Source organism: Komarekiella delphini-convector SJRDD-AB1 (assembly GCF_014831675.1).
In the GTDB taxonomy this organism is placed as follows: domain Bacteria; phylum Cyanobacteriota; class Cyanobacteriia; order Cyanobacteriales; family Nostocaceae; genus Komarekiella.
On record NZ_VJXY01000026.1, the window covers coordinates 1 to 57,671 of the forward strand.

Sequence of the window (57,671 nt, forward strand, 5' to 3'; positions counted from 1 at the left end):
AATAGTTTATCTTGTTCCTCTTGAGTTAGGCTAACAGTATATTTAGCTGACATAACTTTTAAAAGTGTTTTCATACCATTATTTCACCTACAGAGCAACCTGTCAAAATAACTTTGGTGGACTACTAGATATTCGGCAAGCTATGGAAGATTAAGAACTAGGAATGTCTAGATCATGCTGAGCGATCGCAAATAGGATAAAAATTAGTATGTGCTTAAAAATGAAATGAAGACACCACAAGACGCACGACAATATGCACCAGCGACCCAGCGCAATCGCGAACCAATTCTAGAAGTACTTTTACAAGTATTGCCTGCGAGTGGCACTATCTTGGAAATAGCAAGTGGTACTGGCGAACACGCAGTATTTTTTGCTCCCAGGCTCAGCCCTCGAAAGTGGCTACCAACAGATGCAAATCCGCAATTACGAGCCAGTATTATTGCATGGACTGAAAACTTTCCGTGTGATAATCTTTATCCACCGCTTGAGCTTGATGTTATAGAGCCAGTCTGGGCCGTAGAAAAGGAGGCACTAACTGAGTGGCTTAGTGCTTCACCAATTGTCGCCATAGTCAACATCAATATGATTCATATTTCACCTTGGTCAGCCTGTCTAGGGCTAATGGCAGGGGCTAATCGTATTTTGTCACCAGGAGGTATCCTCTATTTATATGGGCCCTTCAAACAAGGTGGAGAGCATACAGCACCGAGTAATGCAGCTTTTGACGAATCTTTACGCGCCCAAAATCCAGAGTGGGGTGTGCGTAACTTCGATGATGTTGTGGCAGCAGCCAGTGCACAACATTTAACATTGCAGCATACTTACCAAATGCCAGCAAATAATCTTTCGGTAGTATTTCAACGTTCTACTAATTTAGATTAATTCCTGGAAATCGATGACATTTTTCTCCCGCAAGCGCTCTACTAACTGAGAGGTTGTGAATCAAACTAGCTCAAGTGGAACTGGTAAGTTGATGATTAGCTAGGTCGCCGCGATAAATTTGAGAATATCAAAAGTGTCTTGATGTTAAACGAAAAATCATATTGGTTGAGAAAACATTGGGTCAACTCAATCTCCTAGCCAAGCACAAAAGTTTTCACCAATTCTTCTAATAAATGTCCTGTTTTGCCTATGTAAGTGCTGTAGATGGGATTGAGAAGCTTTGGACATTAAGGAGTATTGTGTGAGTGTCGAAACCGAAGGTCGCGGCAGTGGTAGATTTGGTCTTACAAATTAAAGATAGTGATGGTGATATTACTTGCTGCTAAGCATTAGTTAGCAATTTTTATTTCAGCATGATTATGTTTTTTGGTAATGAGATGCTGCCATAATGTTGCTAAATTTTAAAGAAACAGTGGCAGTATACATGAATACAATTCTTTCAGTTTTGTCTACCTCTACATCTAAAAAGAATTGTAAATTACATAGGTACGGATGTTAGCTAATGAAAGGCTGTATTGATTGCAAAATCAAGTTGACACGTTACACTAGTACATCCGCACCTAAGAACTTAGTTCTAGTCAAACCTCAGTAAAAGTATTTAGATGCGTCATCTGTAATGCCTATTTATTAAGCGATAAAACTAATACTTACAGAGTTGAGTTAATGTTTTTATGAAGCATTCCTTATATCTGGAAAGTCAAACTTTGGTGTTTTCAGGTGGTTCAAACTTGTAACCATAGCCCCGGACTGTTTTAATAAACTCCGGTACGCTGGCATCGATTTCCATCTTCTTGCGAAGCTGACCAATATGCACATCAACTACTCTTCCATCTCCTACGTAGTCACAACCCCAGATTTTTTGAATTAGCTGTGGGCGACTCCAAGCTTGACCGGGATGGCTTGCTAAAAAGTGTAAGATATTAAATTCTAAGGCTGTTAAGGCAAGGGGTTTATCGTTAAGTGTTACCTCTCGACCTTCTGGGTTAATTGCTAGCTGTTTGAAAATTAGACGTTGTGTTGGAGAGGGATTGATATAGCGTATACGCCTCAAAAGTGCTTCTACCCTAACTTCAACCTCTGCAAGACTAAATGGTTTAGTCAGAAAATCATCTGCACCTGCGGCCAAGATTTTAATTTTATCAGCCTCATCAGTCCGGCTGGTCAGTATCATCACTAAAACATTAGTGCGACTCTGCATTTCCTGGCAGAGGCTATAGCCATTGGCATCTGGTAAATTCCAATCCAGAATTACTAGGGCTGGGTTAAATTGCTCAAACAATGAAAGGGCAGTCTTACCATCTGCTGCCGACTCTATTTGATATTTCCGACTGAGAAAACGATAAACGAGATTTCTGACGCCGAAGTCGTCATCGACGATCATAATCTTGGGATTGGGAGTAGTCGCGGGAGCCATAACCATAATGCAGCCTACTGTTGATTTGCCGATTCGCTGTTGCGGCAGCTTCGCTTTACGTGTTGCTGTTGAGAGTGTATTTACGCCCATTTCATCTGAGTATGAGCGGTGTAGTACTTGTGTACACCTAATTTTCCATGAAGTTTATGAAAACTTCAGCCATCATAATGCTTATACAATGTATGATTATTGTATAATTTTGGTATGTTTTTAGAATTAAGCAGTATAAACTTAACTCTACACACTTAAAAAAGCGTAAATAAACTAAATACCTTACTTTACTTTAACTAACGAGTGTGTGCTCTAGAAAGAGTCCATAAGTATTTACCTAAAGCGCATCAACGCGTAGTTAAGTTCTTAAGCATATATGATACTACAAGTTTCAGGCTGAGACTATGGCAAGCCAAGGACTGAGAGCATCACCAGAAGGTATCAGGGCAGCAAAAACAGCTTTAACAGACAAAACTTGGAGTCAGCACAAATTAGCAGCGGCTTTAGGTATTACACGCCAACCAGTTTCCAAATTTTTTGCAGGTGAATCAGTTTCTCGCACTTGTTTTGTGCAAATTTGTCAACAACTAGGATTATCTTGGCAACAAGTTGCAGGCTTACCTGAAGATGTAATATCGGAGGTAACTGCTAAAGTACAGTCCAACAAATTAGATATAGATGCATTGGTGTGGGAAGTTCGCCAAAAACGTCAAGGCAAAATTCAAGATCAGTGCGGTACTTTGCAAATGATAGATATTGCCCAGACAGTTCAACTGATGGACATTTACACCAATACCAATGTTTTAGAAAAAATAAACAGTCAGCAATGGCGAGAAATCTCTGATTTGTTGAAAGACTTTAGATGTGAATCGAACTTTAACCGACTGGGAGGATATAAACATCAGAAAAAATTAGCAGGCTTGGAAGCTGTATTGCGCCACTCAAAGCTAATGGTGTTAGGTAAACCAGGGTCGGGTAAAACTGTATTTTTACAATATCTAGCGATTGAGTGTAACAAAGGTAATTTTCAGCCAAATCACATAGTAATTTTTATCAGGGTAAAAGAATTTATTGAGGATACCAGAGGTGGCAACGAATTCAATTTATTTAACTATATCAGCCAAGAATTTCTCAGTTGTGATATTAAACAAGAATCAACTATAAATCTTCTTACTCAAGGTAAAATGCTGATTTTGCTAGATGGATTAGATGAAGTGCCATCAGAAAATGTAGATCGAATTATAGGGGAAATTCGCAGATGTGCTCAGACTTTTTACAAAAATCAGTTTGTTATTAGCTGTCGAATTGCTGCTCAAAAATATAAATTTCAAGGTTTTACCGAAGTTGAAGTAGCAGATTTTGATTACACTCAAGTAGAAGTTTATGCTAAAAACTGGTTTGTCGCAGTAGCTCTGAAATCTAAGGAAGATGGGGAAGCTTTAGGAAATTTATTTATTAATCAACTGAATCTACCAGAAAATCAGCATATTCGGGAATTGGCAGTCACACCAATACTGCTCCATTTAATTTGTCTAGTATTCCACGCGAAAGAGCAATTCCCATCTAATCCAACTAAACTATATGAGCAAGCACTAAATATTTTGCTGTTTAGATGGGATGATATCAGAGGCATTAAACGCGATCGCATAGCTCATAATTTAACTTTATCGAATAAGAAAAATTTGCTTTTCCAGCTTGCAGCCATCAATTTTGAGCAAGAAAATTATTTTTTTGAAAAAGAAACGCTTCAGCAAATAATTACTGAATTACACACAGTAAGAGAGATTAGTTTAGAGTTAACCCAATTTCAGATAGATAGTGAACCTCTACTAAAAACCATTGAGGCACAACATGGTTTATTAGTAGAAAGAGCACAAGGAATATACTCATTTTCCCATTTGACATTTCAAGAGTATTTTACTACTAAAAAAATTGTAGAAAGTTCTAACTTACAAACTTGGCACAATCTGGTTAATCATATTACTGAAAAGCGCTGGCACGATATATTTTTGTTAACTGTTAGTATGCTAACTAATGCTGATGAAATGTTACAGTTAATGAAGCAAAAGATTGATTTGCTATTGGCTGATGATGAGAAATTACAGTATTTTCTCACTTGGCTATATCAAAAATCCAGTTCTGTCTCGACTCATTACAAAGCAGTGGCCGTCCGTGCTTTTTACCTGGTTTGCGTTGAGCGAAGCTCTTATCATAGGCGTCGCGCTTTCGCTCACACTCCTGGTTATAACCTTGAGTACGCCCTTGTTGGTAATATAGCCTTTGACCCTGATCTTGCCCTTGATGAGTTTTTATCTAGTACTATTGCTTGCGTGAACGAGCTGGACTTTGCTTTTGAGCACACCCTCGACGATGCTCTTGTCTTAGATCATGTTCATGCTCTTACTATTGCCTTTAACGAAGCTGTTGACCTTGTTGTTGAGCCGGAATTGAAGCAAGCGCTGCAAAAACTCAAAAAACAACTACCTTATATAGATAGTGATCAAAATAAATTTGGTGATTGGTGGCAAGCTAAAGGTAAAAGCTGGGGTGAACAATTCAGAAAAATGCTGATTAAGTATCGCAATATTGGTCATAATTGGCAATTCAACGAACAGCAAAAAGAGTTGCTTCAGCAATATTACAATGCTAATAAATTGTTGGTAGATTGCCTAAATAGTGCTTCTTTTGTAACTCCAGTAGTGCGGCAAGAAATTGAGGAGACATTACTATTAGCGATCGCTGATATTGAGAATAGACTTCTTGCGTAAATGCTTATGTTGTCTCTGGCTATGAACAATAACATCTGGTGAGATTTTTACCCACGGAACTAAGGCGTAGCTTGATTAAGAGCGTCAGTACTCTCGACAATGATAAGTTTTATGGTAATCCAATCTTAACTAAATTATATTGATTTATAAAGCTTAAATATATTCAAATAGATTGATACAAAATATTAACTTTTTTGCAATGTAGAGTTATTGTATTTAAAACTAATTAATTAGTAAGAATCTTTAAAAAAACTCCGTCTATCTGAAGAGAGACTTTGAGAATATTCACACCAAAGAAAGAGCAATTAAGTTAGTCTTTTTCGTTAAATTACTTTTAATGTAATCAGCAAAGGATAATTTATGGATAACTTAGTAGGCGGGATCATTCCTCCACAACCACCAATAGATGCACAATCTGATGTTCATACCCTGAAGTCTCGTCTGGAATGGGGTGAACCAGCTTTTACAATACTGGATGTGCGCGATCGCATGACCTACAATCAGGGTCACATCATGGGATCAATGCCGATGCCTATAGATCAATTGGAAGAACGCGCAGTAGCATCTTTAGATAAAAGCCGTGATATCTACGTTTACGGTGCAAATGATGAACAAACTACCCAAGCCGCACAGATACTTCGTTCTGCTCAATTTGTACATGTATCTGAACTCAAAGGCGGTCTTGCTGCATGGAAGGCAATTGGTGGCCCAACAGAAGGTATTGTTGAATCCAGAACCCCCGCAGGCGAAGATGATTACAATGTAGTTGCTCGGATGCAGAATCACTTAGAAAATCAGCCAAAGGGAGGCGCTAGCGCCACTGAAAGCATTCAAAAAGGAGCCAGTAACCTCAAAGAAAATATTCAAGAGGGAGCTAGTAACTTGAAGGAAGGCATTCAAGAGGGAGCTGGTAACTTGAAGGAAGGCATTCAAAAAGGAATTAATGATATCAAAGAAGACATTAATGAGTCTGGAAATCGTTCTTAGGTAAAAATAACCCAGAACATTAATAAAGAGGCATAGCTTCTCGTGGCGAAGCCTTACGATTTTACCTACTGCATACAATCAATAATTTGTGTGCCTGGAATCAAGTGGGGTATGCTCTAATTCCTCACTTGATTCCTCCTCTTTCACCCCTAGCCTTTGGTTATAAGTGTTTAATAGAGTTCTTGCAAGAGTTAATTTTCGGAAAATTAAACCACAGATAAATATTGATAAACACCGATAAATTATTTATGTTTATCTGCCTTGAATAGTTTGCTACGGCAGGGAACCTGCCTATAGAACTTTTCTGTGTATTTATCTATGGTTCTAAATAGAAAACTAGGATTTTTGCAAGATATCTAATCTTGACTGTTGACTGGTTGATTTAATGTTCAAATAAATCTTTAAACTGTAATAAATCCAAAGAAACTATAGTCGGTAAAAAATTAAAGCATTCTTGAGCAATTTCCCAGCGTTCTTCTCGGTGGAGCATTTCTATTAACTTCTGCTGGACATTGAGTAAGTAGCGCACATCATTGGCGGCATAACTTAGTTGAGCTTCAGATAAATTGACGGCATTACCCCAATCAGAACTTTGAGCGCTTTTATCTAGTTCCACTTGTTCTAATTCTTGCACTACATCTTTAAGTCCGTGGCGATTAGTGTAAGTACGGGCTAATTTACTTGCAATCTTGGTGCAGAAGACTGGCTGAACCTGAATCCCTAGATTGTATCGTAAGGTGGCAAGGTCAAAACGAGCAAAGTGAAACACTTTCTGGATGTTAGCCGCTTCCAAAAGCTTTTTTAAATTTGGGGCGTTAGCTTGTCCTTTAGCTATGCGGACTACAGTCACTTTGCCTTCTGGGTTGCATAGCTGGACAAGACATAGACGATCGCGCAGTGGTAACAATCCCATTGTTTCTGTATCTACTGCGATCGCCACGGATTCTAAATATTGTCCAAGAGCTGCGTCACTAAGGTCGCGATCGCTCACCTGAAAATCTTGTAATGTCATGAATCACTCAATAATAAATGCAGTGCCCATCAGACAAAAGTCTTGTCAGACACTACATTATTATTGTGCAAAAATTAGAAATTAAATCTAGCTAATACCGCTATGCGGAATCCAGAATTTGGAATTACTACACAGCAAGCGTTTCATTAATTGGAATAGGTGGTTTATTTTTGCCGTACTATACCAGTGCGACCAGTGCGAATGAAAATTTGGGTAAGGTAAACTTCGCCTTGCTGATTCGCAGCAACACCAATCCCTGTGATATTGTAATTTCCTTTAAGATTCTTCAGATGTCCGGGGCTGTCAACCCAACCAGTCACAGCTTCAGCAGCAGGGTTGCTATATCCCTGGTTGAAAGCGACATTTTCAGCCGCACTATTGTAAATAAGAGGGATGGCTTTGACTCGCCGTTCAAATCCCTGATGGCTAAACGGAACTTTTCCATTGGCCATATTTTGACTATGAATCCTTGCCTGTTTAGTGATATTCGCATTTAAGGTCAACTTTGGTAGACCTTTAGCAGCTCGATATCGATTAATTTGGTCAAAAACTGATTTTTCTAGAGCAGTAGTTTTAAAAGTAGTTGTTGACAATGCAACTTGATTTGAAACAATTGACAATGGCTGATTATGAGTCGATTGGTTACTAGAAGTATGACCTGGTATAGGAGTGGTCGTTAATCCACTAGCAAGGACAAGCGTACTTAAAGCGATGCCAAAAGCAGTTTGTCGAAACATGAATAATTATGTAATGTTGTAGAGATGTAAGACTTATACTCTATCTTATTGTTCTGAAGATATATGCCAGGATACTGTTAAGAATTCAGGAACTTAGAAACTCTTTGCATATCCTTCATAGAAAATACAAATAATCGTTTCTGACTGTCAAATTTAGGATAGGTCATTTTCATGAGAGTAACTTTCGCTTTTGTTGAGAATCTAATATTTTCATGAATTACTAGAAAAATAATATAGTATCAATTAAACAAATGTTGTTGATACTACATTATTCATCATAAAATTTGAGAAAAACCTAAATTTTGCGAAACTAAACGCGAAGGAAAATTTGTGTTAGATAGATTCTGCCGTTGGGGCCTGTGGCTACACCAATCCCCGTTAGATTGTAATTTCCTTTGATGTTAGCGAGATGTCCTGGACTTTGGAGCCAGCCTTCAACGGCTTGCTTAGCTGGGTCATTATATCCCCGGTTGTAAGCGACATTTTCACCGGCAGATATATAGGGAATAGCAATTGCTTGAACTCGCTGCCTAAATCCGCTATGTCCAAATGAAACTCTACCGCTTGCCATATTTTGACTGTGAATCCTTGCTTGAGTGTCGCTAGCAGAATTACGTAACAGAAGTGGCAGCTTTTGGGAACCTCTGTAGTTATTAATTTGCTGAAAAATTGCTTTTTCTATAGCAGTGGTGTTGATGCTAGATTGGGCAATGATTTGACGATGATGACTTGATACATTTGAAGACTTCAGCGCAGAAGTTTGATTTGGTACAGAAATAGCGATCGCTCCACTGCTGAGAACAAGAGTTCCTAAAATGCTGTAGATTGTTGTTCGGATCATTTGCTCAAAGTAAATTTTGAGACTATCTAATCACACTCCTGTTCATAATCAAACACTTACAATTAGGTAGACGAATTAAATGCAAAACAAAATTTCTATCCTTCTTCAGTGATTTATTGCTCTGTGTAAGCTTTTAAAGGACTACACTATTTACTACTAGCTCTTGGTTAGTTAAGTTATTCTATTTAATACACCTCGTAAGAATAAGTTAAACAAATTCCAGCTAGGATGTATCTTGAGAGCTAATTCTCTAGCTGGAATGTGCAACTTATGTTCATCTAATGCTTAAAGGGTATCTAACGGCTCCTGTAACACGCGCAGTATCCGGGCTAGATATTCTGCCCGCCAATGTTCACGTTTCTTTGCTACCTCTTCGTCTGGCTCATAAGCGTCAATATCAGCAGCAGATAAAATACCCTTAGCTGCCAACAAACATTCGATAGTATCTAGCCGATCATGCAGCACGGATACTTCACTTGTTAAAGCCATTACGATCGCCAAGATCTGATCAATTTGTGGCTCATCTAAGTAAACGGGTCTTTTACCCTTGGCTGTCTTCGACATCCTAAATACCTCTACTTAGTTGCTGCAACCACAAACCAAGTGCCCCGACTGCCTGAATTACCATTTTGAGAATTGTTATTGGCTACTTTTGCTTTCCATGCGCCGTTAGGCACAAACTTCTCAAATACCTTATCTGCTGCAAAACCAGCTTTAGCAGCTAGCGCTACCAAGTCTAGATCGCGCACAGCACTCCAAAACGGTTCGTTATTGTTAACGGTTTCCCCATCATACATGAACTGGCTATAAGCATCCATGTGACGATACAAGGGTGCTTCAACATGAAGCATCATGCCGCCGGGAGCTAGAAGCCGATAACACTCTTGCATAACCTTACGGACAGCTGGGGGAGGAATTTCATGCAACAAAATGTGAGAAACCACTAAGTCAAATGATTCATCTGGGAAGTTAGTGTGTTCAGCATTTTGCTGTGAAAAGTGTACCTGCTTACCTAAGACTTCTGCTCGTGCATGGGCGTAACGTAGCATTGGTGCGCCGACATCTATGGCATAAACTTCTGCATCTGGGTAGGCATCTACGTAGGGTAATGTGCTATTGCCGATAGAACATCCCATGTCGAGCATTTTTTGAGGTCGAAAGTTGGGATATTCTGGCTGGAGGTAGTTTTGGACTATAGATAGCCCCATATCATCGTTCAGCGGCCCTAACCAACCGAGTCCATAAACATAAACTCCGCGATCGTAGGTTGCACCAGCAGCTACATCATTAGGTGTGAATTCACTGTGATATCCTCCCGGCATACAGTGAATGTCTACAGCTTTTTGATAAATGGGTATTTGAAAATTTGGGTCGAGTGTTAAAGTACCCAGTTCATCACCCTTATCTTTGGCACGCTCGATCAAGTCTGGTAAATGTCTGTCAACAGTTGCGTTGACGGATTCCCACAACATTTCCTGGTTTATTCGCTTTAGAGCATTCAACCAGCGGTAGTGAGGTTCGTGCTGCATTACCTCCCGAATTTCATAACGGTTTTGAGGAGGACGCTGATGTTCTTGTTCAAACTTAGGTTTGACTCGTTTTTCATAAACTACCTTATTGCCAGGAAGAAGATTCCTGAAAATGTGCATTCTCAGACTTTGGACAAAGTTTTGGCGTGCCAACTCGTCGTGAGTAGGTTGCGGTAGCATTGCATGTTGGAATTGTTGATCCATGTATGTTTCATCTCAGACATTTTACGTATATTTATGCATGATTCAAAAACTTTGCTACCGTTTGTACATCCTTGTCACCGCGTCCTGAGCAATTAATCACAATCCGAGGACTGCCAGTAAGTTGAGGACATAAAGTTTCTAGGTAGGCGATCGCATGAGCTGTTTCCAGCGCTGGGATAATTCCCTCCAGCCTAGACAATCGCTGGAATGCTGCCAAAGCATCTTCATCCGTCACACTATAATATTCAGCGCGACCAGTATCCTTCAAATAGCTATGTTCTGGCCCAACACCGGGATAATCTAATCCCGCACTAATTGAGTGTGCCTCAATTATTTGCCCATCTTCATCTTGCAGCAAATAACTCATTGCCCCGTGCAATACACCAATTTTTCCTTTTGTCAAGGTAGCTGCGTGTTTTTCAGTATTAACACCTTCTCCCGCTGCTTCAACCCCAATTAACCGGATAGAAGGCTCATTCAAAAACTCATAGAATAGTCCCATCGCATTAGAACCACCCCCCACACAAGCCATCAAAATATCGGGCAACATACCCCACTTTTCGATTGCTTGAGCGCGAGTTTCTTGCCCAATCACCGCATGGAAATCTCGTACCATCATCGGGTAAGGATGCGGCCCTGCGACTGAACCCAGAATGTAGTGAGTTGTTTCTACATTCGTTACCCAATCTCGAATCGCTTCAGAAGTTGCATCCTTAAGCGTGCCTGTTCCCGCAGCCACGGGACATACCTCTGCACCCATCAGCCGCATTCTAAATACATTTAGGGCTTGGCGTTCCATATCGTGAACGCCCATGTAAATTACGCATTCCAGCCCAAAACGAGCGCAAACAGTTGCGGTTGCTACTCCATGTTGTCCAGCACCCGTTTCCGCAATAATCCGTTGTTTGCCCATGCGCTTCGCCAATAACACCTGACCGAGGGCATTGTTGATTTTGTGAGCGCCTGTGTGATTCAAATCTTCACGCTTCAAATAGATTTGTGGCCCCGTGCCATCAGGTTGAGCATAATGACTGGTAAGACGTTCAGCGAAATACAACGGCGTCGCACGTCCCACGTAGTCCCGCAACAACTGTTGTAATTCTGCTTGAAAACTAGGGTCATTGCGATATTGCTGATAAGCTGTTTCTAGTTCAGCAAGAGCAGGCATTAGGGTTTCTGGAACGTACTTACCGCCAAAGCGTCCAAAACGTCCTTGTATATCGGGAACCTGGGCAGTTGATGGGGAACTGGGAGATAGGGGAGTGGTAGTCACAGGCTGATTTAAATCACAGGAATGACTTAATTATTATAGGAAAGTCTGAACCATATAGGATACGATGTCTTACTGATGAAACGGTTTTGAGTCCTGAGAAATAATTCTTGTAAAAGGGATTAGGGACTGGGGACTGGGGAACTCGGGGCCCCCTCTGGGGATAAGGGGCAATGGGGACTGGGGATTGGGGATTGGGGAAGCTAAGGAGTAGAGGGGCAGGGGGAGATGAAGGAGATAAGGGAAAATTTTTGACTATTGAATATTGATTCCTCTGCTGAGGCGAACCGTATTGCTTGATTTCCAGGATTGGGTAACTTTTCAATCCACTGCGATGGGTCTGTAATGTTAGCCTAGAAATTGATTTTCCAGCAGAATGGTTACATAGCGGTTTCCACTACCTCTGATTTTTTCTTAATAAAGATTTATGTCTTCTTCCAATTCCAAATCTTCCGACAAAAGCTTTGTCTACCGCGAATTTGGCAACGAGAACTCCGCCGCTACAGAAAGACCAATTCCAGAGTTACCCCCGCAACAACAAAATCTCAAAGTGCAAGCCTCCCGCAAAGGACGCAAAGGCAAAACTGTCACTGTAATTAGCGGTTTTCAAGCTAAACCAGAAACCTTGGCAGATTTGGTGAAACAGTTGAAAACTCAGTGCGGCACAGGTGGTACGGTCAAAGATAACGAAATTGAAATTCAGGGCGATCACAAGCAGAAAATTGTTGAGATTTTGACCAAACTTGGTTACAAGTCCAAAATTAGCGGTGGTTAATCAGTATGGTTTACCGCATCTTGGCGGTAATATTTATCGAGAAGGGCAATGTTATCTTTGAAAGGTACAAATATGCTGAAACAGTGATAAATCACTTCGGCAAAAAGCTGTTCTTTTTGAGATTAATAGGAGGTTCAAATGGATCTAGTTCGTCTTCTGTGTGCCATTTTCCTACCACCTCTGGGAGTATTTTTGCAAGTAGGTTTAGGTAAAGATTTTTGGATTAATATACTTTTGACGCTTTTGGGCTATATTCCGGGAATTGTTCATGCAGTGTGGGTAATTGCTAGGAAATAATCCTTAACATGGGTAGCGATTGTTTTGAAGGTTAAGAGGAATGGGGAAATTTATTGAACTTCAAGACAATTGCTACAAAAGCTCGATAATGTTTTGTAACAGAAATATCATACGAAAAAAGTCTTAATAATGTCCGCTATGAGGTAAATACCTCGAAAAAATCCTCGATAATAGCCCAATTCAGGCATTATCCAGAAAAAATTCCATATAAGCTAAGTTGTTATGCCGCTCCCGTTACAGGTTAGGGCGGTAGTCTGAAAGCTATCCATTAGTATTGAATCGAAAACCGTCTTTCTTTGATGGTCGCAAATCCATTAGTTTATTGTCCAGCGTAGGATCGCACAAACCATAGTTTGATCGGTGTTGGATTGGTTCGCCCACTGCTGCAACAGGCTTTCCGGGAGCGTTCTGACCATTTCCACCATGACTCCTGCTACATCATTTTCAGAAAATTGCTGAGGAATTTTTGCTTCGAGTTCTGGAGAACGCAGACAATTAAGAAATCCTCGAATTAATACCGGAGCGGTTCCCGCAATCGCCGTGAAAATTAACGCCTCATTCTCGGATAAAGACCTCGCTCGAAACGGCTCTAATTTCCCCCAACCAAGATACTCACACTGCAATAAGTTGCCCACCATGCTCATTGAACTCCTTAAACTGGGTTGGGACTGAGACTGCGGCGACGATCAATTTACTTGCTACTCACTCCAGTAGTTGTCCGTCCACTCATCTCGCTGGAATGAATGCGGAAGATGGCAATCACCTCCGTGCGCCCCCAACTATCGACCCAGGTACGATTAATTGCAGGCGAAAGCGTTGGATTCCGTTCTTTAATAAAGTGCATAGCTCGATCAATGTCTGGCTGCGTGGTGATGCGCTCAACTCGACCTGTTACTATCACACTCCGCCAGTGTGCTGGGTCATGCACTTCTTCAATCTGGAGGCAAACTTCTGGATTTTCGTCCATCGCTTGCGTCTTCATGCCTTCGGTGGTGAAAAGGTAAATGTCTGAGCCTTCGAGATAGTAGTGCATCGGCACAACGTAGGGATGTCCTTTGAAGACACAACCAAGGTGTCCGTGTCCCACTTCTTTTAAAAGCTCTTGTATTTCCTTCAAACTCATTTCATCGATATCTAACATCACCATTCTCCTTTCAAAAAGAATTTCTACCTTAAATCTGAACCGCGTTTTACCTGCTGAACAAAAGGTTATAGGGTCAGCACCGAACGACTGACGCTTCCTAAAGCCAAAGTAGTTTTGTATATGTAGCTAAGGAAACACCGTTTGAAAAACTATGGTTGCAGTATATTCATACAGAACTCTGGACAGTTTTTACCTGAGTCATTAGACACAAAAACGAACAATCTCGTGCTTATTTTTCAGCGCCCTATCACCCACTTTGACTAAATCCCAACACAAAGTCCAGTATTCATGCAACGCCCAAGCAGGTGAATGGGATTTTGACGCGATCGCCACAGCTTACTGATTTTGAGATACCCTGGCAAACTATACGGGTGGATTTCACTACTATATTTTCTTAATTATCTGTTGCACTATGTTACCTACAGTCGCAACTTAGACAACGCAATATACAGGAGCTTTTACATGTCAAGTTTCAAGAAAACTACCTCTACTCCTTCACAAGACCCCAATGCTTTGCCTCTTGGATTCACTCCTCAAAGTGAAAATTGGAACGGTCGCTTAGCAATGATTGGTTTTTTATCTGTTGTCTTAATTGAAGCTTTTACTGGTCAAGGCTTCCTTCATTTTTGGGGCATCCTGTAAATTGTTGCTTGTAAAGTTAATGTAGCCATGACAGCTATCCAAACAACCGTGGTTCTTGCTATGACGGCTGATGGAAAAATTAGTGCTGTAGATCCTAGAGCACCACGCGATTCTGATCCAGCCGATCAAGCACACTTAGAATATCAAGTATCCCTTGCTGATCTAATTCTGGTGGGAGCGGGAACAATTCGAGCTGAGGGGACAACCTTTACAATTCGCAATCCTGAACTGTTAGCAGCGCGTCAGGTTCGTGGACAGTCTCCTCAGCCTATTACTTGTGTGGTATCGCGATCGCTTAATCTCTCACCAGATATCCTTTTTTTTCGCCAAGATGTTGAGCGATGGATATTTACAACACGCACTGGTTTAGAGCGCAGTTCTGATGCAGCGACTCTGCAAAAGCAGGCTGACGTAATTGACTTGGGGGATACAGACTTAGACTGGGATAAAGCTTACACCTTAATGGCAGAGCGGGGTATTCGCAAAGTTGTGGCTTTGGGAGGTGGCTCTTTGATAGCTGCTTTGGTGGAGGCGGAACGAATTGATGATTGGTGGTTGACTATTTGGCCGGTTATTTATGGGGGACAGCGTGCGCCTAGCCCGGTAGAGGGAGAGGGTTTTACTCCTAGTGCTGCTCCTCAACTCGAACTCGTGGAAACTCGCCAGATGGGAAGCGAGTTGTTTTTGCACTATCGCACACTCAAAAATTTGTCTGATTCACCACAGAGGAAGGTTTATTCGGAGTAATAACGATAGTTTTGGGTTTGTTGGCTTAGTGTCCTAAGCTCAATGGAGGCGATCGCCTGCCTATTTCTTCCCTAATTGCTCTACAAACTCCTCATGTTCAGCTGAATTTAATCCCAACTGCAACACCTCTAACACCCGCACCATCTGATTGTTTAGCAGTGCTTCCACAGCTAACCACAACCCTGGAAACACTTGAGAGCGAATGATGCCATCTGCACCAGGAGATAGCAATTGATAGTCGCCATCGATGAGGTAGAACCATTCAATTTGATTCTCGTAAGATTGCCAGATGACGTACTCCAACACCCCGTTACGGCGATAAACCTGCTTTTTGCTGCCCCGATCAATCGCGGCACTACTGGCGGCAATTTCCACAATTAACTCAGGCGATCCTTCAATATAACCATCGCTGCTCAATTGAGTTTGTCCACCCACAGCAGATTCAATAAACAGCACCGCGTCCGGCTGGGGTTCGTTATCTAAATCTAGTCTGACTGTCGGGGCATCACTCAAGTCAACACCGGGAGTCATTGCTTGGTAGACTCCTAACCAAGTCATAACTCGACTGTGAGGTTTGCCATGCTGTTCATGCCTTAAGGGAGATGCCACGTAAACGATTCCTTCAATCAGTTCCGCTTTTTTGATATGGGGAGCAGCTGCATAACGCCGCTCAAATTCAGGACGAGTCAGGCGATCGCCACTTTCAAGCGGAGGCAGATGTTTCTGGGGCGAATTGGATTGTGTTTGGGGTGAGTACTCTCTAACCATTTGCCAATCCTCACGGTTGCCGAATAATTCTCACTGTAGCAAACCCTTGGATGTGGGCAGGGGAAGCAGGGGGCAGGGGAAGCAGGGGGCAGGGGAAGCAGGGGGAGAATAAATACTGACTTTTGTACAGACGCGATTAATCGCGTCTCTACTCAGCACTGGGATGGTTTACGCTCTGCTAAATATTGATACATTTGCCAACGAGCGTTTACTTCAGTTTGCGCCAGTTCTAACAAATGCTGGGCATGGTCGGGTTTGCTTTTGGTGAGCATCTTGAAGCGGTTTTCTTGGTACATTGATTTCTCTACCGACTGCGTGGGCGATCGCATATCCAATTGCAAGGGATTTTTACCCTGTTTTTGCAACTCAGGATTATGACGATACAGCAACCACCGACCTGATTCTACCAGTGATTTCTGATGCTCCATCGCTGTGGTCATGTTGATGCCGTGAGCAATGCAATGGCTGTAAGCAATGATTAAGGACGGGCCATCGTAAGCCTCTGCTTCTAAAAACGCCTTTAGGGTATGTTCATCCCTAGCACCAAGGGCTACACTCGCTACGTAGACGTTACCGTAGGTCATAGCAATTAAGCCTAAGTCTTTTTTGGGCGCAGGCTTGCCACTGGCGGCATATTTAGCAACTGCTGCTCGTGGGGTAGCTTTGGAAGATTGACCGCCTGTGTTGGAATATACTTCTGTATCCATCACTAAGATATTTACATTGCGACTACTGGCCAGCACATGATCGATACCACCAAAGTCAATGTCATAAGCCCAACCGTCACCGCCGACAATCCAGACGCTTTTCTTTACTAAGTAGTCAGCTATCGATTTGAGATTTTGAATTTTAGATTGTAGATTGGGATTTAGAGTCACAACTTTGTTTAACCTCTGCTGCAACAGCGCGACTCTTTCCCGTTGTTCCCAGATGTCAGCCTCAGATTTTTGTTCAGCGTTGAGGATGGAATATACAAGCTTCTCATCTATTTCACCGCTCAATTGTTGCAGCAGTTCTGCTGCAAATTCAGCTTGTTTATCTAAGGAGAGGCGGAAGCCAAAACCGAATTCGGCATTATCTTCAAATAAGTTATTTGACCACGCCGGGCCGCGTCCTTCGGCGTTTGTCGTCCAAGGTGTGGTGGGGAGGTTCCCACCGTAGATTGAGGAACAACCTGTAGCGTTGGCAATTACGGAGCGATCGCCAAATAATTGTGTCAATAATTTTAAATAAGGTGTCTCACCACAACCCGCACAAGCACCAGAGAATTCAAACAAAGGTTCTTGAAGTTGTTGTTGGCGAATCTGATTCAGTTTCAACTGTCGTCGGTCAGGATTGGGCAAACTTAAGAAGAAGTCCCAGTTTTTCCGCTCTTGCTCCCGCAAAGGTAATTGCTGTGCCATGTTAATCGCCTTACGCATTGGCTCAGCTTTATTTTTGGCAGGGCAAATATTTACACAAATAGTGCAGCCTGTGCAGTCTTCTGGGGCAACCTGAATGGTAAATTTTTGGTTGGCAAAGTCCTTATCTTTTGCACCAGTTGACTTAAAGGTTGGTGGTGCATTGACTAACTCACTTGCTTGATAAGCCTTAGCGCGGATAGCACTATGGGGGCAAACCATAACACACTTGCCACATTGAACGCAGACATCTGCATCCCACACAGGTATTTCTTCCGCCACATTGCGTTTTTCCCATTTGGCCGTACCACTAGGAAAGATGCCATCTACAGGTAAGGTACTCACAGGTAAATCATCGCCTTCCCAAGACATGATTTTACCTAAGACATCCCGGACAAATTCTGGAGCGCTGAGGGGAAAGGGATTGATAGTTGTAGATTGTTGATTATTGATGGTTTTTGGTATGTCTACCTTATCCAAGTTAGCAAGGGTGTTATCAACAGCTTGCAGATTCATACGGACAACTTCTGCGCCTTTTTTGCCGTAAGTCTTGTCAATCGCTTGTTTGATTTTGGCGATCGCCTCTTCCTGTGGCAAAACACCAGCTAAAGCGAAGAAGCATACTTGCATAATGGTATTAATTCTTCCACCCATGCCACTTTCGCGGGCAACCTGGCTAGCATTGATAACATATAACTTCAGATGTTTATCAATAATTTGTTGCTGCACTTTTAGCGGCAGATTTTCCCAGACATTATCTGCATTGTATGGACTGTTAAGCAGCAAAGTTGCTCCAGTCACGGCAGTTTTAAGAATATCTATGCGTTCCAGAAAACCCCAATGATGGCAACCAATAAAGTTGGCTTTGTCAATTAGATAAGTGGAGCGAATTGGCTCAGGCCCGAAGCGTAGGTGAGAAACTGTCATTGAGCCAGATTTCTTAGAGTCGTAGACAAAATAACCTTGGGCGTAGTTATCAGTTTCTTCCCCAATAATCTTAATCGAGTTTTTGTTAGCACCAACTGTACCATCAGAACCTAATCCGTAGAACATTGCCCGAACAACGTTATCTGGTTCAGTAGAAAAGTTAGAGTCAAAGCTCAAGGAAGTATGACTAACATCGTCATTAATACCAATAGTAAAGTGGTTTTTCGGCTGCGCTTGGGTAAGACTGTCAAAGACGCCCTTTACCATTGCCGGCGTAAATTCTTTGGAAGAAAGCCCATAACGACCACCAATGATTTTAGGAGTGCTGAGTAAGGAGTTAAGAGTTAGGAATTCTCCCCCTGCTCCCCCTACCTCCCCTACCTCCCCTGCTCCCCCTACCTCCCCTGCTCCCCCTGCCCTCGTCTCCCCCCACGCCTCATGAACAGCAGCCACCACATCTAAATACAATGGCTCCCCGGCGCTACCTGGTTCTTTGGTGCGGTCAAGAACAGCGATCGCTTTTACACTAGTTGGCAAAGCTGCAACAAACCTTTGGACATCAAAGGGGCGATAAAGTCGCACTTTCACTACACCAACTTTTTCACCACGGGCGTTGAGATAATCGACGGTTTCGTGTACTGTTTCACAACCTGAACCCATGATGACGATGACGCGATCGGCATCGTCTGCCCCGTAGTATTCATAGATTTGGTAATATCTTCCCGTGCAATCGCCAAATTGATCCATGATCCGCTGGACGATTTCGGTACAGGCGTTGTAGTAAGGGTTAGCGCCTTCACGGCCTTGAAAATAAACATCAGGATTTTGGGCTGTACCCCGCAAAGTTGGCCGGTCTGGGGTCAGGCTGCGATCGCGGTGGGCGAGTACTAGCTGATCAGGAATTAGCGATCGCAAGTCGCTATCTGAGAGCAATTTGACTTTTTGAACTTCATGTGAAGTTCGGAAGCCATCAAAGAAGTGCATAAACGGCACTCGCGTCTCTAAGGTGACTGCATGGGCAATCAGGGCAAAGTCTTGACTTTCCTGCACTGAGGCAGAACACAGCAAAGCAAAACCAGTAGCACGGGCTGCCATCACATCGCTGTGATCACCAAAAATTGATAAAGCATGGGTAGCCAGTGAGCGGGCTGCAACATGAACCACAGCACTGGTAAGTTCGCCAGCAATTTTGTAGAAGTTGGGTATCATCAACAATAACCCCTGAGATGCCGTGAAGGTAGTACTCAGGGAACCCGTTTGCAATGCTCCATGCACTGCACCAGCGGCTCCACCCTCGCTCTGCATTTGCACAACACTGGGAATAGTACCCCAGAGATTGGGACGACCTTCAGCTGACCAAGCATCTGCCCATTCACCCATCGCTGAAGAGGGGGTGATCGGATAAATGGCAATTACCTCATTTAATTTGTAAGCAACACGGGCAACAGCTTCATTCCCGTCGATAGTTGCAAAGGTTTTGTTCATGATTTTCTTCCTGTCTCACCTTATAGCGTAGGCGTAGCCCAACCTAGGCATCGCTTGGTTTTCTCAACTGAATAAAGAGAACCTGTGAAAAGCAGCATTAGAAATAGCCAGAGCCAGGAAGTCAGTGTATTACACCTTCGAGATTAGAATTTAAAATTTAATATTTAAAGTGATGATTTTCCTTGACAACTGTTGGCTATTAATTTGACTCTCAACAAACACTGCATATATTATTTCATCACCCATCTCTCATCTATCAATAAATATTAAAGATGTACTCAATGAAAGAACCTATTACTAGATAAGAGTTTTAGGAAAATTATTCTTTTTTGCGGGGTATAGGTTCGGGAATAGTTTATCTCTTTTTCTTAACTATCAAATTAGTTTCAATTAAATATTGTTTGTACAAATTTAATACGTGTAGAAACGTTGTAATATAAATGCGTGTAGAGACGTTGCATTGCAACGTCTCTATATAGCCGATTCATTTTTAGTCAATAACCAAGGAATGCGATCGCACTGAATCTAAACTACTTAAACTGATTCTTAAAAAAGTATTCTCCTAACTTTAGTAGTATGGGAATGAGCGGTGTAATTACAGACAGCAAGTACTGACGAAAGGTTGTGACATCAAAAGGCCACACTGGAAATTCATTGGTCAATGTATAGAGAGAGCGTAATTCTTGAAGCTTACCAGTTTGTTTCTTCAAACTTTCAACATCGTTACCCAAACTTTTGTGAATACGCACATAATCTGCTTGAAACTGCTTGGCAATTTCACTTATTAATCCTTCTTTGGCTTTTTTCATGCCTTTACGAGCGGCAAGAAGAGGCCCAAAAAAGCATACTAACGATACAGGAAGATATAGCAGAATTAATAAATTAAAATACCAGTATTTCTGTGCTATCCCTTGAGTAATAAATTGATAATTACTAAGGGTAATCATCGTGCCAAATATAGCAGCTAGATAAGCAGTATTCAGAGAGTATTGGCTCAAAACACTTAATCCACCACAGCGATCGGGATGCAGTGGATTGATATTGAGTTGCTTATTGCCAAGGAGTTGATGCATTACCCAAACATTGGTTATTAGGGTCAGCACTAACATAGTAGCTGCGTAAAATATGACAACAGCATTAATTGCACCTGTCAAAGCTGGGAGTCCTCCATCTGATCCTGTCCAGTTCTTAACATTGTGCTGTAAGGAGAAATACCAAATACCGAAAGCTATTCCTGCTGCCAATGCCAAGAATTTACGCCACGGCTTTTTGTATGGAGACAATGCCGAGTTAATTTCTATGTCAGAAACATTAACAATATCTGACTGTTTGAGGTACTCAATTAGCTTATATATCGCCTTAACTGACCACAGATAGTAGCCAAAGACTACTGGATTGAGCAAACTGATCCACACCCAGGCAAACCAATCTTGCAGTAACCCTATGTGTCTACCGCCGTGCAGTATCAACGTCTGACTTACTGAAGCTACTGTTAAGTAAAAACCAGATGTAATTATGACGGAGAGCAGCCCTAAACTAATGGGTGTCAAATGGAATTTATCAACTAGCCAGCGGGCTAATGGATCAGCTTGGTAAAAGTCTTGCTCTTGCATATATTAATCCAAGTTGCTAGTCGAAGGAAGACGGTAAAAAAGATAACACCAGTGTCATCCATATGGATTAAGTACGCAAGATGTCTGTCTTATTCGCTTTGCCTCATCGCTTAAACCCAAAGGAGCAAAGTAAGCTAGAATGCAAGCATATTAAGCATTTCCCGCTCAGAAAGACCCATGCTGGAGACTCTGCAAAACCAACTTTACCAACTTGAACAATTTGCCAATGCTCTTGTTTCTAATCAACTGACGCATCTGAGTTTGTTTAGTATTGGCATCATCTTTGCAGCAGGTTTGCTCACCAGTCTCACACCCTGTATGCTTTCTATGCTGCCAATTACTATTGGCTACATCGGCGGTTATGAAGCAAAAAGCCGTCTGCAAGCAGCAGCCCAATCAACGTGGTTTGCGTTGGGATTAGCAACCACCTTGGCAGGGCTGGGTATATTAGCAGCTTTCGTCGGAAAAGTCTATGGTCAAGTAGGAATTGGTTTGCCGATTATCGTCAGCATCATCGCCATTCTTATGGGGCTGAACTTACTAGAAGCATTACCTCTGCAATTTCCCTCTTTAGGCGAAACGAATTGGATTTCACCAGACTTACCGCCGGGAGTGCGTTCTTATGCAATTGGATTGACTTTCGGCTTAGTTGCATCCCCTTGTAGCACACCGGTTTTAGCCAGCTTGCTGGGTTGGATTGCGAATACACAAGATTTGATTTTAGGTGCTGTTTTATTAATTTCTTACACAGCAGGTTATGTAGCACCATTGATTTTGGCAGGTACTTTCACTGCTTCAATTAAAAAGCTGCTGGAATTGCGGCGTTGGTCTGGTTGGATTAATCCAGTTAGCGGGGCGCTGTTGGTAGGATTTGGTGTGTTTTCCTTAATTTCTCGAATTCCCCTTGGCAGTTTTTAGTTTCATTTCCTCGTAGGGATTTATATACACAAATTAATAAAAATGACTATTGAAAATTCAGCGTCCAAAGAATTAAAGTGGTGGTCAATACCTGGGCAATACTTGCGGCAGGAGTTTTTGCCGATACTGACAAATTTACGATTAGCGATCGCCCTACTACTATTAATCGCCCTCTTCAGCATCAGCGGTACTGTAATTGAACAAGGACAATCACCCGCATTCTACCAGGCTAACTACCCAGAACATCCCGCCTTGTTTGGTTTCCTAACTTGGAAGGTGATCCAAGTCGTTGGCTTAGACCATGTATATCGTACCTGGTGGTTTCTAGCATTACTCATTTTGTTTGGCACTAGCCTGACTGCTTGCACTTTTACCCGCCAGTTACCAGCCTTAAAAGCCGCCCGTCGTTGGAAATATTACGAAGAACCACGGCAATTTCAAAAGTTAGCTTTGAGTGCAGAATTAGATAGTGGTTCTCTCAATTCCCTAAGTCCAATATTGCAAAACCGTCGCTATAAAATTTTCCAAGAAAAAGACAATATTCTTTATGCCCGCAAGGGAATAATCGGACGTATCGGCCCCATCATTGTTCATGTGGGCATTGTGGCTATTTTATTAGGCGGAATTTGGGGAGCGATGACCGGATTTCTTGCCCAAGAAATGGTCGCCAGTGGTGATACATTTCAAGTGAAAAATATTATCGATGCTGGGCCTTTAGCAGCAGCCCAAATGCCCAAAGATTGGTCTGTGCGAGTCAATCGTTTTTGGATTGACTATACTCCATCTGGTGGCATTGACCAATTTTACTCAGATATGTCTGTCTTGAATAATCAAGGACAGGAAGTTGATCACAAGAAAATTTTTGTTAACCAACCTCTGCATTATCATGGCGTAACTTTCTATCAAACAGATTGGGGAATTTCAGCTGTTCGCGTCCGCATTAATAACAGCCCGATTTTTCAGCTACCGACTGCACAATTGAACACTAACGGTAGAGGGCGAATTTGGGGAACTTGGATTCCTACTAAACCAGATTTGAGTGCAGGTGTCTCCTTGTTAGTCAAAGATTTGCAAGGTATGGTGTTAATTTACGATGCCACTGGTAAATTGGTTGATACTGTCCGCACTGGAATGTCTACCCAAGTTAATGGCGTAACGTTGAAAATTCTGGATGTAATTGGTAGCACTGGCTTACAAATTAAAGCTGATCCAGGCATACCCATTGTTTATACTGGGTTTGGTTTGCTAATGCTGGGTGTGGTGATGAGTTACTTTTCTCACTCGCAAATTTGGGCATTACAAACAGGCGATCGCTTGTATATTGGTGGTAAAACTAACCGCGCCCAAGTTGCTTTTGAACGCGAAGTTTTAGATATTTTGGATCGACTCAGTTCACAGCCAAAGGATGACGAGAGAGCTAATAATCAAGAATCCCTAGCATCTAATCCCCAAGTTTAGATTCAGTCAATACACTTGATGTTAAACCCAAAAAATTAAATTTTTTAGGTTGGGTTTCACAAAGTGAAACCCAACCTAAAATTATTTTGAGTTGACATTTTCCGGGAATAAATCTTGTACTTTCTGCCCACCAGAGTAAACAAGTTATTATCACTTACTGTTTCAGAAGTGCCCAACATTAGAAAGCCCGTTGAATTAAGACTATAGTGGAAAATTGACAGGAGCTTCTTCTGCACATGAGATCCCAAGTAAGTTAGCACATTTCGACAAGTAATTAGATCCAGTTTGGAAAAGGGTGGATCGCTGATCAAGTTTTGCTTAGCAAAGATACATAGCTCACGCACCGATTTGCTGATCTGATAACCGCCTTCTACCGGAACAAAGAATCGTTTTAGACGTTCTGGAGAGACATCTGCTAGCTGACTAGGCTTGTAGATGCCAATCCTTGCTTTCTCGATCGCCACCTCATTAAGATCCGTAGCAAAAATCTTAATCGGGAGATAGATTCCCTGATCTTCTAGATACTCCAGCAAGCAAATGGTAATGGAGTAAGCTTCCTCACCCGTTGAACATCCCGCGACCCAGATGCGGATCGGCGACTCAGGCGTTCGAGCCTTGGCAATAATTGGAAATACTTTGCTCTTTAAAGCCTCAAAGGATTTGGGATCGCGGAAAAAACATGTAAGGGCGACTAGCAAATCCTGATACAAAGCGCTCACTTCTTCCGGGTTTTCCTGGAGATACCGGACGTAATCTTCTAGCCTTTCGATCTTGTATAAAACCATTCGCCGCAAGATGCGCTTTCTTAGGATGGTCTGATTGTAGTGGTTAAAGTCAACTCCTGTAGCATCCCGCAGCTGATGGAAGATTGTGGCGATCGCATCTTCGCCTTCCAGCAGTTCCTCAACTAGTTTTAACGGGGTTGGGCGTTTGATGTAGGGATGACAACTGATTTTTGCCAATTCCTGGGCGATCGCTTGTGGAGGTAGAATAAAGTCTACATAACCAGAAGCTACAGCAGTGTTCGGCATACTACTGACTTTGGCTGTGTCTTCACACTGGGCAAAGGTGATACCGCCAGCAGCCTTGATTGTTTCCACTCCCCGTGTGCCATCGGAATCGCCTCCCGATAATACAACAGCGATCGCTCTGCTTCGCCGCTCCTCTGCTAACGAAAAAAAGAAAGCATCAACTGTCATATTAATCCCATGAGATTTCTCGCGGGGCATCAGTTTCAGCACCCCTTGAGAAATGATCATCTTGGTATTGGGCGGAATCACGTAGACATGATTCCGTTCCACGGACATGCCATCGTGCACTTCAATTACAGGCATCTTGGTTGTCCTAGAAAGAATCTCCGTCAACAAACTTTTTTGATTAGGGCTTAAGTGCTGAATCAACACAAATGCCATGCCACTATCAATAGGCAAATGGCTCAACAATTGTGTGAACGCCTCCAATCCACCTGCTGAGGCTCCTATCGCAACAATCGGAAATAATTCATTCTGATTATCCTGCTGCTCCTCATTGGATGGTTGAGATGCAATGGAATTAGATTCAGATTCCTTAGAAGACCGTTTAATTGTCATGGGATGCAACAGATAATAATAGTTAGAAATGTTATGTTTTTAGTTTTTTAAATTAAGAGACATAAAGAATATATCTAAAACTTCACAAGTGTGCTGTATCTTAATTTTAATTCTGAGAATCCTTAATCTAGAATCATTTAATCACGATGGCTTTAGTATCTAACTGTAGTATTGTTTAAAGATCAAAACATTTCTAAAATAATTTAAAGTGCTGAGTTTCTGATCGCCCTATAGCCCTTCTCCTCAAGCAGACCGGAGGCGATCGGGCATCCTACGGCAGGCGTCTCACGCCACTTGCTACAACAATGAGGCAGCCGCGTGCGTAGCGTTAGTAATAGCGTAGCGTCTTGTAGAGAGGAACGAGCGTCACCCGAAGGGCCTCTCGGAGAGTAGGCGGCTTGTCAAAGACATCTGAACCTCGGAGACTCAAGACTCAGCACGCTCGTGAGGTCAAGAATTAAATCAGTAAACAGTGAACAGTAAACAGTAAACAGTTGGGAAATTTAAACCTGCCAGATAGCATCTGCCACTAATTGGCTTTGAGTTATTAGTGTTCAGTTGGAAGCGATCGCCCCCTTAGTCGTTCTCCTTAAACCCAATTATGTTTACTGTTTACCGTTTACTGATAACTGTTAAAACCAACCGCATTGTGTTGTAGAGTATGGCTTAACTATGTTAGGAACTATTTGTTTCTGCCCTGCAAATTCTCTGCCATAATAACCATCATCAAAACCACGACTAAATTCACCGCCAGCAGTACGCGGTTTATAAGCCTGTGCTTTTTTAGCGCTGTTTTTCCCTTGGCGGTAGCCATCAGCATAAGCTTGAGGATGATAGGCAGGATCTTCATCAACAAGCCATTCAGTAATGGGATAACAGTAGTTTAATGGACGTGTATAATATGGGCGATAGTGATAGTAACGCCTGTGAGCTTGAGCAGGTTGATTGTTAAGTACAAATCCAGTAGTGGTGGCTAAAGCTACTAGACTAACTGTAATAATTTTTTTCATAATTATAGTCTCCAGAGTTCATTAACTCCTGATACTTTTAAGATATCGTGGAGAATATTCAAGTGACATCGCCTAATCGGGTAAGCAACTAAGCTAATAATGTTGATGTAAACCTTACAAGTAAATACTGCTTCTGCAAAAGAAAAGTTACAGGAGACAAAAACGTGAGTAGTCTAGACAAAAGAAGATTAGAAACTGTTTTGGCGATCGCAACTTATGCTGTTGGTAGTGGTACTGCCTCAGCTACACCAACCCCCGGTATCGAAGTTCCCAAACAGATTGTGTTAACTGCGTCTGATATTGCTATGTACACAACTATCTGGAAAATCTATTTTCATGAAGATTTATCCAGTCAGGGAATTTTAGATATACTGGCACAGTTAGGTTTAGTAACCCTTGCCGCCACGGGTACAGCTTATATCGTCGCTAAAACCACCACAGCTGTTGTAAGTGAAATTACAGACTGGATAGGGCCGATGGGATGGGGCGTGAAGGCTGCGATCGCAGGTTCTCTAAGTGGTTTATTTGGAGCTACCTGGGCACTCTATTGCGATCACCTTTATTCTCAAAGAGAACCTCAACCAGTTTGATTCTAATTTAGGGTAGGAAATATGATGCAGAGGAGTAAAAAGATTTACCCTCCTAATAATTGCTCAATTTCAACCGCAATATTAGGAAAAACCAAGGGGGTAATTTCCCCGCAAGTCAGAGTTTAGTTTGACTGATAGCCTTCATTGCCACAAATTCCTACTTTAAGGAGAGAGAGCAGAGGAGCAGAGGGGTAAGGAAGAGAATAATTAATGTCTCCTGTCTCCTGTCTCCTAACTCCTGTCTCCTAACTCCTAACTCCTGAATCTTTTTTGATCATTATCCAGCCGATCGCAACAAGCAACGCACCGAATAAAAGAAATCCTAAATCCCAAGCTAACTGATTCGGCCCTGGTTTTACATGGTGGATGCCAAGAATCTGGTGGTCAATTACACCTTCAATCAAATTAAACAACCCCCAACCAATCGACAACGAGCCAACAAAGGTCTGTGATGACCAGGCAACATCATCACGCCCTCCAGCTCGCCATAGCAAGATTATTCCTACTACAACCATCACCCAGTCAAAGGCATGAAATAACCCATCCCACAACATATTTAAATCTATATTTGCGGTGGTTGTCAGAGGTCTAACGTTGCTCAGCATGTGATGCCATTGGAGTAGTTGATGCAAGAGAATACCATCAACAAACCCTCCCAAACCCAGACCAAGAACAATTCCAGCAGCAATTAGCGGTGTGTTTCCGTTAATAGTTTCACTCTTGGCCTCCATCATTAACCTCATAGATAGGCTTTTTTATCACAATAGAACTCTTCTGGGAGCAATATCTTCTATCTTGAGGCAAGTACGATGATTCAATCTGAAGTAGAGAATTTCCTGTCAGCATCTACGGGCATTATAGAAGTTGATATATAAAGAGCAATTTTCAAATGACCATTTACTTTTATAAGGTTTGGCAGCCTTATGGCTGTTTTTCTAACTTTTCTCCCCACGGAATCCACATCCAGGGGACTTACTGGTCAACAGTTGAGCATTATTATCAAGCACAAAAGTTTGTAGGCAGTGTGGATGAGGTGATTATACCCCTCATACATGCCGCTGCGACCCCAGAAGAGGCTGCTGCTTTGGGTCGTTGTAGTACCCGCAAATGCCGTCGAGACTGGGATTTAGTCAAAACTCAAGTTATGCGAGAAGCTGTACTTAAAAAGTTTCTCACTCATGCTGAGATTAGAGAAGTTCTGTTGACTACAGAAGATGAAATTTTGGTGGAAAATTCTCCAACTGACTATTTCTGGGGCTGTGGTGCTAGTAAAACCGGTGACAACCATCTCGGTAAAATTCTTATGAGTGTGCGTGAAGAAATCCGCAAGTTAAAATTTTTGTCTGTCATTTCTGAATAACCATGTTTGAATAACTACATTAAATTATCAAATAGCAGTAAGTGGGGAATGACGACATTCCCCCAGACAATAAGCTTTAAATAAATTAAAAATAATTGCTTATTTCACCACAATAAATCTTAATTCATCTGAAATAAGTGATAAAAATAGAAAAAATATTTTTAATGTAAGGCAAGAATGAAGACAATAATTTGAGTGATATTACTGAAATGTTTTCAAAATTGAGAATATAAGATTAATAAGTCAACAAATAAAGATTTTCTTAACTTGAGACTCGAAAATTAATGAATTCTAAATAAGAAATTCTTATTAAAGACAATTATAAAAAAAATTACACTTCAGTTGTGGTGTACATAAACAATGACATTTACTGATAATCCAAAAGGGTTGGAGCAAAGCTTAGACCAAGAAACTTTGCTGCACCTGATGACAAAACAGATAAGGCGATCGCTTGAATTACAAGATATATTAACAACTACCGTTGCTGAAGTTCGGACATTTTTGGGTACAGATCGAGTGAAGGTATATCGGTTTGCTGCTGATGGTAGCGGTGAAGTTATTGCCGAATCTATCCATGAGCAACGTCTACCATCTTTATTAGGGTTAAACTTCCCCGCTCATGATATTCCTCAAGAAGCAAGAGAGATGTTTGTGTCAGCGCGGCAACGTGTAATTGTGGATGTAGCTAACGGAAAGATCGGACTATCACCTCTACAGTCACAAGAAACTGGCGAAAGCTTGCAAACTGAGAATATCCTATATCGGCAAGTAGACCCGTGCCATATTCACTACTTGAAGACAATGGGCGTACAGTCTTCGGTAGTAGTGCCCATTTTACATCGCGACCCCAAAGGACAATCGGCAAAGCCTGAATTGTGGGGATTGTTAGTATCCCACCACAGTCAACCACGAACGGTTTTAAAGCGGGAACTGAATGCATTGCAGCAAGTTGCCGATCAAGTAGCAATAGCGATCGCTCAAAGTAACTTACTTACTGAGGCCCGTACCAAGCAAGAGCTAGAAGCCACTATCAACCGAGTGACTACACTGTTGCATAGATTGCCTACAATCCAGTTGCAAGAAGCATTAGAAGAAGTTATTACTGCCTTTGGCGGAGTAAGTGGCAGACTTTACATTGAACAGAGTGGAGAACTGCACACTTCGGGTATCCAGCCGATACTACCCTATGAATTAGAAAACAGTATCATCGAACAACATCCCGTATGGCGAAACTGGATAGCTGAGTGTAAACCAGGTAATGTTTGGGCAATTACCGACCTTTATAAAGACCCACGTTTGCGAGTTTTGGTTTTAGCATTCCAGCCGACTCGAATTCGGGGAATCATGGTGATTCCCCTACATTACCGCGAAAAATTTATTGGTGTGTTGAGCATTTTCCGCTCTGAATTTGACACAGAAATCCTCTGGGCAGGACAATGTGACGAGAATCGGCGACAAATGCTACCTAAGCTTTCTTTTGAAGTTTGGCGAGAGCAAAAAAAGGGGCAAGCGTCTGAGTGGAAGCCGGAAGAAATCTCACTGGCGCAAGCCTTGTACTTTCAATTCTCAATGACAATTCAGCAGCAGCAAATGTACAAACAGGTACAGGCGCTAAATGCCAACTTAGAACGTCGGGTGCAAGAGCAAACTGCTGAACTTGAACAATCATTACTGCTTACCAAGGTACTCAAGCAAGTCACAGATCAGATCCGCAGTACATTAGACTTGCAAACTACACTGCAAACCATTGTGCAGCAAGTCCGCCCATTACTAAATTCAGACCGGGTGGTAATTTTTCAACTAGAAAGTGCATCGGTGATTGTTGAAGAGATTAACGGCAACTGGCCATCAGTTTTGGGGTTCAAAGCGCTACCAGAATGCTTTCCTGATGAGTATACTCGTCTATACTTTCAGGGCAGAGTCCGGGCAATTAATAACGTGTCAACGGCTTCTTTGAGCGCTTGTCATCAGGAGTTTTTGCAAAGTATGCAAGTACAAGCCAATTTAATTGTCCCCATTAACATAGGTGTGCAAGCATGGGGATTACTCATCGCCCATCACTGTGAGGCTCCGAGAAATTGGCAAGATGTGGAAATTGATTTTTTGCAACAGCTAGCAGATCAAGCAGCGATCGCTATTCAGCAAGCACAACTCTACGAACAAACTTGTGCTGCGGAAGCTGAAGCCAGAACTCAAACCACACACTTAGAGCGTACTTTGTTTGAACTCCAAGAAACACAGACAAAGTTAATTCATACTGAAAAAATGTCCAGCTTAGGACAGTTAGTGGCAGGTATTGCCCACGAAATCAACAACCCTGTTAACTTTATTTACGGCAACCTTTGCCACGCTAATGACTATACCGAACAACTACTAGAAATTTTACACCTCTACCAATTACACTATCCACATCCTGAAGGTGAAATTCGCTCAGCAATCGATGCGATCGATTTTGAATTTTTGGTACAAGACTTACCAAAAATTATGAATTCAATGCAAGTAGGAGCTGATCGCATCCGCTCAATAGTGCTGTCGTTACGCAATTTTTCTCGCCTAGATGAAGCCGAATACAAGCCCGTTGATTTACATGAAGGCATAGATAATACTTTACTAATTTTGCAGCATCGACTGAAATCAAATGCTGATTTTCCTGGCATTGAAGTAATTAAAGACTATGGCGAATTGCCACTAGTAGAATGCTATGCCGGACAGATGAATCAAGTATTTATGAACATTATCAGTAATGCCATTGATGCTCTGATACAGGATAAAGAAGGAGAAGAATTGGAGAGTGGGAAAGTAGAAAAAGCTAAAGAATTATCTTACTCACTAATTCCTACTATTCGCATTTCTACTAAAATTTCAGCAGACAACTTTCGGATCTTGGTTCGCATTGCTGACAATGGCCCTGGAATGACGGAAGAGGTGAAAAAGCTAATTTTTGACCCGTTTTTCACTACTAAGCCTGTGGGTCGGGGTACAGGATTGGGATTAGCAATTAGCTACCAGATTATTGTAGAAAAGCATGGCGGAGTAATGGAGTGCATCACAGAACCCGGTAAAGGTACAGAGTTCTGGATTGAGATTCCCCTCAAACCTCTAGCCAGAGTCAACAGCAGATAGACGATTAATCGTGTCTCTACCTTAAGGATGAAGACAAAATTTAAGTTTCAAAACTTAAAAATTACCTGAGCACTTGCTCAACTCATCCAAAAGATTGTTAATAAAATTTGTAGTAGAGCAAAATAAAGATTTATCAGCCATCTATAAACTGTGGTCTATTGACTTGAATGGAAAATAAGGAGTTTTATAATAATACAAAGCAACTAATATCTGGAGGATTGATTTTATATCTGATTCCATCAAAGTAAAGTTTAGTTGCAAAAAAAAACCAATCCCATTTACAAATGCTAACTTAATAATTGAAGCAACTAAAGCTTCCCTGGCAGATACAACAGCTGCATGATGAAATGTAGTAAGAGGTAAAAAACGCTGTTTAATTTAAATCTGTCTCGTCAAAACCCAGCAACACCCAACGCGAACACTGTTATTTCCTCAAATGTAGAAAATTAGGGGGCGCTGTTACTGGTTTTCATTACTTGTTTACAACAGTGGTGAAAGGTAGTACATCCCTGGCTAGAATAAACAAGGGGAGGAAATAATTAAGCTAGTAGAGGTTTGGGTGTTGTTGTGTTTAAAGAGAAGTCCAAGATTAGGCCTCCTCTGGGTGTAAGCTTATACAGAAGTTGAATAGTATTCTTACATTTGAAATAGCGCCTTATGTCAATTATTGCGCTCAGAGCATGGTATCTTCAGGATTATGAGCCGATTCCAGAACTGGAAAAACGCCAGCCAGATATTCGCCTAAGTAAAAAAAGTCTGCTAAAAACAGGTTTGCGAGCAGACTTTTTAGAAGAAAGTGACGAAGTTAAAAAATCAACTTGGTTTAGGCATTATCTGGAAGGAGAAAATATTGAATTTTATATTGAGGGTAGCGGTGGCTATTGTGTAGCTAACATTGACTTGATAAGTCATGAAATTTATTTCACCAAGCAAGCGGTGTTAGCTCAGTTAGAACCAACAATTTTTTTGTGCTATCAAACTGAGTATGCCGCAGCTAGTGATGTTCTCAGAGAAGAACTGCAAAAAGGTTTGGCAACTTTAAACTTGCGATCGCGTCTCCCTTTAGCATTAGTAGAATCCTATCGACCTAGTGATGCTCCTCTACGGCTCAACCGCACCATGATGCGAAAAATTCGTAAGAGCTTGTTATTTATTGCAGACATCACACCCATTACTAGCATTGATGGCAAAGAAACTCTGCAACTGATTCCTAGTCCGAATGTTTGTATTGAAATTGGTTATGCCATCCAAAGTAAACGCTCTGAACAAATTTTATTAGTACAAATGCAACGCCCAAACTTGGATGGGCAATTTCCCTTTGATTTACCCACGCAGCAAATTTTGCAATTCCAAGACAGTAAAGAACTAAGTAAAATGCTGACAGGGGCGATCAAAAGCCAGCTAGCACGATTTAAATTGTTTTTTTGAAAAAACTAAGTTCCAACAACCGCCTAGGAATTCATTCCTAGGCTAATAGCAAAAGTCTTCTAAAGAAGACTGAATCAAGCTTGAGTCTATTAAGCGTGGAGTTAAGCTACTAGTACGAAAATTTATTTTCAGGTGGGATAGTTGACTCATTAGACCTCTTGCATAAATCAAAAATAAGAACCCCACCCTGCCAAAGCTACGCTTTGTCTCCCCTCCCCTTAGCAAGCTACGGTGTACACACATCTCTGTACCAAACCAAAATCTTGTAGATCCTCCTAAATCCTCCTTAAAAAGGACGACTTTGAGAAGTTTTTGCCCCCTTTTTTAAGGGGGGTTGGGGGGATCAAAAGCTTGTGAGGCCACTCTCAAAGACTTGTGTGTACACCGTAGCCTTAGCAAGGGGAGGGGTTGGGGGTGGGGTGCTAGGGACTTTTGCAAGAGGTCTATTGAGAATGGTGCAAGTTTAAGAGAGTTGTTGCTGTAGTGGAATTGTAATTACAAACTCTGCTCCCTCGCCGGGTGCTGAAATACATTGGAGTTGACCACGGTGGTTTTTGACAACAATTTGATAGCTAATTGATAATCCCATACCAGTGCCTTTGCCCACAGGTTTTGTAGTGAAGAAAGGGTCAAATAGTCGGTTGCAAACTTCTTCGGTCATTCCTAGACCATTATCCGCAATGCGGATTATTACGTACTCTTCTTGGGCAAGGGTGCTAATACGAATTTGCGGAGAATTCATTTGTCCTAACCTACGGGAAGTAACTTGAACAGTATCTATGTCCTTTATCCCTTGTTGAGAGTTGTTTTCTAATGACAAATAACCAATACTTCGGCTTACCTCGACTCCGCTCGGCACAAGTCGCTCAGTACAAGTGATAAATGACTCTTCCAAAGCATCGATCGCATTTGTCAACAGATTCATAAATACTTGATTCATCTGTCCGGCGTGACACACTACCTGTGGCAAGTCGCCGTATTCTTGGATAACTTGGATTTCGGGAAATTCTGGTTTAGCTTTCAGGCGACTTTGCAACAGCAGCAGGGTGCTATCAATGCCTTCATGGATATCTACTCGCTTCATGCCATCTTCATCTAGACGAGAGAAATTCCGTAAAGATAGGACAATCTGCCGAATACGTTCTGCTCCTATATTCATAGAATCTAGAATTTTGGGCAAATCTTGGCTAAGAAAATCTAAATCAATCGTGTGGATTTCTTGTTTTATTTCTGGTACTGGTGGGCAGTAGCGTTGATAAAGTTCTACCAAGTGCAGCAAATCTTTGACATGCTCACTAGCGTGGTTGATATTGCCATAGATGAAATTGACGGGATTGTTGATTTCGTGGGCAATACCTGCCACTAACTGTCCCAAACTAGACATTTTTTCAGTTTGAATTAGTTGAGCTTGGGTTTGTTGAAGTTCTAGCAAAGCTGCTTCTAGCTGCTGTGCTTTTTCTTGAGCAGTTTGGGCAACGATACGACTTTGTGTATAAAGTTTGGCTTGGTCAATTGCGATCGCCAGTTGATCTGTAACTGCTTGTAGTAATTCAACTTCACTATCCAGCCAAGGTCGTAAGCCACTACAGTAACCACAGCTAAATGCTCCAATTTCACCTGATTGAGTGTGTACAGGCAATGATATAAAGGCGGTGAAACCAAAATCATGCAAAAATTGTCGTGCGATGCGTTCACCGGAGGTGGGCGTTTCGCCATCGCCTTCTTGGTTAACATCATCGATGCGGATGATTTCTCTGTTTAAAGTTTTTGTGGCTATTAGTTCAACTCCTGCATGAGTTGCTTGGGCTTTCAGTAGACTGGGTAATGTAGAATTTTTCGCTTCATATACACATTCCCAGTAGGGTAGTTCAGTGTTTTGTCGATACCAAAAGAAAGCGCAACGATCAATTTGGAATAAGTTGCGGATTTCCTGCACTGCGGTTTCTAAAATGTAATTGAGTTCTAGAGAAGCTCGAATTTGACTAGCCAGACGGTTAAGCAGTGCTTCCCGCTGAGCGATCGCTCTAAATTTAGCTTCTGATTTTCGCAGAGCGGTTTCTGTGCGTTGGCGCTGTAGTTCTGCTGTGGCTCTAGCGGCAAAGATACTGACAATAGCTTTGCAGCGTTCCTCTTGCAATATCGGCTTCGTATCCAATACGCAAAGATGACCTATCGATATACCGAATGTATCCACAAGTGGCACTCCCAAGTAACTTTCAGCGTTGAGTGCCAATAAGTCCTTGTCTTGGGAAAATAGTTGCTGTACACCAGAGGAGTAAAAACGCATCCCCTCTTGCAACACAACTTCGCAAGGCGTATTAGCTAGTTCATACTCGAAAGTATCTAAGAGCTTGTTATCAGCCCAGAATGATAAAACTCTCGCCCTGCTCAGATCTTCGTCGGTTCTTTCTGCAAGTACGACATAACGGACTCCCAGAGCATCTGCCAAATGACGCACTAAGGCAGAGAAAAATTCTTTGCCCGTTACTGCCGCTGTTCCGGCTACAAGAGCTTGTAGAGCTTCCTCTGCTTGTTTGCGATCGGTGATGTCTCGATAAACGCCGCGATAACCTAGGTAATTACCGGACGTATCAAAAAAAGGAACTCCATTGGTTTCTAGAACAACCAATTGTCCGTGCTTGTGAAGATTTTTGTTTTCGAGATTGCTTAAAGGCTGTTTGGAATTGCTTAGATCTTGAAAAATTTTTTGTACTCGGCTCGCTTCTGCTGGTGGCATCAAGTCAAAGGGAGTTTTACCTAGTAATTCTTTTGGCTCGTACCCCAAAATGTCACGGATTTTTTGGCTAATGTAAGTGTAAATCCCTTGGCGATTTAATTCCCATACTCCATCGTTAGTGGTTTCCACAAGATGGCGAAAGCGCTCCTCACTTTCTATTAGTGCTTTTTCGGCTTGTTTACGTTTGATGCCAATGGCAATATCTTGAGCAGCAAATTCTAGGGCTACGAAAGTAGATTCTGTTACAGCTCGCCGGGAAAACATAGCTATAACCCCTACAGTCTCACCTTCAACAATTAGAGGATAGCCTGCAAAAGCAACCATCCCCTCACGCTGTGCCCATTCTCGATTACCCACTCGCGGATCTGTCAATACAGAGTTAGTTAAGTGGGGTTTGCCTTCTTGAGCAATCAAACCAATTTTGAATTGTCCGACTGGCACGCGTCTATGAGGCCCGTCAATATGGGTGTACATTCCAGAACTGACTTGCAACTCTAATACATTCTCTTGTTTGTTTAGTATCCAGAGGCGAGCAAACGCAGCATCAATATGTTTGACTAAAGCTTCAGTACAGCGGCGCATCATGCACTGTAAGGTGTGACTCTGAGCAAGAGCAGCATCTACATCGGCACGAAAATCTGCTAATCGTGCTCGCTCTGCCAACACCTCTTGCGTTTGTCTGCGATCAGTAGTGTCATGACAAATACCAACGAAGTACAAAGCAGTACCATTAGCATCTTTTATAGTAGATGAGTTACTTGTATGCCATCGCCAATCACCATCTTTATGTTTAACCCGATATTCAATGGGGTCTTGCTTTTCGCCTGTTGTCAAAACTCTTTGGAAATAATCTGCACAGATTGGCACGTCATCGGGATGCACAAAGGGAATAAAGGATTTGCCTTCAACCTCCATAACCTCATGTCCTAAGATGTCAGTCCAGTTAGGAGAAACATAGGAAAATACTCCCTCAAGTGTTAGTGCAAAAATAATGTTATTAGCGTTTTCTACAATACTGCGAAACTTAACATCATTTTCTATCAATGCTAGTTGCATTCTGTCGCTGACATGGCGGACGAGAACTATGATTTGCTGCTCTTGTAGAGGTAATAACCTAGCTTCAAAATTACTGTTATCTTTTGATAGTGGTAATGTATATTTAAAACTCACTAAGGATTTAGTATCCAGTACTTGATTTATTGCTTGCCGAAAGCGTATTCCTACAGAAATAGGTAGACATTCTAGCAGCGATTTACCGTAAACAAATCCTGGTAAATTATCCAAGCACTGCGTCTTTCCAGCCTTGTAATCTAAGATAGTTCCATCAGTATTTAGGCGTAAATATATATCGGGAATTCCTTGTAAAATTGCTGCCAACTCTAATGTTTTTTGATGTAACTTTTCTTCAGCTTCTTGGCGTTTCGCGATTTCATATTGTAGTTGCTCCAGTGCTTTAATTAATTCTGTTGCTGGTTCTTCAACTCCAATTTCTAAGTCTTGATTTGTTGCGTCTAAGGCTACTTCTGGTATGCTGAAACTTAAAGAGAAGTCTGTAGACGCGGCGTGTAGTTTACTTTTCTGTAAGCTAACAGAAGTGGCTTGTCGTTCGATATCGTTAATGTCCATTACAGTATCTATCATCTGTAGCGTTTTTCCAGTTTCGTCGATTTGATTTATGGAGTCCTGCACCCTTTCTGGAAACACTTTTACCTGCCTGTTCTGCGAATAATGAGATTTTGTAGTTGATTAAAATAAATAAAAGAATAAATATTATTAACTAATAATAAGCTATTTTTTTTATTAAAAAAATAGTGAAATCACTTAGTTGATTATTCTGGATAAATTATTGAATATATGACTTTTTATTAGACTGTTTGCTTGCTAAAGCTAGATGAAGTTAAATCTCAATAAACAATAAAAATTTGTGACTGTGAGATTCAATCTCTTGCTTTAATAAGCTGTTTAAAGGTATTCTGCGATACAAATATGGCTAAATACTGATTAAATAAATATAGAGGAAGCAAAATTCAGCATACTAAAAGTTTATCTATTTAAAATTTTTAATAGGTTATTTTAAAATTTTTATAAAGCGAAAACCATTTAAAGATAAAGGAAGTAATATTAACGCAATCTCTCACTTAAAATATTTATATTTTCTTATGCTCCTCAAACATTTAATTTAGCTTCACCAGGAAAGTATAATTTTTTATAAAGCTGTTCCGTCATAAGACAATATTTACGATGATCAAGTATTTTTGCCAATATAAATATTTATTTATTTTTTACTGTTGTTGCCTAAACCAGATTTGTCATAATGCTCTGAGCTAATAAAAATAGCCCACACTAAAATAGCAAATGAACTCAGATAAATGCAAAATATAGCTTCAACACATTATATGAATGGCTGTTGATCACGTTTTTTGTGTTATAAAGCTCACAGAAATTTATGTTAGGCGAAAAACTATTCTATGGAACCAGAAAAACTGGATCGTTTTAAAGATTACGGCGAGTTCATCCTCCGTAAATTAGACTCGATACCCCAGCACCCTTCTAAACAAGAAGATTGGGTTCCAACTAGCCTCGATGAATGTCTTTTAGATCTCCGGGAAGCTGCTGAGAAAACTATAAAACTTGCTACTTCGCCAGTGAAAATTGGTGTAATGGGGGAATTTAGTAGCGGCAAAACCCTGCTTTTAGGTAGCCTGATTGGATATGCAGATGCCTTGCCAGTGAGTGAAAATCCTACTACAGGTAATGTTACCGCCATTCACATCATACCGCAAGATGGTTTTATCACAACACAAGCGAGTAATTTTACTGTAGAGTATCTTTCTCACGAAGGAGTGAATGAGTGCCTGCACTTCATGCTAGCAGAGGCAAATAGAAGGTCAACAGCAGCAGGACTTCCGCTTGTACTGCTCTCGAAACTCAACTCTTGGAAAGATATTTTGAGCTGGTGTGAAGAATCATGGAATAGCAGTAATAACTTGGAGTTACGTTATTTGCTACGGGAATTGGTGTTGTTCATCCGTGCTTATCACTCTTATGGGGAAGCTATGTGTGATGGGCGCTACCAGATTGATGCTACCACTGCCCGTGAAGGTTTACAGCTAGCCGAGCAGCCGATGGCAATCCAAACTTTGAGCTTTGAGGATTTACCTCCAACTCATGTCCGATTACCAAGCCCTCCCCAGAGATTACCAACAAAGTTATTACAAAATAGCTTCCCACTGATCCGTCGTGTAGATATTGAAGTGAAAATATCACGGGAAATTTGGGATTTTGCGGGTGCTGACAAATTTATTCTCTTAGATTTTCCAGGATTGGGGGCTGCTAATTCGGGGGCTAGAGACACTTTTTTGTCGCTGCGGGAACTAGCAGAAGTACAGACGATTTTGGTGTTACTGAATGGCAAATCTCCAGGAAGCGATCGCGCTAATAAAATTTTTACCATGATGCAGCAGCAGCGACCAGGACAAGACCTCAAAGATTTAATTTTGGTCGGTGTAGGTCGCTTTGATCAACTACCCTTAGACAGTGAGGGTGGTGAACGAGAACTAGACCAACTGATTGAAGATAGCCTAGTCAAGAATCCTTTACAGGAAGAGACTGTTTTCCAAAAACTGAAAGTTTTGCAAACTATTATTGATGGTGCAAGTGCATTTACGACTCAAAAAGACCGCATCGTTCTCTTGTCGCCGCTGTTAGGATTAGCTGATTTAGCAAAACGTTCTAGTACAGTCAAAGCAGGCTCACCAGAGTTTTTGGCTAACTTAGACTATCCTGATTACTTAGATCGGTCTAAACGGCTACAACAAAAATGGGCAAGCTTAAGCGAATATTTGCTAGAATCTAATGCCCGGAGTCATCTTGGCAGACAGCTAGGTTACTTTGCTCAAGACGGGGGTATTAGTAAACTACGAGAATTGATTCAAAGCCACGTAGCTACTCACGGTTTGAAGCAACTGTATGAAGATACTCGTAGAGCTGCTGATGCTGTGCGACAGCAGCAAGATGACTTGAAAAACATCATAGAAGAAATTCATCAGCAAGGCATACCGACAGCAGACAGCCCAGCTTTTGTCGAGTTGTGCGTTGTAGTAGAAAACTTGGATAAAATCTACAGGAACTTTCAAAAAGATTTAGGCAAAGAACCACTTAAGGATCAACGTGGTGTTGTTGTCAGTGATGTAGTGAAAGATGAATTAACCTTTAGAATACTAAATTGGAACCAGTGGACTTTACTCTTAAACAAAGCAAATAATGGTACGATCGCTCTGGCAGAATCTAAAGGTGCAGCTGGAAAGCTATTTGACAGAGGAAACAGAGTCAATAGTTCTCTACCTACAAAGAGTGATGATTTTTATCCAGTATTTGAAAAAACCGTTAAGGAAGTCGAAGATTTTGCCCGCGATCGCATTCGTCAAGCAGTTTTAGATTTGTTGAACAAATTATCAAGTTATGTAGCTCAAGAACGTGAATATCTCAAAGCAATTTTATATCCAGAAATGGAACGAGATATTGAAGATAAATTTGGTTTTGAAGCAGCTGATCTATTTTATAAATTGTTCTTGGGTTGCGATCCTAATCAATGGAAAGAAGCAATCATCTCCGAAATCAATAGTAAAAACAAAGCGATTACATCCGAAATTATATTTCCCTTAGCGCGTCAAAACGACAAACACAACATTGGTCAAATTTTTGACTGGGCACCAGAAAGAAGTCAAGGCTTATCTAGAGGTAGCAACCACCAACTTCTAGTGCTGCGACTGCGAGATGAAATTACTGCTAGCGCTAGTCTCCACCTTGTGCAGTATGTTAGCGAAGTTAATCAGCAAGTTAATTTAGAAATAGAAGGTATTTTGGATCAAATTATTCCCAGTTTACAAAATATCTCAAAAGAAGAAGCGTTGTTGAGGTATTTGGCGGCGGGAAACTCGCCAGATGAAATACCAATTCCTACTTGGTTGCAGATTCTCTCAGAACTTGCCACATTTTCTTACTTAGATATTTCTATGTAGTTGCAAAAATTATGCTTGGGATAGAAACTTTTAATAAACATCTGATAAAAGTAGATGTTTTTGAGTTTAAACCACAGATACACACAGATAAACACAGATAATTAATTCATCTGTGTGCATTTGTGTTTATCTGTGGTTTCCAATCATAAAGTACTGCTTTTTACAATAGGTTTAATAACTTTCCTGTTCTTCTCATAGCACTTAATGAATTCTGCGCTTACGGATACTGCAATGAACCCTTTTCAATTCAACAATCATAATGATCAACAACCAAGTGAGCAAAAAAAAAGATTTCCAGGATGGTTTGCCCTAGATTTTGGAACCTCAAATTCTACAGTTACACTTTTCGATCCGATTGAAGTGCCGATCGCAGAAATTTTACCAAAAGAACAAGAGATCAGGTTGCGCTCCTGCTTAGCTCAATGGCTGAGTTCTCCCGCTTCGTTAGCTCTACCAGATGTTAGCGATAGTGAATGGGAAAAGTTTATCGCTGATATTAGCAAAAACCTGGAGATAGAACCCAGTCGTTTGAGTGAAGTTTTTGAAAGTGATAACAAAGAGCGATTTTTGGAAACTATTCGTCAAATAGAACTTTGTCTAGGTAACAGCGAGCGATTCCGCCGCGCTGTCAGCAAAAAACTTTACCAGATATATCATGAAGTGTTCCGCGTCCCGGCACTAGAGTCTCAAAATTTGATTCCGATGGTTTTGGATATTGATCGCCGCGATACGGAAATTCCTAGCGAGTTGGAAATTTTTAAGTTAGCGGATTTAAAACTGCGGATGGGTAGAGAAGCTAGAGACAATAGAAAAAAAGCGATCGCTCAAAGTACAAGCAGCTCAATAAAAGAAATTATCAGCAGATTTCACCATTCACCCAAACGCTACTTTGGACAGGAACGATCTTTTCCAGTTATTTTGAATGGTGCAGAAGAAACAATTACTGTTAACGAGCTAATCCAAGGAGCTTGGGGACATCTTATTGAGTTAACTGAAGACTACCGCCAACGAGCAAGACGCAGATTTTCTGAGGGAGATTTTTTAACAGCAGTTGTCACTTACCCAACTGTCGCGCCGCCAGTTGTTCGTAAAGAAATTAAGGAATTGATTGAGCAGCTGGGGATTGACGATGTGCAAACTGCTTATGATGAAGCCGTTTCTGTAGCGATATTCTTTTTGTGGCGAGAATTTGGCGGTAATCTCAACATTGGTATTGAGTCATTTAAAACCCGTTGTCGCCAAGAAGGGAACAAATGGTCACAAAATGTTCTGGTCTTGGATATTGGCGGGGGAACAACAGATTTAGCTTTGATTGAACTCACTTTAGAAGATAAAACCCCTACTTTTGCCAATTATGAAGACCGAGGTTTGGGAGGACGGTATTATAAACTTACACCGAAACTGTTAGGTTCATCCGGTCATTTACAATTGGGTGGTGAGTTAATTACACTGCGAATTTTTAGATTATTGAAAGTTGCGATCGCTGACTTTTTGTTAGTAGCAGTAACAACAGGTGATATCGAAAGCGAAAAGCTAGAAGATTTAATTAATTCAGAGTTAAATGAGCGTTTCTTAGAACAAGGCAAATTTAAAAGCGGCAGCCTTTTAAAATGTCTAGATAGAGAGAATCCAGAAGGTGACGTTGCTTACAAAGATGCCCTAGATACTGCCGAGAAAGTATTACCTACCCGTTGGCAACAAGCACCTCAACGTTTGCAAACCTTTTATACTCTGTGGGATCATGCAGAAGCAGCTAAACTCAAACTTGGGCAATCAACCACAGATAATTCTCTATTGACGTTCACTCTTTGTGAACAGCAAATTTCGGAACTGCTCACCCAAAATGGTGTTAAATTACAGGTTAAAGATCCAAATAACATCTGCGTTACTTTAGATAGTCAGCAATTTGAACGAGCTGCTTCTTCAGCAATAAAAGAAGCGATCGGTATTGCCAAAGGACTAATGGAAAGTCGTTTACGTTCTCAAGATACTACCAAAGATTTCAGAAACTCTCTAAAAGTTGATTGGTTAATTCTGTCTGGCAAAACTTGCAATCTCGATTTAGTACAACGCCAAATCTACCAAGAATTTAGCAACTCTCCATATTTTGTCTGGAATCCAGAACGGATTACCTTTGTGCTGGAATTTACTAAGCTAGCCACATCCGCTGGTGCTTGCTATGCCGAGAAGTTGCGGAGACTAAGATTTGATCCAGAAGAATCCAAAGCATTACTGCGTAAGGGAGCCAACCAGCTAGAAATTGATGTCAAAAACCTCTTTTATTATCTGCCTTGCAACTTCAAACGCAAAACCCAAACCAACGATTTGCTACCAATATTCAAAGCAGGACAAGAACTGTATCAACTCGCGCCTTGGGAGGCGGTAGCAAAAGTTCGGACTGCTTGGCAAGGGATACAATTGACCAACATCATTTACCGTCAGGACTACGAAGATGGAGATTTAAGACTTTGGGGTAGCTTTGACGGCAGAAACCTTATGGAGAAACTTAGAATAAATGAGTCTGAATTTCTCAAAAAAATTAAAGTCCAATTTGAGATTGATCAAACACTTCAGTTTAGCGTGCTGCTTTGTCAAGGAAATCCCCATTATTTAATTGACGTTCCTGGCATTGATGTAGGATCAGCAATAATGGCAGGTTCCGGGAAAGAAGGATCAGCGTTGTTTGCCGATGGTAAATTGAAGTGGAATATCGCAGTTGAACGTCCTTACAAAGACTTAAATGATGGTGATATCGCCGTCAATGTGATTGAGTCAGCAACCGTTGATCAACCACATGCCTATCATTTGGTGTTTGAAGTAGGCAATGATGATGGTACGCTCCAAGAATTTCACTATCTACGCGATGGCACACCGCAATCAGGAAGTGGGTTAATCAGTAACTCCTTGCCTCATTTCCCACAAACTGGCCAGCACACTTTTTATGTTTATCAAACAGATGCCGAAACCAACACCAAAAAATGGATGCGAATTGGCGCACTCAGCAAACCAGATATTACCACAGATTACCCTTGCCAATATCGTGTGACTCTCGATGATAAAGGCATTCTGCGGATGCACGCTGGTGAAGTGCCTTACTGGACATCGAAAAATCAAGAATGCCTCAAGCAAGAGGGATGTGTTTTTTATACTGAATTAGACTTGCAACCCAACGAAGTCGATAAAGAACGTGATCCGTTTTGCGGCATACATTAAGCTTGCCTCACGCAGAGACGCAGAGACACAGAGGTTTTCTCTGCGACTCTGCGCCTCTGCGTGAGATAGAAAAAAAGTGACATTCATGCAGCATCTACATCAGTTATTAAAAATAGAAAACTCAAAACTAGCTCAATTACTGCGGTTTAGTCTGTACGGACTAGAGGCTACTTTAAATCAGGCTCGCACAGAATTTCCACTAGATCCTGGATCTGAAATATGCGATGAGGTACTGCAAGAACTTCATAGCTTATTACAACCCGCTGTAGCTGCACCTCTACAACAAGACTCTGGCTGGGAAGATATGCCGCTCCCAAATGCTTTAAAACTAAGTCATCTTCGAGAAGCTTTCGATTCTGACCCAGAACTTGGTTATTATCTGGGTAATTCTCCATTACAAAGCCAAACTGACTCAGATTTGTGGAACGAAATTCAACGCAAGTTACTACGAGTTCCAGAGGATTTGGCTACATCTTGGCGACAGCGTAGCTTGGCTCTGGCTCAAGAAGCTGGTGCAAGAGAGAATAATTCTAATCTCTATCAACTGCCCTTTTTCCGAGATGAAATTATCTACCCTGGACTTAGCGGTACTGTTAGAGCTAGGGGATTGTGTTTATCTCAAAAAGCACTGTCAAATTCGGAAATTGTCCAAAATAATGAATCTGGGAATTTATATTTACTAGCTGGGTTACTGCTAATTTGTATAAAATTTATCGAACTAGACCCAGATTTACATCATGCCTTAAAAAGCGTTTTTGGCTTTGATGTAATCTCTTTGTACTCCAATCCAGAACAGCAAAATCAATACATTAATGCTTTAGGCGATCGCTTCGAGCGCACCCAAAAGGCTGAGGAAAATGCTGAGCCACTGTTAACTTTGCGTGCTTGGATTGACATGGATGAGGCAATACATTCTTTAGTATTTGTACCACCTGCTGAGCGTTATTCCTGGTGGGGTAAGCTACAACAAGAATCGCGGCGTATTTTGAAAAAAGTTGCTGATCAGGCAAATGCAGCAGGTTATGAAGTGCGGATTCGTCAATTATCGGGACTATATGCAGATATCTGTGCTTTATCTAAAGATGACCTGCAACTAAATTGTGGAGGAGTTCCAGGGGAAGTTTTGACTTGTCTTCGGCTGTATGCGCGAATTAATCAAGAAGAATCTCTAGGTCGTGTACTATTTCGCTCATCACGGTAGTTGCTGATGCTCTATAACCACACCACCAAGAATACATACAAAAAGGCAGATTCTATAGTTACAAAGTATATTTTATAACTATATTATGAAATTCTACCTTTCCCAGTGGGAAATATATGAAGTGAGCGCTCAAGTACAGGGAAAGGAGAGATTATGCCGTTAAATCCGATAATTTCAGGTTATGACTTAACGGAAATCATATATGAAGGCATTAATACCATTGTTTACCGTGCTCAGGCAAAAAAAAACCAGCAGCCTGTCATGCTCAAAGTTCTCAAGGCAGAGTATCCCACTCTTGAACAGATTACTCGCTTCAAGCACGAATATAAAACTACAGAAAATCTCAACTGTGAAGGTATTATCAAAGCCTATGGCTTAGAAAGCCATCAAAACAGTTTGGTGTTAGTGGCAGAAGACTTTGGTGGTGTGAGTCTCAAGCAATTTATTTCCCAACAAAAGTTGTCTGAAGTTTCCTTTCTCAAAATTGCTATACAACTAACAAAAGCTCTTTTGTGGCTGCATCAGAAGCAAATTATTCACAAAGATATTAAACCCGCCAATATCATCATTAATCCACAAACGGGAATTGTCAAAATTACTGACTTCAGTATCGCCTCATATTTAGATAAAGAAACACCACAACTAACTAACCCCAGCCAACTAGAAGGAACTCTTGCCTACATGTCTCCTGAACAAACCGGGAGAATGAATCGCACTGTAGATTACCGCAGTGATTTTTACTCATTGGGTGTCACATTTTATGAGATGCTAACAGGTCAACTGCCTTTTGTGAGTGACGATTTACTCGAGATAGTTCACTGTCATATTGCCAAGCAAGCAATATCAATTGAACAGTTGAATCCAGAGGTTTCTGGAACTATTGCTGCCATTGTCGTGAAATTGATGGCGAAAAATGCTGAAGACCGCTATCAAAGTGCCGCCGGATTATTAGCTGATTTGGAATTCTGTCTTGAGGAACTCACAGTCAAGGGAATTTCTAATTTTATCCCAGGACAACGCGATCGCACTTCTCAATTACTGATTTCACAACAGTTGTATGGACGAGAACGAGAAGTTTCTACTTTATTAGCAGCATTTGAGCGCATTAGCCAAGGCAAGAGCGAAATCATGTTGGTTTCTGGCTACTCTGGCATTGGTAAGTCATCGCTGGTAAATGAAGTGCATAAACCAATCGTCAGGCAAAGGGGTTATTTCATTCATGGTAAATTTGATCAATTTAAACGCAATATTCCCTATGCTTCTGTAATTCAAGCATTTCAATCTTTGATGCAGCAACTATTAACTGAAAATACTGAAAGGCTCGAAACTTGGAAAGAAAAATTGCTCCAAGCGTTATGTAAAAATGGTCAAATCATCATTGATGTCATTCCAGAAGTTGAATTAATCATCGGCAAACAACCAGTAGTTCTGCAATTAGGTGCAACAGAAAGCCTTAACCGCTTCAATCGAGTTTTTCAGTCTTTCATTCAAGTCTTTACTCAAAAGTCACATCCCCTAGTAGTATTTTTGGATGACTTACAGTGGGCTGATTCTGCCTCGCTAAAATTAATTCAGGTATTAATGACTAATCCAGATAGTCAATATTTGCTGTTAATTGGGGCATATCGAGATAACGAAGTCAGTCCCACCCATCCCTTAATGAGGACTTTGGAAGACATCCAAAAAGCAAACACAATTATTAACGATATCGTATTAAGCCCATTAGAATTACCCCATGTATACCAAATAGTTGCGGATACGTTAGGTGATTTAGAAAAAATTCCAGCAATAGCGGAACTGTTATTTAACAAAACTCAGGGCAATCCCTTCTTTTTGACTCAATTACTCAAAGCACTTTACCAAGAAAATCTACTTAAATTTGATTTTATCCAAGGAATCTGGTTGTGGGATATTCAGCAAATCCAAACAGTGAATATTGTAGATAAAGGTGTTGTCGAGTTAGTTGCAAGCAATATACAAAAGCTGCCAGAGGCTACTCAAACAGTGTTACAGTTAGCGGCGTGTATTGGGAATCGCTTCAGCTTAGATGTATTAGCAACTGTGAGCGCCATGCCTCTACAAAAGGTAGCACAAGCGTTGCAACCAGCTTTGCAATTAGGTTTAATTTTGCCCCATAAGAATGAATACCGCATACCTCTACTATTTGCTACGGAAGAGTTAGCAGATTTAGGATTTGATAACTTGAATATTACCTACCGATTTTTGCATGATCGCGTCCAACAAGCCGCCTACTCATTAATTCCTGATAATCAAAAACAAGTCACACATTTAAAGATTGGTCAGCAGTTGTTGCAAAACACTCCCGCTGATCAATTAGAGGAAAATATTTTTAATATTATTAATCAATTAAATGTCGGTGCTGACCTGATCACACAATCAGAACAGCAGCAACTAGCTGAACTAAATTTGTTCGCTGGACGCAAAGCTAAGGCAGCAACAGCATATATAGTAGCGATCGCTTATTTAACCACAGGTTTAAAACTTCTAGCAATAGATAGCTGGCTTGATCAATATGACTTGACTTTGACATTAGTAGTTGAAGCCGCCGAAGCAGCCTATCTAGGTGGTGACTATGAGCAGATGGAGCAGTTAACAAGCCTTGTACTACAAAATGCTCACACGTTACTTGACAAAGTGAAGGTCTATGAAGTCAAAATTCAGGCTTATGTAGCACAGAGCAGACAACTCGAAGGTATTAAAACTGCACTAACTGTTCTAGAACTTTTAGGGGTGATATTTCCCGACCAGCCTAGTCAAGCAGACATTAACCAAAGTTTGCAAGAAACCCAATTCGCACTTACAGGAAAGTCCTTTGAGGATTTAATTGACCTCCCAGAGATGACCGATCCCCAAATGCTAGCAGTGATGCGGATTATTGGGACAGTTACCGCCGCAGTATATCAAGCAGTACCGATGTTGCTGCCGCTAATTGTATTTAAGCAGGTGAGGTTATCAGTAAAATACGGTAATGCCCCAGTGTCTACCCTCGCATATGCCTGGTATGCAGTGATTCTCTGCGGAGTCATGGGAGATATTGATGCAGGCGATCGCGCTGGTCAATTAGCATTAGGTTTACTATCTCGTTTAAAGGGTAAGGAACTCAGAGCTAGTACCTTCAACATGGTTTACCCCTTCGTTAAACCCTGGAAGCATCACATTCAAGAGTCTCTAATACCGCTACTAGATGCACATCATAGCGGTTTGGAAACAGGCGATCTAGAATACTCTGCCTACTGTGCTTATAATTATTGCTCCCTTTCTTATTTCCTTGGCAAAGAACTGATAGCCCTAAAACCAGAGATCGCAACCTATAGTCAAGCTTTGGATCAAATCAAGCAGGAAGTTGCTCATAACTATCTCAAAGTATTTCAGCAATCTGTATTAAATTTAACTAGTGATCAACAGTGTACCTGGAAGTTGCGAGGTGTAGCATACAACGAAGAAATTATGCTGCCATCACATTTAAAGGCAAATGATCGCTATGCGATCGGCACGTTATACATTAACAAACTAATTCTTTGCTACTTATTTGCGGAGTATTACCAGGCGGTTGAAGTAGCTGACCATGCCAAAGATTATCTAGATGGGGTAACTGGATCTTTCATGGTTCCAGTATTCCACTTTTATGATTCTCTCACTCAGCTTGCTATTTTGCCGCAGACACAAGGGACAGAAACAGAAACCTTGTTATTACGGGTAATTGCAAATCAGGAAAAACTCAAGCAGTGGGCAGAACATGCGCCAATGAATCATTGGCACAAGTTTTGTTTAGTAAAAGCTGAATATCATCGAGTACTTGGGGAGTGTATGGAGGCAATGGAATACTACGATCGCGCCATCTCTGGAGCCGCAGAAAACGGTTACATTCAAGAAGAAGCACTTTCTCATGAACGCGCCGCAGAATTTTATTTATCACTAGGTAAGAAAAAGATTGCCCAAGTTTATATGACTGAGGCGTATTACAGTTACAACCGTTGGGGTAGTTTAGCCAAAGTCAAAGATTTAGAAAAGCGACATCCTGAATTAATTCTTCGCAGCAATACTGCGATCGCTCCTACAAGCAGCATAGCTAAAACACTAAAATCAGATGTGTCCATGACCACACACTCTACTACAAGCAGTGGTGAAAATCTGGACATCGTTACAGTGATGAAAGCAAGTGAGGCGATTACTAACGAAATCTCTTTAGAAAGTTTACCTCGCACACTCCTACACATCATCTTAGAAAATGCTGGTGCTCAAAAAGGTTGCCTAATTTTAGAAAAAGACAATCAACTATTTATCGAAGCAATTGATAGCAGTTTTAATGAATCACAAATTGTCTTGCGAGCAATTCTTGTAGAAGAAAGTGAAGTTATTCCCAAAAAGCTCATAAATTATGTAGCAAGAACTCAGCAACCATTGGTAATCAGAGATGCGACAACTGATCCCATATCTAACAAAGACCCATATATTCAACAATATGAATGCAAATCAGTATTGTGCGTCCCCATTTTTTACCAAAGTAAGTTTATCGGTATATTTTATCTAGAAAATAATCTAGTGACTGGGGCATTTACTCCTGAGCGTTTAGAACTTCTAAAGATATTATCCTCTCAAGCTGCGATCGCTATCAAGAATGCTCGTCTTTATGCCAAAGAACAAGAAAAATCTCAAGACTTAGAAATAGCTCTTTCACAACTCCAACAAACTCAAACTCAACTCGTCCACACAGAGAAAATTTCTTCTCTAGGGCAGCTTGTCGCGGGAGTTGCCCATGAGGTTAATAATCCAGTTAGCTTCATTTTTACCAACCTATCCCATGCCAAGCAATATGTTCAAGACTTAATTAATCTATTGCATCTTTACCAGAAGTATTTGCCTAATCCACCAGCAGAAATTGCAAACGAAATTGAGGCAATTGATCTAGACTTTCTGTTAGAAGATTTACCAAATATGATTTCTTCAATGAACTTGGGAACCAGACGTATTCGAGATATTATGCAATCTCTGCGTAACTTTTCACGCAACGATGGTTCAGACAAAAGGGCAGTTGATATTCATGAAGGAATTGAAACCACACTGATGATATTATCGCATCGCCTAAAAGCTAATCCAGACCGTCCAGCGATTCAAATTATTAAGAATTACGGTGATTTACCCAAAGTTGCTTGTTATCCTGGGCAACTAAATCAGGTGTTTATGAACTTGTTAGCTAATGCCATTGATGCCCTAGAAGAATCTAACCAAGAAAAGACTTTTGCTTATTTAGAACAGAATCCTAATATCATCACTATTTGCACTACATCAGATAACCATCAAGTTACAATTCGCATCTCTGATAATGGACTTGGAATGTCAGAATCAGTGCAGCAAAAAGTTTTTCAAGCTTTCTTTAGCACAAAACCAGAAGGCAAAGGTACAGGTTTAGGACTGTCGATTAGTTATCAGATAATCACAGAAGCCCACAGTGGTACATTCCAGTGTTTATCTTCCCCTGGTAATGGTGCAGAGTTTGCAATTCAGATTCCAATACTAGAGACTGCAAACAGCTAAAAAAATTAAATATTATTAAAACTTGCTGGCTATAGTCTTAGTTTTGGAACCTTTTAAATAGATAACAATGGCAATACCTGATTATCAAAAGATAATGCTTCCCTTACTTAAATATGCAAGTGATGGTCAAGAACACTCTATGAGAGAAGTCATTGGAGCGTTAGCAGATCAGTTTAATTTAAGTGAATATGAACGCAAAGAATTATTACCTAGCGGTCAACAACCAGTATTTGATAATCGGGTAGGATGGGCAAGAACATACTTGAAAAAAGCAGGTTTATTAGTCACTCCAAAAAGAGGATATTTTGAGATTACAGAACAAGGTATAAACGTAGTTAGACAATCCCAAAAAGAGATAGATGTTCAATTTCTTAGCCAGTTTCCTAACTTTATTAACTTCAAGAGTTTAAAAAAGCAAGATGATAAGCTTAGTTCTGATTTTAATGAAATATTGGAAACAACTCCCCAAGAATCTATAGAACTAGGGCATCAAAAAATCCGCAAAGAATTGTAAATAGATTTAATTGCACGTGTTAAAAACATTTCACCAGATTTTTTTGAAAGACTTGTTATCGATTTACTTATCAAAATGGGTTATGGAGGTTCAAGGCGTGATGCGGGGAAAGCCATTGGTAAAAGTGGCGACGGTGGAATTGATGGGATAATTAAAGAAGATAAATTAGGATTAGATGTTGTTTATATCCAAGCTAAAAGATGGGATTCTAATGTTATAGGTAGACCAGAAATCCAAAAATTTGTTGGCGCGTTATATGGGCAAAGAGCAAAAAAAGGAGTATTTATTACCACTTCTAATTTTACTCAAGATGCAAAAAGATATGTATCAGGAATAGATATAAAGGTTGTACTAATAGATGGACAAGAATTAGCACAATTGATGATTGATAACAATGTAGGTGTATCAACAGTATCAGTTTATGAAATAAAGAAGATAGATTCAGACTATTTTACAGATAGTTAAGTATTCCTTTTATTAGGAATATCTAGATAATGCAAATAATTGATATTAAGCATAAAACCACAAAAATTATTTGATTAAAAGTATACTCAAAAGACCTCTATAATATCCTAGTGTAGAATTAATTTTAAACAATAGCGGGTTAAAATTAAAAGGTCATGTATTGTCAATAAACTAGCTGATATGACATCCAATAATTACATATAGTAGCTGAGGTTTAATGAAGTGAGTCAGGTTTTAAGCTTGGAATTAAGTGATGAAGTCTACGCGGTATTGCAACAACAAGCTGAGGTTGCAGGCGTATCTCTTGCAGAATGGGTAGCTACTTCTATAGAACGGCAGTATGGTTCTCCAAGATATGAAAAGTCGCAAACTGAAATAGAGAAACAAGCAGCTCGCCAACGCTTCCGAAGTCATGCTGGAGCAATTAACTTAGGTTACGCTACAGGAGCAGACAATGAAAGTATTGATGCTGATTTGGCGATAGCATATAACGATACGCTTGAGGAAACAAATTGAGTGCTTCTACTTGATACATCTGGGCTGCTTTGCTATATCCACAGTGGTGAACCAGAACATCAAAAAGCGATTGAGTTTCTCGATAGTGTTAGTGAGAGCTTAACTCACAGCTATGTTTTAGCAGAGTTTATTGCACTAGCTCAAGTCCGTCGCTTCCCACGTACAGCAGCACTAATATTTATGAATGATTTGTTAGAAAATCCAGATATCGAGACGGTATGGATTAATGAGTTATTGCATCGAGAAGCAGTTAAACTTCTAGTGGCGCGGCAAGACAAGACCTATTCTCTATGCGATGCTGTCAGCTTTGTATTGATGCGTCAGCGTGGTGTCACTGACGCGCTAACCACCGATCACCATTTTGAGCAGGAAGGCTGTCGACGTTTATTATTACCCCAAGCGTGACTATTTCTACGAATTATGATTAAAAGTCCGCTACGTTATCCTGGTGGTAAGTCAAAAGCAATAAATCAAATCGTTGAATACTTGCCAGAGAATTTTGCTGAGTTTAGAGAGCCTTTTGTGGGTGGTGGTTCTGTATTTATCTATTTAAAGCAAAAGTTTCCTGATCTAAAGTTTTGGATTAACGATTTAAATCGTGAGCTATTCCTGTTCTGGAAGTGTGCTCAATGTGATATAGCTAATTTAGTTAAAGAAGTTCGTCATATTAAAGATAAATATACAGATGGTAAATTGCTATTTTTAGAATTAACAAGTGTAGATGTAAACAATTTATCTGATTTAGAAAGAGCAGTGCGCTTTTTTGTTTTGAATCGAATTACTTTCTCTGGAACTGTAGAATCAGGTGGTTTTTCTCAGGAAGCTTTTCATAAACGATTTACTGATACTTCAATAGAACGCCTAGAAAAATTAGAGAATATCCTAACAAAAGATGTCCAAATTACTAATTTTGATTATAGTCATCTATTAAATACAGAAAATAAAAACGTATTTTTGTTTTTAGACCCGCCGTATTATGGTGCAACTAAATCAAAGTTATATGGTAAAGATGGGGACTTGCACACATCTTTTGACCATCAGAAATTTGCTGAACTTTTGCATCAATGTCATCATCCCTGGTTAATAACTTACGATAATTCACTGCAAATTCGAGAAAACTTTAAATCAGCCAATATTGCAGAGTGGGAATTGCAGTATGGCATGAATAACTACAAGCAGAATGGTGCTGCTAAAGGAAAAGAGTTATTTATTACTAACTATGAAGTTCAATATGATGTAGACAAAAAAGCAAATAACAAGAATTCTGTTAATTCAGCTTTGCAGTTAAGCCTTGATATTTGAAGTAAGCTTTGCTGCTAGTCTCCCATTTTTCGGTAGGATAGCTCCCATGCCCCTCAATTTAGCTATACCCTACAATACACAAACCTGAGTTATGACAACTTCCCCAATCTCTACGCTAGAACCTTCTGCTAGTTGGTATATCCTGCTGCAACAATTAATAGATGGACAATCATTGTCCCAAACTCAAGCTGCTGAATTGATGCAAGGGTGGTTAACTGAAGCCATTCCCCCAGAGCTATCGGGGGCAATTTTAACAGCGCTGAACTTTAAAGGGGTTTCCGCTGAAGAGTTAACTGGTATGGCAGAAGTATTACAATCCCAATCTTCGCCACTCAGCACTCAGCACTCAGCACGGACTAAACCAGAGCTATCCGCTAACAGCACTGTAATAGATACCTGTGGCACTGGCGGAGATGGGTCATCAACTTTTAATATTTCCACAGCGGTTGCCTTTGTTGCCGCTGCTTATGGTGTACCGGTCGCAAAGCATGGTAATCGCTCGGCGTCAAGTCTCACGGGAAGTGCTGATGTTTTGGAGTCCTTGGGTGTAAACCTAAGTGCTTCTAGCGAAAAGGTGCAAGCGGCACTACAAGAAGTAGGGATCACTTTCTTATTCGCGCCTGGTTGGCATCCAGCACTCAAGGCGGTTGCTCAATTGCGGCGAACTCTGAAGGTGCGGACTGTGTTTAATTTACTTGGGCCGTTAGTGAATCCTTTGCGTCCCACTGGGCAGGTGGTAGGGCTATATACTCCCAAGCTTTTGGCTACTGTTGCTCAAGCGTTAGATAAGTTAGGCAAGCAAAAGGCAATTGTTCTGCATGGGCGAGAAAAATTGGATGAAGCTGGGTTAGGAGATTTAACTGACTTGGCGGTGTTATCAGACGGTGAGGTACAGTTAACTACAGTCAATCCCTTAGAGTTGGATTTAACACCTGCTCCCATAGGTATGCTCCGGGGTGGGGATGTCGAAGAGAATGGGTCAATTCTCAAAGCGATATTACAAGGTAAGGGAACTCAGGCGCAAAAGGATGCAGTGGCTTTAAATGCATCATTGGCGCTGCAAGTAGCTGGTGCTATACCATTGTTAGACCACGCTCAAGGTATTAGTATCGCTAAGGATATCCTTCAAACTGGTGTCGCTTGGTCGAAGTTGGAGCAGTTAGTCCAGTTTCTTCGGGATTAATCTCTGAGTGTGATTGCGGACGAAATTCTACGACATTACGTTTAATAGTGACATCGTAGTTGCCAAAAAAGTCATGTCCCAGAAGTCCCGTTTCTAGTTCTAAGCCTGCGATCGCAACTGGGACTCTATTCACCATTACCCCGCCAACTTCCATTGAATTAATATAACCAACGGGAAATTCCACAGCCTTGGAACTAGCTGTGTTTGCCCTAGCTTTACCCACTGGCACTACCCCTAAAGCGTTCGCCATCTGTTGAGTAATTACAGTACCACTGGCTCCGGTATCTACAATCATCTCAAATTGCTTTTGACCATTGAAGGTAACTGCAATAATTGGTGTTCCACCAACTCGCCTTCTGATCGGGGCTGTAAATACTTCTTCTTGGGTGAGCAATGCTGATGAAGGCACTGGCTTTGGTGGTAATGGTCTTGTTTGTACAGGAGCAGACAGAGGTGGAGTGAACTTTGGTGTAGTTGCTGTCTGAGGAACCGTAACTATTACCCTCTGGGGTTTGACAACTGGCGGCGGAGGGCTAGGATTAGCTTTGCGCTGAGCATATTTGATTCGGCGCTCATATTCTGTGATTTTTGTTTGGGCGAGTCCAAACTCTTGACTTTGTGGCTCCACGTTTTGCATCAGCGCGATCGCTTCTCGAAACTGACTCGCGACTAAGCGCCAATCCTCTGAGGATTGAGCAGATTGGCTGATACTTAAAGCGCTGGAGGCTTTGTCTAGCCCCAGTTCAAAAAAACTTGGTTCAATTTCAGATGGTTCTGGTGATTGTGCTTGTGGTCTAGCTGGTGTTGTTGGTTCAGCAGGCTGTACCGCCGCCAAATCCCCGATTGGTGCGGATTCATTGCTACCAGTTGCAGGATTGTTGTCTTCACTACAGGCAACACTCAAAACCGTCAGGGCACTTGACAGGAAAATTAGGGCTGCACGGGATAAAAAAGACTGAAGCATAATTAATTTTAATCTTAACTGCCCAAGCTTCTTCAAATCTACTTCTACTTCCGATTCCCCTATTAAATAATTTTTGGATGTTTAATTTTTAATTTTTAATTAATTCTCCTGAAAACTTCTAATTGCCCAACTCATGGGATAATTAACAATCGCAGTATTTAAGGACTGGGAACTAAACTCTTCCCAATACCCGTTCTCCAACCCTCACACCTAAACATTTTGCCTTCATCGCCTATGCCTCTGACTGACGCAATACCTGCTCTACTTGTCCTGGCAGATGGAACCACTTATCGCGGTTGGTCTTTCGGTGCTACGGGAACCGCGATTGGGGAAGTGGTGTTTAACACTGGCATGACTGGATATCAAGAAGTTCTGACCGATCCTAGTTATCGCGGTCAGATTGTCATTTTTACTTATCCTGAATTGGGGAACACTGGCGTCAATGCCGAAGATGAGGAGTCAGATCGACCACAAGTGCGGGGTGCGATCGCTCGGAATATTTGTCACCGCCCAAGTAACTGGCGATCGACACAATCCTTACCTGACTACCTAAAACAGAACCAAGTACCAGGCATTTATGGTATTGATACCCGTGCTCTCACCCGCAAAATTCGGATGTTCGGAGCCATGAATGGTGGTATTTCCACATCCATCCTTGATGAGGCAGAATTGCTAGAGCAGGTACAGGCTGCTCCTAGTATGGCAGGATTAAATCTGGTTCGCGAAGTCACTACCCCAACAGTTTATGAATGGTCAGATCCCACAATCCCCGCCTGGGAATTCAACTCGGAGGCTGCTGGCAATCTGGGAAAACCCTTTACTGTTGTTGCCCTTGACTTTGGCGTCAAACGTAATATCTTACGTCGCTTGGCAAGTTACGGTTGCCAGGTAATTGTGGTTCCCGCTGATACTCCACCAGAGGAAATTCTCAACTATAATCCAGATGGTATTTTTCTTTCTAATGGCCCTGGTGATCCCGCTACAGTAACCGAAGGTATTGAAACCACTAAGGCTTTGCTGCTGAGCCAAAAACCCATTTTTGGCATTTGTATGGGACACCAAATTTTAGGTCATGCCCTAGGAGCAGAAACTTTTAAACTTAAATTTGGTCATCGTGGTTTAAATCAGCCTGCGGGTTTACAACAAAGGGTAGAAATTACCAGCCAAAACCACAGTTTTGCTATTGATCCAGGCTCTCTACCCACAACAATTGCAGAAATCAGCCATCTAAACTTAAACGATCGCACCGTTGCCGGGGTACGTCACAAATCTCTGCCTGTGTTCTCCGTACAATATCATCCAGAAGCCAGTCCTGGCCCTCACGATGCTGATTACTTGTTTGAGCAATTTGTCCAAGCAATGCAAACAGCACGCGAAACTGCAATAGCCGAAGTGAGGTAAAAATGGAGATTAGAGGGACTGGGGACTGGGGACAAGGAGGACAAGGAAGAATTATTGAACAGGTTTCTCCCTTGTCTCTTCTCGATGCCCGATCCCCAATCCCTGATCCCCAATCCCTTCCTACTCCAGCAGATTGTAGACAACTTGCACAAAAAACATCTATACTTGAGCGTTCACTTTCACTCATGAGGAGGGAATTATTGCTGAGCCACTGAATCTAACCGTGAGCCTGAGAGGCACTCGTGAAGTCCGGGATAACTGTCAGCTATTCCGCCTCACAGGTTTGTTAGATGCCTTTTCTGAGCCAACATTTCGCAAGGTACTTGGCGGCAAGATTGACGAGGGCCCCAAGCACATTATTTTGGATCTCTCACAAATCGACTTTGTTGATAGCTCTGGCTTGGGTGCTCTAGTACAACTAGCCAAGCAAGCTCAAAATGCTAACGGCACCTTCCAAATTGTCACGAATGCCCGCGTAACTCAAACGGTCAAGCTTGTTCGCTTAGAGAAGTTTCTCTCCCTGCAACCAACAGTTGAAGCGGCTCTAGAAAACGTCAAGTCGTCTTAATTGCTTGATCCGAGAGTTGAATTCAGCTATCCGATGCTTAATCTGGATAGCTTAATTTTTA

At 41.2% G+C, this 57,671-nt stretch carries 41 protein-coding genes and 2 pseudogenes; 25 read left to right on the forward strand and 18 right to left on the reverse strand.

Annotated elements, in window-relative coordinates:
- Nucleotides 1-225 precede the first annotated feature (225 nt).
- Complete coding sequence (locus FNW02_RS21695) at nucleotides 226-882, forward strand: DUF938 domain-containing protein (RefSeq protein ID WP_191759575.1); 657 nt, start codon at nucleotides 226-228, stop codon at nucleotides 880-882.
- 757 nt (nucleotides 883-1,639) lie between these two features.
- Here the strand turns inward: FNW02_RS21695 and FNW02_RS21700 are convergent.
- Nucleotides 1,640-2,362 (reverse strand): response regulator transcription factor, encoded by a 723-nt coding sequence (locus FNW02_RS21700; protein WP_191759650.1) that lies wholly within the window; start codon nucleotides 2,360-2,362, stop codon nucleotides 1,640-1,642.
- Nucleotides 2,363-2,751: 389 nt separating this feature from the next.
- Between FNW02_RS21700 and FNW02_RS21705 the strand changes: the two genes are divergently transcribed.
- Both FNW02_RS21705 and FNW02_RS21710 read left to right on the forward strand, forming a co-directional pair.
- Nucleotides 2,752-5,115 (forward strand): NACHT domain-containing protein, encoded by a 2,364-nt coding sequence (locus tag FNW02_RS21705; protein ID WP_191759576.1) that lies wholly within the window; start codon nucleotides 2,752-2,754, stop codon nucleotides 5,113-5,115.
- 360 nt (nucleotides 5,116-5,475) lie between these two features.
- Nucleotides 5,476-5,919 (forward strand): annotated as a pseudogene (locus FNW02_RS21710) (rhodanese-like domain-containing protein); the annotation flags it as partial.
- Between the two features lie 565 nt (nucleotides 5,920-6,484).
- Here the strand turns inward: FNW02_RS21710 and FNW02_RS21715 are convergent.
- From FNW02_RS21715 to trpB, 6 genes are all read right to left on the reverse strand, one after another.
- A complete protein-coding gene (locus FNW02_RS21715; RefSeq protein WP_191759578.1) occupies nucleotides 6,485-7,114 on the reverse strand; it encodes a ribonuclease D in 630 nt (209 codons plus the stop codon).
- 164 nt (nucleotides 7,115-7,278) lie between these two features.
- A complete protein-coding gene (locus FNW02_RS21720; RefSeq protein ID WP_191759579.1) occupies nucleotides 7,279-7,851 on the reverse strand; it encodes a CAP domain-containing protein in 573 nt (190 codons plus the stop codon).
- 310 nt (nucleotides 7,852-8,161) lie between these two features.
- Nucleotides 8,162-8,692 (reverse strand): CAP domain-containing protein, encoded by a 531-nt coding sequence (locus FNW02_RS21725; protein WP_191759580.1) that lies wholly within the window; start codon nucleotides 8,690-8,692, stop codon nucleotides 8,162-8,164.
- Between the two features lie 285 nt (nucleotides 8,693-8,977).
- Nucleotides 8,978-9,256, reverse strand: a complete 279-nt coding sequence (locus FNW02_RS21730) for a hypothetical protein (RefSeq protein WP_191759581.1) — start codon at nucleotides 9,254-9,256, stop codon at nucleotides 8,978-8,980.
- Between the two features lie 11 nt (nucleotides 9,257-9,267).
- Nucleotides 9,268-10,425 (reverse strand): class I SAM-dependent methyltransferase, encoded by a 1,158-nt coding sequence (locus FNW02_RS21735; RefSeq protein ID WP_191759582.1) that lies wholly within the window; start codon nucleotides 10,423-10,425, stop codon nucleotides 9,268-9,270.
- Between the two features lie 31 nt (nucleotides 10,426-10,456).
- A complete protein-coding gene (gene trpB, locus FNW02_RS21740) occupies nucleotides 10,457-11,698 on the reverse strand; it encodes a tryptophan synthase subunit beta (protein ID WP_191759583.1) in 1,242 nt (413 codons plus the stop codon).
- Nucleotides 11,699-12,122: 424 nt separating this feature from the next.
- Here trpB and FNW02_RS21745 point away from each other — a divergent pair, with 424 nt between their 5' ends.
- Together FNW02_RS21745 and FNW02_RS21750 are read left to right on the forward strand one after the other, a co-directional pair.
- Complete coding sequence (locus FNW02_RS21745; RefSeq protein ID WP_191759584.1) at nucleotides 12,123-12,470, forward strand: translation initiation factor; 348 nt, start codon at nucleotides 12,123-12,125, stop codon at nucleotides 12,468-12,470.
- Between the two features lie 138 nt (nucleotides 12,471-12,608).
- A complete protein-coding gene (locus FNW02_RS21750; RefSeq protein ID WP_162395482.1) occupies nucleotides 12,609-12,767 on the forward strand; it encodes a YqaE/Pmp3 family membrane protein in 159 nt (52 codons plus the stop codon).
- 314 nt (nucleotides 12,768-13,081) lie between these two features.
- Here the strand turns inward: FNW02_RS21750 and FNW02_RS21755 are convergent, their stop codons facing one another.
- Together FNW02_RS21755 and FNW02_RS21760 are read right to left on the reverse strand one after the other, a co-directional pair.
- Complete coding sequence (locus FNW02_RS21755) at nucleotides 13,082-13,405, reverse strand: hypothetical protein (protein WP_191759585.1); 324 nt, start codon at nucleotides 13,403-13,405, stop codon at nucleotides 13,082-13,084.
- Nucleotides 13,406-13,458: 53 nt separating this feature from the next.
- Nucleotides 13,459-13,908, reverse strand: a complete 450-nt coding sequence (locus tag FNW02_RS21760) for a pyridoxamine 5'-phosphate oxidase family protein (protein ID WP_191759586.1) — start codon at nucleotides 13,906-13,908, stop codon at nucleotides 13,459-13,461.
- 465 nt (nucleotides 13,909-14,373) lie between these two features.
- Here FNW02_RS21760 and FNW02_RS21765 point away from each other — a divergent pair, with 465 nt between their 5' ends.
- Together FNW02_RS21765 and FNW02_RS21770 are read left to right on the forward strand one after the other, a co-directional pair.
- Nucleotides 14,374-14,553 carry a high light inducible protein gene (locus FNW02_RS21765; protein ID WP_191759587.1) on the forward strand — a complete coding sequence of 60 codons (180 nt, stop codon included), beginning with the start codon at nucleotides 14,374-14,376 and terminating at the stop codon, nucleotides 14,551-14,553.
- Nucleotides 14,554-14,580: 27 nt separating this feature from the next.
- Complete coding sequence (locus FNW02_RS21770; protein WP_191759588.1) at nucleotides 14,581-15,300, forward strand: RibD family protein; 720 nt, start codon at nucleotides 14,581-14,583, stop codon at nucleotides 15,298-15,300.
- A gap of 60 nt (nucleotides 15,301-15,360) precedes the next feature.
- Here FNW02_RS21770 and FNW02_RS21775 read toward each other — a convergent pair whose 3' ends face one another.
- The 3 genes from FNW02_RS21775 to FNW02_RS21785 all read right to left on the reverse strand — a co-directional run bounded on the left by FNW02_RS21775 (nucleotide 15,361) and on the right by FNW02_RS21785 (nucleotide 21,493).
- Complete coding sequence (locus tag FNW02_RS21775; protein ID WP_191759589.1) at nucleotides 15,361-16,068, reverse strand: Uma2 family endonuclease; 708 nt, start codon at nucleotides 16,066-16,068, stop codon at nucleotides 15,361-15,363.
- Between the two features lie 152 nt (nucleotides 16,069-16,220).
- Nucleotides 16,221-19,880, reverse strand: a complete 3,660-nt coding sequence (gene nifJ, locus FNW02_RS21780; RefSeq protein ID WP_191759590.1) for a pyruvate:ferredoxin (flavodoxin) oxidoreductase — start codon at nucleotides 19,878-19,880, stop codon at nucleotides 16,221-16,223.
- 530 nt (nucleotides 19,881-20,410) lie between these two features.
- On the reverse strand, nucleotides 20,411-21,493 hold the full coding sequence (locus FNW02_RS21785; RefSeq protein WP_191759591.1) for a hypothetical protein: 1,083 nt from the start codon (nucleotides 21,491-21,493) through the stop codon (nucleotides 20,411-20,413).
- A gap of 177 nt (nucleotides 21,494-21,670) precedes the next feature.
- On the opposite strand from FNW02_RS21785, the gene FNW02_RS21790 reads away from it, so the two are divergent.
- On the forward strand, nucleotides 21,671-22,411 hold the full coding sequence (locus FNW02_RS21790; protein ID WP_191759592.1) for a cytochrome c biogenesis protein CcdA: 741 nt from the start codon (nucleotides 21,671-21,673) through the stop codon (nucleotides 22,409-22,411).
- Nucleotides 22,412-22,453: 42 nt separating this feature from the next.
- The gene (locus FNW02_RS21795) at nucleotides 22,454-23,869 is read left to right on the forward strand and encodes a cytochrome c biogenesis protein (protein ID WP_191759593.1); all 1,416 of its coding nucleotides are present in this window, start codon (nucleotides 22,454-22,456) and stop codon (nucleotides 23,867-23,869) included.
- Between the two features lie 56 nt (nucleotides 23,870-23,925).
- On the opposite strand, the gene FNW02_RS21800 is transcribed toward FNW02_RS21795, so the two are convergent.
- Together FNW02_RS21800 and FNW02_RS21805 are read right to left on the reverse strand one after the other, a co-directional pair.
- Nucleotides 23,926-25,458, reverse strand: a complete 1,533-nt coding sequence (locus tag FNW02_RS21800; protein ID WP_191759594.1) for a chemotaxis protein CheB — start codon at nucleotides 25,456-25,458, stop codon at nucleotides 23,926-23,928.
- Between the two features lie 632 nt (nucleotides 25,459-26,090).
- On the reverse strand, nucleotides 26,091-26,468 hold the full coding sequence (locus FNW02_RS21805; protein ID WP_191759595.1) for a hypothetical protein: 378 nt from the start codon (nucleotides 26,466-26,468) through the stop codon (nucleotides 26,091-26,093).
- 164 nt (nucleotides 26,469-26,632) lie between these two features.
- On the opposite strand from FNW02_RS21805, the gene FNW02_RS21810 reads away from it, so the two are divergent.
- Nucleotides 26,633-27,058 (forward strand): hypothetical protein, encoded by a 426-nt coding sequence (locus FNW02_RS21810; RefSeq protein WP_191759596.1) that lies wholly within the window; start codon nucleotides 26,633-26,635, stop codon nucleotides 27,056-27,058.
- Nucleotides 27,059-27,303: 245 nt separating this feature from the next.
- On the opposite strand, the gene FNW02_RS21815 is transcribed toward FNW02_RS21810, so the two are convergent.
- Nucleotides 27,304-27,789: a DUF2243 domain-containing protein gene (locus FNW02_RS21815; RefSeq protein ID WP_191759651.1), complete on the reverse strand. Its 486-nt coding sequence runs from the start codon at nucleotides 27,787-27,789 to the stop codon at nucleotides 27,304-27,306.
- A 158-nt stretch (nucleotides 27,790-27,947) separates the two neighbouring features.
- Between FNW02_RS21815 and FNW02_RS21820 the strand changes: the two genes are divergently transcribed.
- The 3 genes from FNW02_RS21820 (at nucleotide 27,948) to FNW02_RS21830 (ending at nucleotide 32,969) form a co-directional block, all read left to right on the forward strand.
- Nucleotides 27,948-28,418 carry an NADAR family protein gene (locus FNW02_RS21820; protein WP_191759597.1) on the forward strand — a complete coding sequence of 157 codons (471 nt, stop codon included), beginning with the start codon at nucleotides 27,948-27,950 and terminating at the stop codon, nucleotides 28,416-28,418.
- Between the two features lie 360 nt (nucleotides 28,419-28,778).
- Nucleotides 28,779-31,541: a GAF domain-containing sensor histidine kinase gene (locus FNW02_RS21825; RefSeq protein WP_191759598.1), complete on the forward strand. Its 2,763-nt coding sequence runs from the start codon at nucleotides 28,779-28,781 to the stop codon at nucleotides 31,539-31,541.
- 657 nt (nucleotides 31,542-32,198) lie between these two features.
- Entirely contained in the window at nucleotides 32,199-32,969 is a 771-nt protein-coding gene (locus FNW02_RS21830) for a hypothetical protein (RefSeq protein WP_191759599.1), read from the forward strand.
- 463 nt (nucleotides 32,970-33,432) lie between these two features.
- Here FNW02_RS21830 and FNW02_RS40180 read toward each other — a convergent pair whose 3' ends face one another.
- Both FNW02_RS40180 and FNW02_RS40185 read right to left on the reverse strand, forming a co-directional pair.
- The gene (locus FNW02_RS40180; RefSeq protein WP_431356821.1) at nucleotides 33,433-35,907 is read right to left on the reverse strand and encodes a PAS domain S-box protein; all 2,475 of its coding nucleotides are present in this window, start codon (nucleotides 35,905-35,907) and stop codon (nucleotides 33,433-33,435) included.
- Nucleotides 35,905-37,347, reverse strand: a pseudogene (locus FNW02_RS40185) (PAS domain S-box protein); the annotation flags it as partial. The gene FNW02_RS40180 and the pseudogene FNW02_RS40185, both read right to left, overlap by 3 nt.
- 827 nt (nucleotides 37,348-38,174) lie before the next feature.
- Here FNW02_RS40185 and FNW02_RS21845 point away from each other — a divergent pair.
- The 10 genes from FNW02_RS21845 to trpD all read left to right on the forward strand — a co-directional run bounded on the left by FNW02_RS21845 (nucleotide 38,175) and on the right by trpD (nucleotide 54,677).
- Entirely contained in the window at nucleotides 38,175-40,727 is a 2,553-nt protein-coding gene (locus FNW02_RS21845; RefSeq protein ID WP_191759600.1) for a P-loop NTPase family protein, read from the forward strand.
- A 231-nt stretch (nucleotides 40,728-40,958) separates the two neighbouring features.
- The gene (locus FNW02_RS21850; protein WP_191759601.1) at nucleotides 40,959-43,940 is read left to right on the forward strand and encodes an acetate and sugar kinases/Hsc70/actin family protein; all 2,982 of its coding nucleotides are present in this window, start codon (nucleotides 40,959-40,961) and stop codon (nucleotides 43,938-43,940) included.
- Between the two features lie 85 nt (nucleotides 43,941-44,025).
- Nucleotides 44,026-45,141, forward strand: coding sequence for a hypothetical protein (locus FNW02_RS21855; RefSeq protein ID WP_191759653.1), 1,116 nt, complete (start codon nucleotides 44,026-44,028; stop codon nucleotides 45,139-45,141).
- Nucleotides 45,142-45,294: 153 nt separating this feature from the next.
- Complete coding sequence (locus tag FNW02_RS21860; protein WP_191759602.1) at nucleotides 45,295-50,697, forward strand: trifunctional serine/threonine-protein kinase/ATP-binding protein/sensor histidine kinase; 5,403 nt, start codon at nucleotides 45,295-45,297, stop codon at nucleotides 50,695-50,697.
- Between the two features lie 67 nt (nucleotides 50,698-50,764).
- Complete coding sequence (locus tag FNW02_RS38850) at nucleotides 50,765-51,211, forward strand: winged helix-turn-helix domain-containing protein (RefSeq protein ID WP_225225822.1); 447 nt, start codon at nucleotides 50,765-50,767, stop codon at nucleotides 51,209-51,211.
- 27 nt (nucleotides 51,212-51,238) lie between these two features.
- Nucleotides 51,239-51,676, forward strand: a complete 438-nt coding sequence (locus tag FNW02_RS38855; protein WP_348535430.1) for a restriction endonuclease — start codon at nucleotides 51,239-51,241, stop codon at nucleotides 51,674-51,676.
- A 222-nt stretch (nucleotides 51,677-51,898) separates the two neighbouring features.
- Complete coding sequence (locus FNW02_RS21870; RefSeq protein ID WP_191759603.1) at nucleotides 51,899-52,192, forward strand: hypothetical protein; 294 nt, start codon at nucleotides 51,899-51,901, stop codon at nucleotides 52,190-52,192.
- Nucleotides 52,193-52,597 (forward strand): PIN domain-containing protein, encoded by a 405-nt coding sequence (locus tag FNW02_RS21875; protein ID WP_191759604.1) that lies wholly within the window; start codon nucleotides 52,193-52,195, stop codon nucleotides 52,595-52,597. It abuts the gene before it with no gap.
- 15 nt (nucleotides 52,598-52,612) lie between these two features.
- Nucleotides 52,613-53,494, forward strand: coding sequence for a DNA adenine methylase (locus tag FNW02_RS21880; RefSeq protein WP_191759605.1), 882 nt, complete (start codon nucleotides 52,613-52,615; stop codon nucleotides 53,492-53,494).
- Nucleotides 53,495-53,585: 91 nt separating this feature from the next.
- Nucleotides 53,586-54,677 carry an anthranilate phosphoribosyltransferase gene (gene trpD, locus FNW02_RS21885; RefSeq protein ID WP_191759606.1) on the forward strand — a complete coding sequence of 364 codons (1,092 nt, stop codon included), beginning with the start codon at nucleotides 53,586-53,588 and terminating at the stop codon, nucleotides 54,675-54,677.
- Here trpD and FNW02_RS21890 read toward each other — a convergent pair.
- Nucleotides 54,607-55,641: a retropepsin-like aspartic protease family protein gene (locus tag FNW02_RS21890; RefSeq protein WP_191759607.1), complete on the reverse strand. Its 1,035-nt coding sequence runs from the start codon at nucleotides 55,639-55,641 to the stop codon at nucleotides 54,607-54,609. The two genes, trpD and FNW02_RS21890, sit on opposite strands and share 71 nt — an antisense overlap.
- A gap of 234 nt (nucleotides 55,642-55,875) precedes the next feature.
- Here FNW02_RS21890 and carA point away from each other — a divergent pair, with 234 nt between their 5' ends.
- Together carA and FNW02_RS21900 are read left to right on the forward strand one after the other, a co-directional pair.
- Nucleotides 55,876-57,042: a glutamine-hydrolyzing carbamoyl-phosphate synthase small subunit gene (gene carA / locus FNW02_RS21895; RefSeq protein WP_191759608.1), complete on the forward strand. Its 1,167-nt coding sequence runs from the start codon at nucleotides 55,876-55,878 to the stop codon at nucleotides 57,040-57,042.
- Nucleotides 57,043-57,265: 223 nt separating this feature from the next.
- Nucleotides 57,266-57,610 carry an anti-sigma factor antagonist gene (locus tag FNW02_RS21900; RefSeq protein ID WP_191759609.1) on the forward strand — a complete coding sequence of 115 codons (345 nt, stop codon included), beginning with the start codon at nucleotides 57,266-57,268 and terminating at the stop codon, nucleotides 57,608-57,610.
- Nucleotides 57,611-57,671 lie beyond the last annotated feature (61 nt).

Excerpts from the sequence above, each read along its gene's own strand:
- FNW02_RS21695 (WP_191759575.1), top strand. The coding sequence starts at position 226 with ATGAAGACACCACAAGACGCACGACAATATGCACCAGCGACCCAGCGC.
- FNW02_RS21700 (WP_191759650.1), bottom strand. The coding sequence starts at position 2,362 with ATGGTTATGGCTCCCGCGACTACTCCCAATCCCAAGATTATGATCGTC.
- FNW02_RS21705 (WP_191759576.1), top strand. The coding sequence starts at position 2,752 with ATGGCAAGCCAAGGACTGAGAGCATCACCAGAAGGTATCAGGGCAGCA.
- FNW02_RS21715 (WP_191759578.1), bottom strand. The coding sequence starts at position 7,114 with ATGACATTACAAGATTTTCAGGTGAGCGATCGCGACCTTAGTGACGCA.
- FNW02_RS21720 (WP_191759579.1), bottom strand. The coding sequence starts at position 7,851 with ATGTTTCGACAAACTGCTTTTGGCATCGCTTTAAGTACGCTTGTCCTT.
- FNW02_RS21725 (WP_191759580.1), bottom strand. The coding sequence starts at position 8,692 with ATGATCCGAACAACAATCTACAGCATTTTAGGAACTCTTGTTCTCAGC.
- FNW02_RS21730 (WP_191759581.1), bottom strand. The coding sequence starts at position 9,256 with ATGTCGAAGACAGCCAAGGGTAAAAGACCCGTTTACTTAGATGAGCCA.
- FNW02_RS21735 (WP_191759582.1), bottom strand. The coding sequence starts at position 10,425 with ATGGATCAACAATTCCAACATGCAATGCTACCGCAACCTACTCACGAC.
- FNW02_RS21745 (WP_191759584.1), top strand. The coding sequence starts at position 12,123 with ATGTCTTCTTCCAATTCCAAATCTTCCGACAAAAGCTTTGTCTACCGC.
- FNW02_RS21750 (WP_162395482.1), top strand. The coding sequence starts at position 12,609 with ATGGATCTAGTTCGTCTTCTGTGTGCCATTTTCCTACCACCTCTGGGA.
- FNW02_RS21755 (WP_191759585.1), bottom strand. The coding sequence starts at position 13,405 with ATGGTGGGCAACTTATTGCAGTGTGAGTATCTTGGTTGGGGGAAATTA.
- FNW02_RS21760 (WP_191759586.1), bottom strand. The coding sequence starts at position 13,908 with ATGTTAGATATCGATGAAATGAGTTTGAAGGAAATACAAGAGCTTTTA.
- FNW02_RS21765 (WP_191759587.1), top strand. The coding sequence starts at position 14,374 with ATGTCAAGTTTCAAGAAAACTACCTCTACTCCTTCACAAGACCCCAAT.
- FNW02_RS21770 (WP_191759588.1), top strand. The coding sequence starts at position 14,581 with ATGACAGCTATCCAAACAACCGTGGTTCTTGCTATGACGGCTGATGGA.
- FNW02_RS21775 (WP_191759589.1), bottom strand. The coding sequence starts at position 16,068 with ATGGTTAGAGAGTACTCACCCCAAACACAATCCAATTCGCCCCAGAAA.
- nifJ (WP_191759590.1), bottom strand. The coding sequence starts at position 19,880 with ATGAACAAAACCTTTGCAACTATCGACGGGAATGAAGCTGTTGCCCGT.
- FNW02_RS21785 (WP_191759591.1), bottom strand. The coding sequence starts at position 21,493 with ATGCAAGAGCAAGACTTTTACCAAGCTGATCCATTAGCCCGCTGGCTA.
- FNW02_RS21790 (WP_191759592.1), top strand. The coding sequence starts at position 21,671 with ATGCTGGAGACTCTGCAAAACCAACTTTACCAACTTGAACAATTTGCC.
- FNW02_RS21795 (WP_191759593.1), top strand. The coding sequence starts at position 22,454 with ATGACTATTGAAAATTCAGCGTCCAAAGAATTAAAGTGGTGGTCAATA.
- FNW02_RS21800 (WP_191759594.1), bottom strand. The coding sequence starts at position 25,458 with ATGACAATTAAACGGTCTTCTAAGGAATCTGAATCTAATTCCATTGCA.
- FNW02_RS21805 (WP_191759595.1), bottom strand. The coding sequence starts at position 26,468 with ATGAAAAAAATTATTACAGTTAGTCTAGTAGCTTTAGCCACCACTACT.
- FNW02_RS21815 (WP_191759651.1), bottom strand. The coding sequence starts at position 27,789 with ATGGAGGCCAAGAGTGAAACTATTAACGGAAACACACCGCTAATTGCT.
- FNW02_RS21820 (WP_191759597.1), top strand. The coding sequence starts at position 27,948 with ATGACCATTTACTTTTATAAGGTTTGGCAGCCTTATGGCTGTTTTTCT.
- FNW02_RS21825 (WP_191759598.1), top strand. The coding sequence starts at position 28,779 with ATGACATTTACTGATAATCCAAAAGGGTTGGAGCAAAGCTTAGACCAA.
- FNW02_RS21830 (WP_191759599.1), top strand. The coding sequence starts at position 32,199 with ATGTCAATTATTGCGCTCAGAGCATGGTATCTTCAGGATTATGAGCCG.
- FNW02_RS21845 (WP_191759600.1), top strand. The coding sequence starts at position 38,175 with ATGGAACCAGAAAAACTGGATCGTTTTAAAGATTACGGCGAGTTCATC.
- FNW02_RS21850 (WP_191759601.1), top strand. The coding sequence starts at position 40,959 with ATGAACCCTTTTCAATTCAACAATCATAATGATCAACAACCAAGTGAG.
- FNW02_RS21855 (WP_191759653.1), top strand. The coding sequence starts at position 44,026 with ATGCAGCATCTACATCAGTTATTAAAAATAGAAAACTCAAAACTAGCT.
- FNW02_RS21860 (WP_191759602.1), top strand. The coding sequence starts at position 45,295 with ATGCCGTTAAATCCGATAATTTCAGGTTATGACTTAACGGAAATCATA.
- FNW02_RS38850 (WP_225225822.1), top strand. The coding sequence starts at position 50,765 with ATGGCAATACCTGATTATCAAAAGATAATGCTTCCCTTACTTAAATAT.
- FNW02_RS21880 (WP_191759605.1), top strand. The coding sequence starts at position 52,613 with ATGATTAAAAGTCCGCTACGTTATCCTGGTGGTAAGTCAAAAGCAATA.
- trpD (WP_191759606.1), top strand. The coding sequence starts at position 53,586 with ATGACAACTTCCCCAATCTCTACGCTAGAACCTTCTGCTAGTTGGTAT.
- FNW02_RS21890 (WP_191759607.1), bottom strand. The coding sequence starts at position 55,641 with ATGCTTCAGTCTTTTTTATCCCGTGCAGCCCTAATTTTCCTGTCAAGT.
- carA (WP_191759608.1), top strand. The coding sequence starts at position 55,876 with ATGCCTCTGACTGACGCAATACCTGCTCTACTTGTCCTGGCAGATGGA.